This window comes from Streptomyces sp. NPDC048473, assembly GCF_043200155.1.
In the GTDB taxonomy this organism is placed as follows: Bacteria; Actinomycetota; Actinomycetes; order Streptomycetales; family Streptomycetaceae; genus Streptomyces.
Genome location: NZ_JBICXE010000033.1, coordinates 1 through 56,550, shown reverse-complemented (window position 1 = coordinate 56,550; position 56,550 = coordinate 1). Strand labels below are relative to the sequence as shown.

At 69.8% G+C, this 56,550-nt stretch carries 49 protein-coding genes, 1 tRNA gene, 3 pseudogenes and 1 riboswitch (1 of these 54 only partly in view); of the genes and pseudogenes, 27 read left to right on the top strand and 26 right to left on the bottom strand.

What is annotated here, in order from left to right; genetic code table 11:
* The 5 genes and pseudogenes from ACGFU7_RS35885 to ACGFU7_RS35865 all read left to right on the top strand — a co-directional run.
* A protein-coding gene (locus ACGFU7_RS35885) for an alpha-galactosidase (protein WP_393701625.1) crosses the window boundary here: on the top strand, positions 1-503 show its end. It extends 1,678 nt beyond the left edge of the window; the window shows 503 of its 2,181 coding nt (coding positions 1,679-2,181); its start codon lies off the left edge, out of view; the stop codon is at positions 501-503.
* Between the two features lie 645 nt (positions 504-1,148).
* Positions 1,149-1,243: riboswitch (TPP riboswitch) on the top strand.
* Complete coding sequence (locus ACGFU7_RS35880) at positions 1,235-2,641, top strand: purine-cytosine permease family protein (protein WP_393701623.1); 1,407 nt, start codon at positions 1,235-1,237, stop codon at positions 2,639-2,641. (Overlaps the previous riboswitch by 9 nt.)
* Before the next feature lie 67 nt (positions 2,642-2,708).
* Positions 2,709-3,518, top strand: coding sequence for a hydroxyethylthiazole kinase (thiM, locus tag ACGFU7_RS35875; protein WP_393701621.1), 810 nt, complete (start codon positions 2,709-2,711; stop codon positions 3,516-3,518).
* Entirely contained in the window at positions 3,515-4,192 is a 678-nt protein-coding gene (gene thiE / locus ACGFU7_RS35870; protein ID WP_393701620.1) for a thiamine phosphate synthase, read from the top strand. The genes thiM and thiE overlap by 4 nt, the downstream gene beginning before the upstream one ends.
* Positions 4,159-4,542 (top strand): annotated as a pseudogene (locus ACGFU7_RS35865) (bifunctional hydroxymethylpyrimidine kinase/phosphomethylpyrimidine kinase); the annotation flags it as partial. The gene thiE and the pseudogene ACGFU7_RS35865, both read left to right, overlap by 34 nt.
* Positions 4,543-5,229: 687 nt before the next feature.
* Here the strand turns inward: ACGFU7_RS35865 and ACGFU7_RS35860 are convergent.
* A complete protein-coding gene (locus ACGFU7_RS35860) occupies positions 5,230-6,513 on the bottom strand; it encodes a phosphatase PAP2 family protein (RefSeq protein WP_393701618.1) in 1,284 nt (427 codons plus the stop codon).
* Positions 6,514-7,165: 652 nt separating this feature from the next.
* Here ACGFU7_RS35860 and ACGFU7_RS35855 point away from each other — a divergent pair.
* From ACGFU7_RS35855 to ACGFU7_RS35830, 6 genes are all read left to right on the top strand, one after another.
* Complete coding sequence (locus ACGFU7_RS35855; protein ID WP_393701617.1) at positions 7,166-7,612, top strand: hypothetical protein; 447 nt, start codon at positions 7,166-7,168, stop codon at positions 7,610-7,612.
* A complete protein-coding gene (locus ACGFU7_RS35850) occupies positions 7,609-7,791 on the top strand; it encodes a hypothetical protein (RefSeq protein WP_393701616.1) in 183 nt (60 codons plus the stop codon). The genes ACGFU7_RS35855 and ACGFU7_RS35850 overlap by 4 nt, the downstream gene beginning before the upstream one ends.
* The gene (locus tag ACGFU7_RS35845) at positions 7,791-8,501 is read left to right on the top strand and encodes a hypothetical protein (RefSeq protein WP_393701614.1); all 711 of its coding nucleotides are present in this window, start codon (positions 7,791-7,793) and stop codon (positions 8,499-8,501) included. Before ACGFU7_RS35850 ends, ACGFU7_RS35845 begins: the two co-directional genes overlap by 1 nt.
* Positions 8,498-8,866, top strand: coding sequence for a hypothetical protein (locus ACGFU7_RS35840; protein ID WP_393701612.1), 369 nt, complete (start codon positions 8,498-8,500; stop codon positions 8,864-8,866). The genes ACGFU7_RS35845 and ACGFU7_RS35840 overlap by 4 nt, the downstream gene beginning before the upstream one ends.
* A gap of 58 nt (positions 8,867-8,924) precedes the next feature.
* Positions 8,925-9,152, top strand: coding sequence for a hypothetical protein (locus ACGFU7_RS35835; RefSeq protein ID WP_393701611.1), 228 nt, complete (start codon positions 8,925-8,927; stop codon positions 9,150-9,152).
* Positions 9,153-9,498: 346 nt separating this feature from the next.
* Positions 9,499-9,933, top strand: a complete 435-nt coding sequence (locus tag ACGFU7_RS35830) for a VOC family protein (RefSeq protein WP_393701610.1) — start codon at positions 9,499-9,501, stop codon at positions 9,931-9,933.
* A 219-nt stretch (positions 9,934-10,152) separates the two neighbouring features.
* On the opposite strand, the gene ACGFU7_RS35825 is transcribed toward ACGFU7_RS35830, so the two are convergent.
* On the bottom strand, positions 10,153-10,728 hold the full coding sequence (locus ACGFU7_RS35825; RefSeq protein ID WP_393701608.1) for a hypothetical protein: 576 nt from the start codon (positions 10,726-10,728) through the stop codon (positions 10,153-10,155).
* A gap of 303 nt (positions 10,729-11,031) precedes the next feature.
* On the opposite strand from ACGFU7_RS35825, the gene ACGFU7_RS35820 reads away from it, so the two are divergent.
* Entirely contained in the window at positions 11,032-11,355 is a 324-nt protein-coding gene (locus tag ACGFU7_RS35820) for a tyrosine-type recombinase/integrase (protein WP_393701607.1), read from the top strand.
* A gap of 99 nt (positions 11,356-11,454) precedes the next feature.
* Here ACGFU7_RS35820 and ACGFU7_RS35815 read toward each other — a convergent pair.
* Positions 11,455-11,528 (bottom strand) — tRNA-Pro (locus ACGFU7_RS35815).
* Between the two features lie 50 nt (positions 11,529-11,578).
* Complete coding sequence (locus ACGFU7_RS35810) at positions 11,579-14,212, bottom strand: ATP-binding protein (RefSeq protein ID WP_393701605.1); 2,634 nt, start codon at positions 14,210-14,212, stop codon at positions 11,579-11,581.
* Positions 14,213-14,320: 108 nt separating this feature from the next.
* Between ACGFU7_RS35810 and ACGFU7_RS35805 the strand changes: the two genes are divergently transcribed.
* Together ACGFU7_RS35805 and cobF are read left to right on the top strand one after the other, a co-directional pair.
* Entirely contained in the window at positions 14,321-14,839 is a 519-nt protein-coding gene (locus ACGFU7_RS35805; protein ID WP_393701603.1) for a DUF309 domain-containing protein, read from the top strand.
* Between the two features lie 43 nt (positions 14,840-14,882).
* Positions 14,883-15,638, top strand: a complete 756-nt coding sequence (gene cobF / locus ACGFU7_RS35800) for a precorrin-6A synthase (deacetylating) (RefSeq protein WP_393701601.1) — start codon at positions 14,883-14,885, stop codon at positions 15,636-15,638.
* Between the two features lies 1 nt (position 15,639).
* On the opposite strand, the gene ACGFU7_RS35795 is transcribed toward cobF, so the two are convergent.
* Entirely contained in the window at positions 15,640-16,410 is a 771-nt protein-coding gene (locus ACGFU7_RS35795; RefSeq protein WP_393701600.1) for a cobalt-precorrin-6A reductase, read from the bottom strand.
* Between the two features lie 80 nt (positions 16,411-16,490).
* Between ACGFU7_RS35795 and ACGFU7_RS35790 the strand changes: the two genes are divergently transcribed.
* A complete protein-coding gene (locus ACGFU7_RS35790) occupies positions 16,491-16,955 on the top strand; it encodes a hypothetical protein (protein WP_393701599.1) in 465 nt (154 codons plus the stop codon).
* 7 nt (positions 16,956-16,962) lie between these two features.
* On the opposite strand, the gene ACGFU7_RS35785 is transcribed toward ACGFU7_RS35790, so the two are convergent.
* Genes ACGFU7_RS35785 through ACGFU7_RS35775 form a run of 3 tightly spaced genes read right to left on the bottom strand, consistent with a single transcriptional unit; the run spans position 16,963 to position 21,090 of the window.
* Entirely contained in the window at positions 16,963-18,195 is a 1,233-nt protein-coding gene (locus ACGFU7_RS35785; protein ID WP_393701597.1) for an NAD(P)/FAD-dependent oxidoreductase, read from the bottom strand.
* A complete protein-coding gene (locus ACGFU7_RS35780; protein ID WP_393701670.1) occupies positions 18,192-19,637 on the bottom strand; it encodes an NAD(P)/FAD-dependent oxidoreductase in 1,446 nt (481 codons plus the stop codon). The genes ACGFU7_RS35785 and ACGFU7_RS35780 overlap by 4 nt, the downstream gene beginning before the upstream one ends.
* 19 nt (positions 19,638-19,656) lie before the next feature.
* Positions 19,657-21,090, bottom strand: coding sequence for an FGGY family carbohydrate kinase (locus ACGFU7_RS35775; protein WP_393701595.1), 1,434 nt, complete (start codon positions 21,088-21,090; stop codon positions 19,657-19,659).
* A gap of 442 nt (positions 21,091-21,532) precedes the next feature.
* Here ACGFU7_RS35775 and ACGFU7_RS35770 point away from each other — a divergent pair, with 442 nt between their 5' ends.
* On the top strand, positions 21,533-22,540 hold the full coding sequence (locus tag ACGFU7_RS35770; RefSeq protein WP_393701594.1) for a hypothetical protein: 1,008 nt from the start codon (positions 21,533-21,535) through the stop codon (positions 22,538-22,540).
* A gap of 85 nt (positions 22,541-22,625) precedes the next feature.
* Positions 22,626-24,155, top strand: a complete 1,530-nt coding sequence (locus tag ACGFU7_RS35765; protein ID WP_393701592.1) for an amino acid permease — start codon at positions 22,626-22,628, stop codon at positions 24,153-24,155.
* A 119-nt stretch (positions 24,156-24,274) separates the two neighbouring features.
* Here ACGFU7_RS35765 and ACGFU7_RS35760 read toward each other — a convergent pair whose 3' ends face one another.
* Genes ACGFU7_RS35760 through ACGFU7_RS35745 form a run of 4 tightly spaced genes read right to left on the bottom strand, consistent with a single transcriptional unit; the run spans position 24,275 to position 28,905 of the window.
* On the bottom strand, positions 24,275-25,042 hold the full coding sequence (locus ACGFU7_RS35760; RefSeq protein ID WP_393701590.1) for a sulfite exporter TauE/SafE family protein: 768 nt from the start codon (positions 25,040-25,042) through the stop codon (positions 24,275-24,277).
* A gap of 24 nt (positions 25,043-25,066) precedes the next feature.
* The gene (locus ACGFU7_RS35755; protein ID WP_393701588.1) at positions 25,067-26,347 is read right to left on the bottom strand and encodes an MFS transporter; all 1,281 of its coding nucleotides are present in this window, start codon (positions 26,345-26,347) and stop codon (positions 25,067-25,069) included.
* Positions 26,348-26,350: 3 nt separating this feature from the next.
* A complete protein-coding gene (locus tag ACGFU7_RS35750) occupies positions 26,351-26,956 on the bottom strand; it encodes a DUF5825 family protein (protein ID WP_393701586.1) in 606 nt (201 codons plus the stop codon).
* Positions 26,953-28,905: a RiPP maturation radical SAM C-methyltransferase gene (locus ACGFU7_RS35745; protein ID WP_393701585.1), complete on the bottom strand. Its 1,953-nt coding sequence runs from the start codon at positions 28,903-28,905 to the stop codon at positions 26,953-26,955. The genes ACGFU7_RS35750 and ACGFU7_RS35745 overlap by 4 nt, the downstream gene beginning before the upstream one ends.
* 443 nt (positions 28,906-29,348) lie before the next feature.
* Here ACGFU7_RS35745 and ACGFU7_RS35740 point away from each other — a divergent pair, with 443 nt between their 5' ends.
* The 6 genes and pseudogenes from ACGFU7_RS35740 to ACGFU7_RS35715 all read left to right on the top strand — a co-directional run bounded on the left by ACGFU7_RS35740 (position 29,349) and on the right by ACGFU7_RS35715 (position 36,891).
* The gene (locus ACGFU7_RS35740) at positions 29,349-30,533 is read left to right on the top strand and encodes a substrate-binding domain-containing protein (protein WP_393701584.1); all 1,185 of its coding nucleotides are present in this window, start codon (positions 29,349-29,351) and stop codon (positions 30,531-30,533) included.
* A gap of 103 nt (positions 30,534-30,636) precedes the next feature.
* Positions 30,637-32,005: pseudogene (locus ACGFU7_RS35735) on the top strand (ABC transporter substrate-binding protein).
* A gap of 48 nt (positions 32,006-32,053) precedes the next feature.
* Positions 32,054-33,058 carry a carbohydrate ABC transporter permease gene (locus ACGFU7_RS35730; RefSeq protein WP_393701582.1) on the top strand — a complete coding sequence of 335 codons (1,005 nt, stop codon included), beginning with the start codon at positions 32,054-32,056 and terminating at the stop codon, positions 33,056-33,058.
* A complete protein-coding gene (locus ACGFU7_RS35725) occupies positions 33,055-33,930 on the top strand; it encodes a carbohydrate ABC transporter permease (protein WP_393701581.1) in 876 nt (291 codons plus the stop codon). Before ACGFU7_RS35730 ends, ACGFU7_RS35725 begins: the two co-directional genes overlap by 4 nt.
* A 22-nt stretch (positions 33,931-33,952) precedes the next feature.
* On the top strand, positions 33,953-34,993 hold the full coding sequence (locus ACGFU7_RS35720; RefSeq protein ID WP_393701579.1) for a hydroxyacid dehydrogenase: 1,041 nt from the start codon (positions 33,953-33,955) through the stop codon (positions 34,991-34,993).
* Positions 34,990-36,891, top strand: coding sequence for a DUF2264 domain-containing protein (locus ACGFU7_RS35715; RefSeq protein ID WP_393701578.1), 1,902 nt, complete (start codon positions 34,990-34,992; stop codon positions 36,889-36,891). Before ACGFU7_RS35720 ends, ACGFU7_RS35715 begins: the two co-directional genes overlap by 4 nt.
* 44 nt (positions 36,892-36,935) lie before the next feature.
* Here the strand turns inward: ACGFU7_RS35715 and ACGFU7_RS35710 are convergent, their stop codons facing one another.
* The 8 genes from ACGFU7_RS35710 to ACGFU7_RS35675 all read right to left on the bottom strand — a co-directional run bounded on the left by ACGFU7_RS35710 (position 36,936) and on the right by ACGFU7_RS35675 (position 45,243).
* The gene (locus ACGFU7_RS35710) at positions 36,936-37,568 is read right to left on the bottom strand and encodes a lactate utilization protein C (RefSeq protein WP_393701576.1); all 633 of its coding nucleotides are present in this window, start codon (positions 37,566-37,568) and stop codon (positions 36,936-36,938) included.
* Positions 37,565-39,109 carry a LutB/LldF family L-lactate oxidation iron-sulfur protein gene (locus tag ACGFU7_RS35705; RefSeq protein WP_393701575.1) on the bottom strand — a complete coding sequence of 515 codons (1,545 nt, stop codon included), beginning with the start codon at positions 39,107-39,109 and terminating at the stop codon, positions 37,565-37,567. Before ACGFU7_RS35705 ends, ACGFU7_RS35710 begins: the two co-directional genes overlap by 4 nt.
* Positions 39,106-39,873 (bottom strand): (Fe-S)-binding protein, encoded by a 768-nt coding sequence (locus tag ACGFU7_RS35700; protein ID WP_393701573.1) that lies wholly within the window; start codon positions 39,871-39,873, stop codon positions 39,106-39,108. Before ACGFU7_RS35700 ends, ACGFU7_RS35705 begins: the two co-directional genes overlap by 4 nt.
* Before the next feature lie 161 nt (positions 39,874-40,034).
* Positions 40,035-40,769 carry a FadR/GntR family transcriptional regulator gene (locus ACGFU7_RS35695; RefSeq protein ID WP_393701572.1) on the bottom strand — a complete coding sequence of 245 codons (735 nt, stop codon included), beginning with the start codon at positions 40,767-40,769 and terminating at the stop codon, positions 40,035-40,037.
* Between the two features lie 146 nt (positions 40,770-40,915).
* Entirely contained in the window at positions 40,916-41,962 is a 1,047-nt protein-coding gene (locus tag ACGFU7_RS35690; RefSeq protein WP_393701570.1) for a S66 peptidase family protein, read from the bottom strand.
* Positions 41,963-42,077: 115 nt separating this feature from the next.
* On the bottom strand, positions 42,078-42,650 hold the full coding sequence (locus ACGFU7_RS35685; protein ID WP_393701669.1) for a class I SAM-dependent methyltransferase: 573 nt from the start codon (positions 42,648-42,650) through the stop codon (positions 42,078-42,080).
* 284 nt (positions 42,651-42,934) lie between these two features.
* A complete protein-coding gene (locus ACGFU7_RS35680; RefSeq protein ID WP_393701568.1) occupies positions 42,935-43,714 on the bottom strand; it encodes a crotonase/enoyl-CoA hydratase family protein in 780 nt (259 codons plus the stop codon).
* Positions 43,711-45,243: a class I adenylate-forming enzyme family protein gene (locus ACGFU7_RS35675; protein ID WP_393701566.1), complete on the bottom strand. Its 1,533-nt coding sequence runs from the start codon at positions 45,241-45,243 to the stop codon at positions 43,711-43,713. Before ACGFU7_RS35675 ends, ACGFU7_RS35680 begins: the two co-directional genes overlap by 4 nt.
* Here ACGFU7_RS35675 and ACGFU7_RS35670 point away from each other — a divergent pair, their 5' ends adjacent.
* From ACGFU7_RS35670 to ACGFU7_RS35660, 3 genes are all read left to right on the top strand, one after another.
* On the top strand, positions 45,244-45,378 hold the full coding sequence (locus tag ACGFU7_RS35670) for a hypothetical protein (RefSeq protein WP_393701564.1): 135 nt from the start codon (positions 45,244-45,246) through the stop codon (positions 45,376-45,378).
* Positions 45,379-45,453: 75 nt separating this feature from the next.
* The gene (locus tag ACGFU7_RS35665; protein ID WP_393701563.1) at positions 45,454-46,335 is read left to right on the top strand and encodes a DUF2510 domain-containing protein; all 882 of its coding nucleotides are present in this window, start codon (positions 45,454-45,456) and stop codon (positions 46,333-46,335) included.
* A 122-nt stretch (positions 46,336-46,457) separates the two neighbouring features.
* Positions 46,458-46,784, top strand: coding sequence for a hypothetical protein (locus ACGFU7_RS35660; protein WP_393701561.1), 327 nt, complete (start codon positions 46,458-46,460; stop codon positions 46,782-46,784).
* Positions 46,785-46,822: 38 nt separating this feature from the next.
* Here ACGFU7_RS35660 and ACGFU7_RS35655 read toward each other — a convergent pair whose 3' ends face one another.
* The 4 genes from ACGFU7_RS35655 to ACGFU7_RS35640 form a co-directional block, all read right to left on the bottom strand.
* Positions 46,823-47,455 (bottom strand): class I SAM-dependent methyltransferase, encoded by a 633-nt coding sequence (locus ACGFU7_RS35655; protein ID WP_393701559.1) that lies wholly within the window; start codon positions 47,453-47,455, stop codon positions 46,823-46,825.
* Positions 47,456-47,547: 92 nt separating this feature from the next.
* Entirely contained in the window at positions 47,548-48,768 is a 1,221-nt protein-coding gene (locus ACGFU7_RS35650) for a M20 family metallopeptidase (protein ID WP_393701558.1), read from the bottom strand.
* Between the two features lie 15 nt (positions 48,769-48,783).
* Positions 48,784-50,220 carry an MFS transporter gene (locus ACGFU7_RS35645; RefSeq protein ID WP_393701556.1) on the bottom strand — a complete coding sequence of 479 codons (1,437 nt, stop codon included), beginning with the start codon at positions 50,218-50,220 and terminating at the stop codon, positions 48,784-48,786.
* Positions 50,221-50,322: 102 nt separating this feature from the next.
* Positions 50,323-50,946 (bottom strand): TetR/AcrR family transcriptional regulator, encoded by a 624-nt coding sequence (locus tag ACGFU7_RS35640; protein WP_393701555.1) that lies wholly within the window; start codon positions 50,944-50,946, stop codon positions 50,323-50,325.
* Between the two features lie 578 nt (positions 50,947-51,524).
* Here ACGFU7_RS35640 and fusA point away from each other — a divergent pair.
* Positions 51,525-53,624, top strand: coding sequence for an elongation factor G (gene fusA, locus ACGFU7_RS35635; protein ID WP_393701553.1), 2,100 nt, complete (start codon positions 51,525-51,527; stop codon positions 53,622-53,624).
* 51 nt (positions 53,625-53,675) lie between these two features.
* Here the strand turns inward: fusA and ACGFU7_RS35630 are convergent.
* Positions 53,676-54,368, bottom strand: a pseudogene (locus ACGFU7_RS35630) (SGNH/GDSL hydrolase family protein); the annotation flags it as partial.
* A 9-nt stretch (positions 54,369-54,377) separates the two neighbouring features.
* On the bottom strand, positions 54,378-56,198 hold the full coding sequence (locus ACGFU7_RS35625; RefSeq protein ID WP_393701551.1) for an ABC transporter ATP-binding protein: 1,821 nt from the start codon (positions 56,196-56,198) through the stop codon (positions 54,378-54,380).
* Positions 56,199-56,550 lie beyond the last annotated feature (352 nt).

Here is a 56,550-nt window from a genome sequence, read left to right as displayed (position 1 = left end):
TCACCGGCCGTTCGGTGCCACTGCGTTACCGCTTCCATGCCGCGATGGCGGGCGTACTTGCGGTGGGCGGCGATCTCGCGCACTGGACGGCGGAGGAGCTCGTACAGGGAGCCGAGCTGGTGGCGGAGTACAAGACGGTGCGTCATATTGTTCAGCACGGCACCCAGCACCGGCTTCGCGGTCCCGTCGACGACGCCCCGTCCGCCGTGCAGTACACCACCGCGGACCGGCGGGAGGCCTTCGTGTTGGTGTGGCAGCGGGCGCCGCGCCACGGCACGCCGCGCCCCGCCCTCAGGCTCGCCGGCCTGGACCCCACCGCGCGCTACCGGGACGCCCGGACGGGCGCTGTGCATCACGCGTCCGTACTGACCGCGTACGGGATCACGCCCGAGCTGCCGTCCGGAGACTGGTCCAGCACATCACTGCACCTGATCAGGGTGGACGACGAGGCGAAGAACGGTACTGGTCGGGCCACAGGACCCGAGAGGCGGCGTCCGAGGTGATGTCGAACGCGTCGAGTCCGACCTTCCGGCGGCTGGGCCGGTGGGCGTGGCGCTGAGCCTGCTGACGGACGGCACTCCGCCGGCCGGGACGCAGACCGTCCGCCGACTGCTCGCGTACGACACGCTCACCTCGACAAGCCCCACGAGCGGTCCCCCGGCCTCGGCTCGCTGCTCGGCCATGCCGAGGCCGGGGGATCTCTCCGGGTAGAACCCGCAGGGGGCGTGGGCTGCTTCTCCCAGCCGGCCGTCTCCGGGAGCGGGCGGCAGAAGATGCTCACGCCGACGTTGGCGAGGCCCTTCTTCACGCTGTAGGTCGAGGGGCCGCTGAACAGCGGCAGGAAGGCGTACTCCCGGAGCGCCTTCTGCTCGACCCTGTTGACCGCCGCGGCCTGCTCGTCGAGGTCGGCGATCTCGGTGGTGGCGCGGATCTCCTTGTCCGGAGCCGGCCTACCCTTCCGGGAGCTGTAGCACCATATGGGCCGAGCAATCTCTTCCTCCTATCGGAGCGCCGACTCCGACGATGTGACGCTCGGGCAGAGGCCCCGTAACACGGACCGCGCATCCACGCCACAGACGAACCCACCGAGTGGTTGCCACGTAATCCTCCGTGCAGGTGTTCAAAGAGATCGGGTTAGTCTGTCCGTCGTACCGGACACGGGGTGCCCCACCCGAGGGCTGAGATCACACCCGTCGAACCTGAACCAGTTAGCACTGGCGGAGGGATGTCTTCCATGCCTTTGACGCATGTTTCCGGCGGGCTGCCCGCCGACGGCCGGCAGCCCGTCTTCGACGGACGGATGCCGGCGGCCCCCGGCGACCTCCGCGTCGAGACGCACGGCATAGAGCCGGTTCCCGAGAGCAACCGCTACGGCGGTCCCGGGCGCCTGTTCACCGTGTGGTTCGCTCCCAACCTGACCATGACCGGCGTGTTCACCGGCACTGTCGGCATCGCCCTCGGCCTGGACTTCGCCACCGCGCTCGCCGCCGTCGTGCTGGGCACGGTGCTCGGCGCGGTGCCCACCGCCTACCTGGGCACCTGGGGGAGCCGGACCGGTGCCGGGCAGCTGCCGCTGGCCCGGCTCGCCTTCGGCCGGGCCGTGACGGTGCCCGGCATCCTGCAGTGGCTGTCCTCGGTCGCCTGGGACGCGCTGATCGGGCTGTTCGGCGGGGACGCGCTCGCGCGGTTGTGCGGCTGGCCGTTCTGGCTCGGTGTCCTGGTCATGATGCTGGCCCAGGGCGCCCTCGGCGTTCTCGGCTACGAGGCCATCCACCGGCTCCAGATCGTCATGACCTTCGTGCTCGCCGCCGCGTTCGCGCTGATCGCCTGGCGGCTGCTCGACGGTGTCCACCCCGTCGGCACGGGCACCGCCCACGGTGCCGACCAGGCCGGCGCGTTCGTCCTGACCAGCACCATCGCGCTGAGCCTGACCCTGTCCTGGGCTCCGTACGCCAGCGACTTCAGCCGCTACCTGCCACGCACCACCTCGCGCCCGCGCATGTTCTGGTTCACGCTGCTCGGCCTCGTGGTGTCCTTCGTGACTGTCCAGGCCCTCGGGTTGTGGGGCGCATCGGTGCTGACCGACCAGACCGCTGCAGGTGTGGACAAGTTGCTGGGCGGTGGGGCGCTGGGCGCGTTCGGGCTGCTCGCCGTGGCGCTGGCGGCCCTCTGCAGCAACGCCATGAACGACTACAGCGGTTCCTTGGCTCTGCAGACCGTCGGCGTGCGCCTTCCGCGCCCGGCGGCCGCCGCCCTCGCCGCCGGGCTCGGCTTCCCTCTGGTGCTGTGGATGCACGCTGCCGACACCACTGCCCGCTTCCAGAACGTGCTGCTGTTCGTCGGCTACTGGATTCCCGGATTCGTGGCGATCGTCATCGTCGACTGGATCGCGCGGGCCCGGACACGGGGCGGCGCCGCGATCGACCTCGCCACCGAGACCGCCCGGCCGCAGTCCGGATGGCCCCCGTTGCTGGCATTCGCCGTCGCCTTCGCCGCGGCCGTGCCGTTCATGGACACCAGTCTGTACGTGGGCCCGGTGGCGGCCTCCCTGCACGGCGCCGACCTCTCGTACTACGTGGCGTTCCTCGTGGCGCTCGCCGTCTACGCGCCGCTGCGGCTGCGCCACCGCCCGCAGGACTGACCTGCCGCCGGCCGACGGACCCCCGACGCCCCTCTGCGCCCCAACGACATCCCCGGAGCGATATCTCATGCCCGCGGCATCCGCCGATCACACCGCCTTCGCCCCGCAGGCCCTCGCACGCGTGCGGGCGGACTCCCCACTGGTTCAGTGCCTGACCAACGCGGTGGTCACGGGCTTCACCGCCAACGTCCTGCTGGCGCTGGGCGCCTCACCGGCCATGGTCGACATTCCGGAAGAGGCCGGCCCGTTCGCCCGGATCGCCTCCGGTGTCCTGGTCAATCTCGGCACCCCGCACGCGGAGCAGCGCTCCGCCATGGTCGAGGCCGCGCGGGCGGCGGCTTCGGCCGGCACGCCATGGGTCCTCGACCCGGTGGCGGTCGGCGCACTGCCGGTGCGCACCGCGCTGGCACGAGAGCTCCTTCAGCTGCGACCGTCGGTGATCCGGGGCAACGCGTCCGAGATCATCGCGCTCGCGGGCGCGGGCGACGGCGGCCGCGGCGTGGACTCCTCCGACGGCGTAGGGGCCGCCGAGGAATCAGCACGCGAGCTGGCCCGTACAGCCGGCTGTGTCGTCGCCGTCTCCGGGCCCGTGGACTTCGTCACCGATGGGGTGCGCAGCACCCGGATCGCCAACGGTGATGCCCTGTTGACCCGGGTGACAGGGGGCGGCTGCGCGCTGGGTGCGGTGATGGCGGCCTTCGCGGCAGTCGACGAGGACCGGTTCGCCGCGGTGGTGGCCGCCGTCACCGCGTACACGGTCGCCGCCGAGCTGGCCGCGAAGGAGGCCTCCGGGCCCGGCAGCTTCGCCGTCGCCTTCCTGGACGCGCTCGCCGCGCTGGAGGAAGCGGACCTCGCCGAGCGGGCGGCTCTTTCGTGACGGCGACACCGGTGGATCTGTCGGTCTACCTGGTGACGGACACGGCCCAGTGCGCGGCCCGCGGCCGGAGCGTGGCCGAGACCGTCGCCCTGGCAGTGGCCGGAGGCGTCACCGCCGTGCAGATCCGGGAGAAGCACGCCGCCGGGAGGGAGTTCCTGCATACGGTTTTGGAGGTGGCCGCCGTCCTCCCCGAACGAGTGGCGCTGATCGTCAACGACCGGGTGGACGTGTTCCTGGCCGCCCGCGCCGCCGGCGCACGCGTGACGGGGGTTCATGTCGGCCAGTCGGATCTCCCGTCGGCCGCCGTACGCGAACTGATCGGAGAGCACGCGGTTCTGGGCCTGAGTGCAGCCACCCCCGATCAACTGCGCGCCGCCGCCGAGGATCCGGCACGCGTCCACCACGTCGGCATCGGCGCGCTGCACGCGACCCGCACCAAGACGGACGCCCCGGCCCCACTCGGCCATGCCGGCTTCGCCCGCCTCGCCCGGCTCAGCGGCCTGCCCGCCGTGGCCATCGGCGGCATCACCCCGGCCGACCTGCCACGCCTGCGACATGCTGGGGCGGTGGGAGCCGCCGCCGTCTCCGGCATCTGCGCCGCCGAGGACCCCCGCGCGTCGGCCCGCGCGTACGCCCGGGCATGGACCGGTACCCGAGACGAGAGCCTCGCCTGACCGCGCCGGCCCACGTGCCGACGACCGCCGGATCGGACTCCGGCAAAGGAGGCGGAATCCGGGCCGGCCTGAGGACGATACGGCGCTCGGCGCCCACGGAATGAGCATGCTCACGGGGCTGTCACGGCACAGAACTCCCTGGGCGTGCAGGGCGCTTGGGAACTCCCCGTCGAGGCATTCGCGCGCAGTACCGCAGTATCGTCGACGACATCGGTGTCCAGGCGGTGAAGACAGGCATGCTCGCCTCGCCCGACCTGGTCACGGTGCTCGCCGAGCTGTTGCCGGATGCGGCGCCCCCGGTCGTCATGGACCCGGTGAGCGTCTCCAACCACGGGGACCGGCTGCCGGCGCCGACCGACGCGGTCACGTCGGCTGGTCCCCAACCGGCTCCCTAAAACGATAAAGGGGCCGTTTCGGATTCCTCTGAAACTGCCCCTGACCTACGACTCATACGAGTCGGGACGACAGGATTTGAACCTGCGACCCCTTGACCCCCAGGAGTGCGAGCCAGGGGAATTTTCCGGATAGATCACACATTTCACGGACGCAGATCGTGCATGACGAGGCACACTGTGCGGCACCGGGCATACCCTGTGGTCCCCAGCTGGTCCCCAAGCCCGGACCCGGTCGCACCTGGAGGTCGGCACTGGTCGAGCGACCAGTACCCGGCGCGGACGCCGGCGGACTTCATCTTCGAGATGAAGTCCTTCACCGGCCGCATGACGAAGGGGCGCCGGAACAAGGTCGGGGAATCGCCAGCAAGGGCAGCTCAACTGAACCCCGCCCCCCGCCTGATCCCGGCCCGGAAACAGGCCGCGACCGAGCCCGCCGCGCGCTGACCTCAGACAGGCCGGCAACAGGGGTATCCGGACGGGTCCCCACCACCAGCCCCATGCCCCATGCGTCCGGGCCTCCATCGACGGCGACCGTGGCGATGCCGAAGGCAGCGCGAGCGACGCCGACAGCGGACAGTCGCCGACGAGAGCGCTCAGACTGGCCAACCACAGCGCTCAGCCCACGACCCGCTGCAACATGACTCAAACCAGTTCGGGCTGCGGTTCGCGTCGCGGTTCCGGCAGATACGCCGACGCGGCCTTCCGGTCCCACAGCTTGGTGGTCCGTACGTAGCCGTAGACCACTGAGGTCATCGCCAGAATGAGCAGCGGCCCGAACACCCACGGATGTCCGGCCATCTCCACCGACAGATAGCGATACGACGCCAAGAGCCCAGCGAAGACCGCGGCGCCGTAGACGACCAGCTGGATTCCCGACCGGTCCCAGCCGCGGTCGAGCGAGCGCAGCGCCGTCTCGATCGTGAGCGTGAACACCACACCGGCGACGATGTCCGCGCCGTAGTGGTAGCCGAAGCCCAGTGTTGCACCGAGCGTGGCGATCAGCCAGAACGCGCCTGCGAATCGCAGAGCCCGCGGGCCCTTGCGGGAATGAATGAAGATCGCGGTAGCCCACGCCGTGTGCAGACTGGGCATGCAATTGCGCGGGGTGATCTCGTCGAAGAGCATCGGGTGCGGGGTACTGACCTGCGGCGGCGTGTCCGGCCACAGGTTGGCCACCGCCCAGTGCCCCCCGTCCGCGCCGTAGGCGAAGATCGGTCCGACCACCGGGAAGATCATGTAGATGCCCGGCCCGAGCAGGCCGATGACCAGAAAGGTACGCACCAGATGATGGCCCGGGAAGCGGCGCTCGACCGCCACGTTGCGCAGCTGGTACAGCGCGACGACGACCGCGGCCACCGCGAGCTGAATGTAGACCCAGTCGAGAACGTGGGCACCGACCGTGCCGGTAGCCGCGACAATCCGGCCTACCAGCCACGACGGGTTACCCAACGCATGATCGGCGGTTGCCACGTACTGGTCGAGCACCGCCGGGCGGGTCTTCGACGTGATCAGCAGCCAGGTGTAGCCGGTCTTGCGGCCGGCCACCAGCAACAGGGCCAGTCCGACGCCTTTCAGCAGCAGGACACGGTCCCGGTCGGTGCGGCGCGTGACAGCGATGACGGCACAGGCCAAAGTCACCCACAACGCGCCGTTGCCGAACATCATCTCGGCGTCGACCGCCCACCGCACGAGCCAGAAGACGACGTCGATGCCGATCGCGGCGCCGGCCGCGATGATCCGCTGCCGCCAGGTGAGCACCACCATCATCAACGCCATACTGACGTACAACACCGTCCCCGATTTGGGGGCGAATATCACCTCTCGCGCCTGGTCGGTGATCGGCCCCGGCTCGCCGTACCGACGCGCGGCGACCTCCAGTGCAATGAGGAATCCGAGGGCCGCCACACTCACCGCGACCCACAGCATGACGCGTGGTTGACGCCATGCAGCGAACCTAGTTCTGCCGTCTATTCGCGAAAACATTCGCGTTACCGTAGATATCAATTTTCAGCTGCTTTGTCATATTTCAATGTGATCGTTGCGAGCTCGAACATGCTAACGGAACGGGTGGGTTTCGCTGATCACAGGTACGCCGAATACAGCGATCAGCTCACCACACCCCCGGACGCACGAAAGGCCGCCTTCCGATTCCTGAGTGGGCGTCTAGGGATGGATTGTGGTGCTAAGTCGCTCCTGCGGCCAACGATCTTCGGGCTGATTCACACCTTTCGTGCGCCTTCACAGCCTTCCGGGCGCCGACCTGTGTGCCCGTTCAATCCGCTTCTCGGCACTGGATTCCGTCTGGTTTAGTAATGGGGCGGAAGATTCCCGCCAGTGCGGAGCTTCCAGCATTTCAGGCTGTGCACGTTGGCGATGAATACGGCAAAACGGGTCGAAATACCCATCACGAATCAACATCAAACGCCCACTCAGAACTCGGCAACATTTGAGCATCCTGGACGAAGCGGCCGCTCACCGTATCTGCCGACAAACGCTCTCCGTTGTCACCTGCATAGCCAACCACCAGTGGCGCTGATATTCGGCGGCGCCCGGGGCAGGTGTCCGCGACACTGGGCCGGTGATCGTCATACGCCCCGTGCTGGAGACCGGCGCGCTCCCCGGCTTCGAGTTCTGGCCGGTCGCCGAGCAACCGCCGCACCACCTCACCCCACTGAACGGCACGCTGAGCGATGAGCAGGTCGGCACGGCAATAGCCACCATGGCCGGCTACAACTCCAGCCGAGTCGAAGACCACCTGACCGACCCGGCCGACGCCTTCCTGAGCTCACTGCTGCACGAGGAGGGGTTCGTCGCCCCTGGAGGGCTCCGCGTCCAGGACACGGGCACCGGCACGACGCTGACGCCCGGTTGCTGCTGCGGACTGGAGGACTGGAGGACTGGCGCGGATGGCTGGAGATCGCCGACGGAAGCGAGCTGTGGCTCGGCCACGACCCGACACCTTGGGCCGAACAACTCGGCGACACCGTCCGGCTCCACCCGAACGGCGAGCACCCGGGCCCCGTGATCGAGGTCGCCCTGACCGAGCTCCCCCGGCTGCTCGCCGGGGTCCAGCAGGACCTCGCGGACTTCCTCCTCCTGGTCGCAGCATGGGCCGAGCAGCACGCGCCCCAGTCGGCGCAGGCACTGGCCAGTGCGGTCGACCGGTCGCTCGCAATCACCGCACCCCTGCGAAAGCTGAGCTGATGGCGAGCTTCCTGACGCACCGCCGGCTCGTGCTTGACTGCACGCTTCCGGTGCCGCGCCGCCACGCGGCACTGCGGGCCTGCCTCACTCTGTACGCCCCATACGGCTTCCGCGCCACGTACCACCACCTGACAGTCAGCGCCGCGATACCACGCGACCTCGACGCCGATCCCGAGTCTCTGGAACGTGCAGTGAACGAGCTCCACGAGGCCCGCCTGCTCCGGCTGGCCGAGGACGCCCGGTACGCCGAGCGGCGGCGACGCGAGAAGCATGCCGGTCAGCGGGGCCCCCGACGCCCGGGCACGTGGTGGCACCGCCACAGGCAGCAAAGCTGCATCCAGCTCGATCCGCTCGGCCATCCTGCCCTGGCCCTGCCCGAGTTCGTCCGCCGCCAAATCAGCCTGGCGAATGGCGAAGCACTGCCCGGCTGCGCGGACTGCGGCAGCGGCCTGCCCGCGGTGTCCCGTTCAACCGGCCACGGGTTCATCGACCTGTGCCGCAGCTGCGGCACGGTACAGCGCTCCTGCGCCTGCGGCCAGCCGCACTACCTCCACCCTCGCGAACGGGACCTGTGGCCGCGCCTGTGGCGCAGGGAGCACATGACCCACGACGGCCTGCCCAACCCGCACTGGCCCGGTACCGTCGAGGACCGAATCGCCGGCCTGCAGCTGAGGAACCCGTCACAGCCACGGAACGGGCGGCTCGGATGAGCGAACTCGCCTTCTTCGCCCAAGTGGTGGCCCGGGGCACGGTCCGCGGCCTGGACTGCAGCTCCACGCCCGACCAGGTCACTGCCTGGCTCGGCGACTACGGGGAGAACCTTCGGGGCGACCTGCTGTGGCGCGACTGGGCGTTGTGGGATACCTGGGTCGACGGCAACGCGAAGGTCACCATGGTCGTCTCCGCCGTGGACACCACCGAGGGCCTCCTCGCCAACTGGGCCAAGGGCAGAAACCTGCTTCCCGTCATGCCTCTGCCCTCCCAGATCGCCCAGGTCCACGCCGGTTGGACCGGCTGGGCGTCGATCTTCTCCCCCTACGGCAAGAGGAAACTCGGCCTCAACGGACAGCCGTGATCCACAGGTATTGACTATTGCTCCAGCTCTCTTGTACCTGGTCACGAAAGCCTCGCTCATGGCGGCCAAGATCGGCATCTGCGAAGACAGTCCCAGGAACAGGCGACTCTATGAGCACCAGCGGACCGGCTGGATCAAGATCGAGGCGATGCGTTTCGCCGTCGGTTCTGATGCCCGCAAGGTCGAGGACATCATCGTCCGATCCTGGCGCAGCCGGCTTCTACCACCCGTGCTGGACGACGGCTACGGGTACAACGGGTACAGCGAGACGGTGTCGCTCCAGTAACTCCGAGTCAGTGAGATCTGGACCGAGGTGTGTGCCACCGCCGATCAGGTCATGGCCGCGGCGGAGTGACTGTCGCCCGCTCCGGGCAGCTCGTCCAACTTCGATGGCAAACGGCACATGTTGGCTGACAGGGCACAGTGGGGAGAGAGAGCGGGAGGACGGGCAAGCGAACTACGAGCGTCCCGTCTCATGCGAATTGGCCCCTGCCTCAGGTGGTCTGGTCCGATTCGCTCGTCGTCTCAGGCGATCTGGTCCGTTGGCGGTACTCGTGTCACGCGAGACCTCGACCTGCGCGGCGAGGGCACCCTGGGGGGCGCTGAGCAGCACGCGCCAATACGGTGGCCCGATGATGTCGATCAAGAAGTTCCAAGTCACCTTCGACTGCGCAGAACCTGAGCGCCTCGCTCGTTTCTGGTGCGAAGTGTTGGGGTACGTCGTACCGCCGCCACCGGAGGGGTTTGCCACTTGGGACGATTTCAAGAGCTCGCTGCCACCTGAGCAGCAGGACGCATGGTTTGCCTGCATTGATCCCTCAGGCGTGGGCCCGCGACTGTACTTCCAGCACGTCCCCGAAGGGAAGGCCGCCAAGAACCGGCTGCATCTTGACGTGCGGGTCGGCACCGGGCTCGTGGGTGAAGAGCGCCTGGCCGCACTTGAGGCCGAGTGCGCACGACTGGTCGCGCTCGGCGCGGTACACGTGCGAACACTGCGTGCCGATGGCGTCAACGAGTCGTGCATCCCGATGCAGGACATCGAGGGCAACGAGTTCTGTCTCGACTGAGGGGCCGCGAACGTGTCCTCCCGGATCGACTGAGACGGCACCGGGCAACCGTGCGTCCGGAACCAGGTCCACTGAGATTTCCAACGTCACAGCGTCTCAGTTCTTCTGGTCGCTGCAGGTCACAGGCATCACCAGGGACCAGATCATCTGAGACGGGACAACGAGCGTCTGCCGCTGTATGTGGGGATGATCTCGGGAGCGCCGCGGTCTTGCCAGGGGCTAAGGGGCAGCTGTTGGAGCGGGCATGATGGTGCCCTCTGGCAGGTCTTCGTCGAGGGCGACTACAGCTCGTTCGAATTCCTCGAAGCTGCGGCCGATGGTGAGGACTCGCCAACGGCGGGTGAAGAAGATGTTCTGGACGGGTCCTGCTAGAGCGGACAGCCGCTTCGCCTTCGTTTCGACGGCCCGCTCCGACAGCATGATCGCTCGTGAGTGGGCCACGAACCGGCCGACGATGTCGCGCACCCGCTCTGTGGCGTAGCCCAACCCGAACGTCTCCATGTTGTCCACCATGTAGCGGGTGGCCTCGTCAAGCTGGTCGACCCACCGGTCACGCTCGGCGTTCAGCTTTTCCGTGAGGGCGGGGCGCTGATCCGCGAGGGCTGCTGGGATCGGCGTTTCGCCGAGACGGGCAGAGGCCGACAGGATGGTGAGCACGCGGCGGCTGAACTCGTCGCGAGCTTGGTGCGCGAGGCTGATGCGCTTGTTGCGGGCCTCCAGGCGCGGGGTGATGACGAGGCCGATGAAGAGGGCCGTCGCCGCTGGGAGCAAGATGGCGCTGATCCACGTGGGCATGGGGCGATTCTGAGGTATACGGCTCCTGCTGGTGGGCGGTTCGGCGGACTATAGGCTGATGTACGGCGCGGGGCTGATGTACGGAGGAGACTGTGGGCCTGCGCCAACTCGTGGTCGTGGCTGAACTACAAGCCCGTGATGGCCGAGGCCGGGAGGCCTGGAGACCGGGCAGCCGCGCATTCCCGGAACCGGCCAAGACGTGGGTGCCGCCGCAGGAGTTGCGGCGGCTGGCCGCGTAAAAGGTGCTGGCGTCGTACGACAACAACCAGGCCGGGTAGCTCGCGGCCGTATGCGGCGACACGAGTGCGCTGGAGCGCCGGGAGCTGGGCGACGCGGCGAACCTCGTGGACACCGCGCTCGGCTACCTCCTCGGCTCGGACCAAGCTCGGCTACGAACACCTGCGCCGCCATGACCTCCGGCACACCGGACTGACCTGGTTCGCCGACGCAGGGGTCCAAGTGCACGCCCTACGCAGAATCGCCGGCCACGGGTCACTGACCACCACCCAGCGCTACCTTCACCCGGACGTACACAAGACCACGGCCGCCGGGGCGGCTCTCTCCGCCCACCTCAGCGTGCTGCGCGCACCGCGCTCCCTGCCGGGCCCGATCGTCATGACCCGCTGACACCGGTCAAGGAGGCTGGTCCCCAGCTGGTCCCCAAGAATGACCAAGGGCCGGTTTCGGATGTTTCCGAAACCGGCCCTGACCTGCGACTGTCTCCAGTCGGGACGACAGGATTTGAACCTGCGACCCCTTGACCCCCAGTCAAGTGCGCTACCAAGCTGCGCCACGTCCCGATGCGGTTCCCCCCGGTGTTCCCGGGCGGCTGCGCAGGACAAACATTACCTCACTCCGAGGACCGGATCGACGCCCGTGCCTGGTGGGCGCGGTTTGCCAGGGATTCGGCGCCGCATGCCGTGGCCAGTTTGTGGGCTCTGGCGAGTTCGCGCGGGGAGCGGACCGCGATGCCGTAGTCGACGAGGGCCAGGGCGTGTTCGTACGCGGACGGGGACGCCTCCAGGTGGCGGACCGACTCGGCCAGCAGATGGGTGGCGTCCTCGGCTCGGGCGAAGAGGGCGGCACAGCGCAGGGCCTCACCGATCGCGGTGTCCGTGCCGAAGCGTTCGGCGTGCACCCGGGCCGAGGTGGCGAGTTGAGCGGCGCGGCCCGGGTCCTCCTCGGCCAGTGCGCGGGCGAGATCGCCTGCCCAGGGAGCCCAGACGCCGTTGAACCTGCCTCGCGGTTCGAGGGCCTGACCGGCCGCTTCCAGTTCGGTGACCGCTTCCTTCGTACGGCCTTCGGCCAGCAGCAGCCGGCCGCGTACGCACGGCGCGTCGGGCAGCACCATCGCGCTGGGGTAGGGCGAGCCGAAGTCGTAACGGTCGGCGATCTCACGGGCCTCGGTGACACGGCCGCGGGCGACCAATGTGTCGATGAGCAGACAGGCCGCGTCCCAGTGGACGGGAAGTCCGCTGCCGACACGGTCGGCGAGGCGCAGTCCTTCCCGGAGGAAGCCCTCGGCCTCGGCCAGCCGGCCGCGACGGCGGTGGACCAGCCCGAGCAGGGTGTGTGCGAACGCGAGATGCGCACCGCTCCAGCCGGAGATCTCGAAGGCGCGGACGGCCTCGCCGAAGAGTTCCTCGGCCCGGTCGAGCTGGTCGGTGAAGGCGTAGGTGATCCCGACGAGGGTCGGGAGTTCGAAGCCCCACTCGGTGTCGGTCCAGCCGAGCCCGCGGGCGGGGTGGCCGTCGACCAGAGCGCGTTCGCAGAGGTCGACGATGAGCTGGGAGTTCTCGCCGCGCATCATGGCGTCGAAGGCGCGGATGGTGAGCAGGGCGCGCTCGGCGTTGTCGCGGCCGGACAGATGGTCGGCATTCCGGGCGAGCCGGCCGGAACGGGCAGGTCCGTCGTCCTCGGCGGCCTGCATGCCCTCCCAGAGGAAGTGGGCGGCCTGGAGCCGCATCAGGCCGGGGCCCGGGGCGGTGCGTGCGGCCTCGGCGGCGAGGGCGCGTGCCGCTTCCTTCAGCTGGTTGTTGTGGGAGTGCGCGGCCGCGAGCCGGTAGGTGGCGTCGACCCGCTGGTCGTCGGAGAGTCCGGGCATCTCGAGGGCGGTCCGCAGATGCTGGACGGTGGTGGCCGGGGAGCTGAGCAGTGTGGCGCAGCCCAGTTCGTACAGCAGGGTGGCCCTGACCCGTTGGCGCGGTGGTTCCTGCAGAGCGCGTTCGAGGCAGCGGCGGGCTGCCTCCGGGGCACCGACGGCAAGGTGCTGTTTGGCTGCTTCGCGGAGCTGCTCGACCAGTTCCTGGTCGTCGTCGGGGTGTACTTCGAGCAGGTGCCGGGAGGCCGCGGCGGGGCCGAGTCCCGCACGGGAGATCGCCCAGGCAGCCCGGCCGTGCATGGCGGTGCGGGTGGCCGGCGGGATGGATCGGTACACCGCGGTGGCGATCAGCGGGTGGACGAACTCCAGCGGGTCGAAGCCGGTGACGATACGGGCTTCGCGCAGCCGCGCCGTGCAGTCGGCGGCCTCGGCGGGGCTCATTCCGGCGAGGGTGGCGGCGAGATCCTGCGAGATGTCCGTACCGAGGACGGCGGCGGCCCAGGCGAACCGGTTGGCGTTGGTACCGAGCCGTTCGAGCCGGGCGACGAGTCCGCTGCCGCGGGCCGATGCCCCGAGTTCGCGCAGCAACCCGGCCGACTCCTCCAGGGGCGTCAGTTCGCGGTCCTGGACCTTGGCGACGAGTTCGACCGCCTCGTAGGGGTTGCCGCCGGTGACGGCCCACACCTCGCGGCAGAACGGGTCGTCGGCGTGTTCACCGAGGCCCGCGCGGACCAGTTCCGCGGTGGCGTCCGGGGTGAGGGCGCGCAGCGCGACCCGGACCTGGGAGGGGTGGGCGCCAACCGGTCCGCTCTCCTTCTGCCGCGCTGCCAGTTCTTCCGGCCGGTGGGCCTGGACGACCAGGACGGGCAGTTCGCCGAGGCGCGCGGTGAACGAGGCGAGCCAGGCGAGGGATTCGCCGTCCGCCCAGTGCGCGTCGTCGATGATGAGCAGCAGTGGACGGTGGCTCAGCCGGGACGCGAGCCGGGAGACCACCCAGTCGAGGCCGTCCCGCACGCCCTGCGGATCGGGCTGGGGACCGCTCGGTTCGGCGAGTCCGAGTGCGGGCGCGGCGATCTCGTACCAGGCCCCGAACAGGGTCCGCACCTCGTCGGGCGGGAACTGGTCGAGTGCCGGCTGCAGCAGTTGGCGTACGACGTGGAAGGGCACGGATGTGACCGTTTCGCCGCCACGTGCGGACCAGACCGTGCAGCGGTCGGCGGCCATCGCCTGGATCTGGGCGAGCAGTGCTGTCTTGCCGATGCCTGCCTCGCCGCTGAAGATCAGCAGCCCGCCGGCTGCCTGGGCGCCGCACAGGGCATCCACGGCTTGTGCGGCAGCGGCGAGTTCCGGTTCGCGCTCGTACAGCGGCCGGGACTGCTTCATCCCTACCCTCCCCAAAGTGGTGCGGATGACTGTCGACACTAGTCGTGCGCGGGGGTCCACCGACAGTGGTTCGGACAGTTCGCCGCAGGTGCGGGGCACAATCGAGGGGTGGACGAGACTCGCAGGGACCGCGACGCCGAGGGCCGGGCACGCAATGCGCGCCCCCGTGACGGGCTGGGACGCCCCCTGCCGTACGGGGCACCGGGAGTGGAGCGGCAGCCCGAGGGGGTGACCCGTACCCCCGAGGAGACCTTGCGTGAGGCGCAACGGCTGCTGGACGCGGGGATGCCGTTCCATGCGCACGAGGTGTTCGAGGATGCCTGGAAGTCGGGCCCGGTGGCGGAACGGGAGTTGTGGCGCGGTCTTGCGCAGCTGGCCGTGGGGCTGACGCATGCGGCGCGGGGCAATACGGCGGGCGGGGCGCGGCTGTTGCGACGGGGCGCGGCGGCGCTCGCGGAGTTCGGGGCCACCCGTCCTCACGGGATCGGGGTCGACGGGCTGATCGGCTGGGCGCAGGAGCTGGCGGGGCGGGTCGAGGCGAAGGATGCCTGCGGCGCGGACGCGGCGCGGGCCCGGCCCGTCGACGCGGCCGACGAGGCGCCGTGTCTGCGGCCCGGGGGCCGGTAGCCCGGACGCCCGGGGCGCTGGGGCATGGGGCAGACTCGGTGCGGTGAGAAAGATCTATGTCATCGGAATCGGCGCGGGCGACCCCGACCATCTGACCCTCCAGGCCGTCAAGGCGCTGAACCGGGCGGATGCGTTCTTCATCCTCGACAAGGGTGAGGAGAAGTCCGATCTGACCGGGCTGCGGCGGGACATCCTCGATGTGCATGTGGAGAACACCTCGTACCGGCTCGTCGAGGCGCGGGATCCGGAGCGGGACCGCGGGACGTCGGACTACTCACCCGCGGTGGACGACTGGCGCAGGCGCCGCGCGGATCTGTACGAGCGGTTCATCGCGGAGGATCTCGGCGAGGACGAGTGCGGGGCGTTCCTGGTGTGGGGCGATCCGGCGCTGTACGACTCCACGCTCGGCATCCTCGAAGAGATCCTCGACCGGGGTTCCGTCGCCTTCGACCACGAGGTGGTCCCCGGGATCAGCAGCGTCTCCGCTCTGCTGGCCAAGCACCGGACGGGGCTGAACCGGGTGGCGAGGCCGGTGCAGATCACGACGGGCCGGCGGCTGGCCGAGGGCTGGCCCGAAGGGGTCGACGACGTGGTGGTGATGCTCGACGCACGGCAGGCGTTCACCCGCCATCTCGACCAGGACCTCTTCATCTACTGGGGCGCGTACGTGGGGACCGAGGACGAGATCCTGGTCTCCGGGCGCCTCGCCGAGGTGTCGGACCGGATCGAGGAGCTGCGGGCCGAGGCGCGCACCCGCAAGGGCTGGATCATGGATACGTATCTGCTGCGTCGCGGCTGAATCAGCTTGTCCGGCACAGCAGTTGGAGCGCCGACGCCACATCGTGCACGACGGGTACACCTTCGGGCGGTGGTGGTCGGCGGACCACGACCACGGGCAGTCCGAGGTTCCTGGCCGCGGTGAGTTTCGCCGCGGTCGCGGGGCCGCCGCTGTCCTTGGTGACGAGGACGTCGATGGCGTGGTCACGCAGCAGCGCCGTCTCTCCGTCGACGGTGTACGGGCCACGGTCGAGGAGTACGTCGGTGTGACGTGGCAGCGGCGGCTCGGGGGGCTCCACGGACCGTACGAGGAAGTGGAGCGCGTCCGCGCCCGGGGCGGTGGCGAAGGCGGCCAGGCCCAGGCGGCCGGTGGTGAGGAAGATCCGGCGGCCCAGGGCGGGCAGTTGCGCGGCGGCGTGCGCGAGGTCGCCGGCCGGGTGCCAGCGGTCGCCGTGGCCCGCCGTCCAGCCGGGGCGGCGCAGCGCGAACAGTGCGGTGCCGGTGGCCTTCGCGGCCTCGGCGGCGTTGGCGCTGATGGTGTCGGCGAACGGATGGGTGGCGTCGACGACGGTGTCCACGCCGTGGGTACGCAGCCAGTCGACGAGGCCCTGGGGGCCGCCGAAGCCTCCGATGCGTACGTCGCCGGCGGGCATCCGGGGCCGGGCGACGCGGCCGGCCAGCGAGGTGGTGATGCGCACCGTCGCGTCGCCGCCGGGCTCGGTCGGCCCGGTCAGCTCGGCGGCGAGCTGCCGGGCTTCGGTCGTACCGCCGAGGATCAGGATGTGGCCGGGCATGTACCGAACCTACGTCACTTTCGCCGCCCGACGCCCGGAGCGGTGAACAGGGCGGCCCACAGCCATTACGATCCGGCGTCATGAGCATTTCTGACCAGGACCAGGCTGCGGACACCCCGATAGCCGCTGCCGAGACCACTCCCGAGGCCGTTCCGGAACCCGATTCCCAGGCCGTTTCGGAGAAAGTTCCGGAGACCGGTTCCGAGGCCGTCCCCGAGACCGATTCCGGGGCTGTGCCCGAGACCGATTCCGGGGCTGTGCCCGATGCAGCCGCCGAGACCGGGGACCGGACACTGACGCCGCGTCAGGCGAGACGGCTGCGCATCGCTCTCTCGTCGGTCGGCATGGCCGCGATGGCGGTCGTTCTCGCGCTGCGGATCGCCAGCCGGTCGTCCGTGCTGGTGGTCGGGGTGTACGGGCTCGCGCTGATCCTGTGCGGGATCGTGATCGAGCTGAGCAGGAACGGCCGTACCCGGCTCGGCAGTTGGCTGCTGGCCGTCGGTCTGCTGGCGGCGATCGGTTCGGACTGGCTGCTGATTCCCTGACGTATGGTCAGCGCACCGCGATCCGCACGGTCGCGCCGTGCGGATCGACCCGGTCGAGCCAGTCGGCACGCAGATGGAACGGACGGCCCGGTTCGGCGGGCAGCAGCAGTCGCTGTCGGTGCAGCACACGGCCGTCCTGGCGTACGACGAGCAGCGGCGAGGGCAGTCTCCGGCTGGTGCGCAGGGTGAAGCGGCCATGGAGCGGGATGTCGTCTCCGGGACCGATGAGGTTCGGTGCGATCCACTGGAGCGGGGAATCGACCGCGACGGACGGCCGGTCGGCAGGCCAGGCATCCGCCGCCAGGTGACGCAGTACGGGCGCGGCGACGGCCCGGCCCTCGGCGGCCGCGATGCCGGCGCTCTCCACGCCGTGCAACAGATTGCCGACGGCGAAGACTCCGGTCTCGGTCGTGCGGTACGAGGCGTCGTACGCGGGGCCGCGGGTGCCGGGGTCCAGGGTGACCGTGCCGCGCCGGGCCAGTTCGTGGTCGGGGATCCAGTCGCCGGTGAAGACGACGGTGTCGCAGCGCAGGGTCGTGGTCCGGCCGTCGTGATGCCGCAGCGCCACTCCGGTGAGCCGTTCCCGGCCGGTCAGGGCGGTGACGGTGGCGTGGGTGAGGAGCGGGGTGCGGTCCCCGGTCCGGGTCAGGGCGGTGAGCCGCGAGGGCGGCTGGTCGGTGACCATGGCGACGACGTCCAGGCCGGCGACGCGCAGGGTGTCGGCCGCGGCGCGGCTGACGGGTTCGTTGCCGATGACGACCGCGCGGGTGCCGATCCGCTGCCGGTGGAGATGGACGGCCTGCTGGAGTTCGCCGGTGGTGTAGACGCCGGGCGGGCGGGTGCCGGGGACGAGGCGGGCGCTGCGGGGGCGTTCGCGGGCGCCGGTGGCGAGGAGGACTGCGCGGGCGGTGATCCGTTCGAGTCCGGTCGGTGCGGTGGTGTCGACGGTCAGTGGTCCGGGCCGGCCGGTGACGGTGACGCCGGTACGCAGGGTGGCTCCGGCCCGTTCGGCCGCGGCGACGCATTCCCGGGCGTACGCGGGCCCGGACAGCCCTCCCCCGGTGGCGCGGCCACCGAAGCCGCCGTGCAGGCAGTGGCGCGGGATGCCGCCCGCGGTCTGTTCGCGCTCCAGGATCTCGACCCGGCCCGCACCGGATGCGGCGAGTTCGGCCCCGGCGCCGAGACCGGCCGGACCGCCCCCGACGACCAGGACGTCGACGGTGCGCTCACGCCGGGTCATGGCCGGGCCTCCTCGAACAGTGCACGGACCGCGGCCCCGCAGTAGAACCCCTGACAGCGCCCGTTGCCGGCCCTGGTTCTGCGCCGCAGACCGTCCCGGGAGAGTGGCGGGATCGTGCCGGACAGGGCGTCCCTGATCTCGCCCGCGGAGACCCGTTCGCAGTGGCAGACGAGCATGCCGTAGGCCGGGTCCTCGGCGATCAGTTCGGCGTTCTCGTAGGGGCGGGGGAATGCCTCGCCGAGGTTGGGCATGGTGACGGACGGCAGTTCGGACGGCGTACCGAGATCGAGGCCCGAGCCGCCGAGCAGTTCGGTGACATGCGCGGCGATGGCCATGGAGGCGGTGAGTCCGGTGGAGCGGATGCCGCCGACGGCAATGTAGCGCCGGTCCGGGTAGTCCTGGATGCGGTAGTCCTCCTGACCGGTGGCAGCGCGCAGTCCGGCGTAGACGGCCGTGACTTCTTCGTCGAGCAGTCCGGGCAGGATGCGGCGGCCCTTCTCGCGCAGCAGGGCGATGCCGTCCGCGGTCGATCCGGTGGCGGTCTTGTCGTCGAGTTCTTCGGCGGTCGGGCCGAGCAGCACATTGCCGAAGACGGTCGGTGCGACCAGGACGCCCTTGCCGGCGGCGGTGGGCACGGGGAGCAGGATGTGGCTGACGAGATCGCGAGCGAGCTTGTCGAAGACGATGAGCTGGCCGCGGCGCGGGGTGACGGTGAAGACGTCGTGGCCGAGTTCCCGGTCGAGTGCGTCGGCGTACAGTCCTGCGGCGTTGATCAGATGGCGGGTGCGCAGTGTCCCGCGGGTGGTGGTGAGGGTGTGGACGTCGTCGCCGCTGTCGATGTGCTGTACCCGGCAGTTGAGGTGCAGATGGACTCCTGCCCGCACGGCCTGGGTGGCGTAGGCGAGCGGGGTCGTCCAGGGGCAGATGATGCTTTCGTCGGGGATTTCGAGTGCGCCGAGGGCGCCGGGCCCCAGATGGGGTTCGCGGGCCCGGAGTTCGTCGGCGTCCAGGAGGCGTGCCGCGTGGTAGTCGTTGCGTTCGGCCTTTGCCAACAGGGCGGGAAGTGCGGCTAGTTGTTCCTCGTCCCAGGCGACGAGGAGGGCGCCGACGCGTTCGACGGGGATGCCGGTCTCGGCGGCGTACGCACGGAGTCTGTACTGCCCTTCGCGTACGAGCCTGGCTTCCAGCGAGCCGGGTACGGCATCGAAACCGGTGTGCAGGATGGCGGTGTTGGCCTTCGATGTGCCGTTGCCGATGTCGTCCGAGGCGTCGACGAGGGCAGTACGCAGCCGGTAGCGGGCCAGTTCGCGGGCGATGGCGGCTCCGACGACGCCTGTGCCGACAACGGTCACGTCGTAGGCCGGCGTTTCGGGCAGCTCGCCCGCCGGATTCCCGGGCAGGCCGGCCGTCAGGTCTCCGGCCGTGGTGATCGTGCAGTTCATCGCGTGACTCTCGTACGTATCAGGCATGTTCCAGCAGGGTCTGCACGGCCGCACGGAATCCGGCGAGGCGTTCGGCGGCCTCGTCGGCGCCGATCCGGGGCTCATACACGGCGGCGGGCTTCCATTCGGGTACGGCCTGCTGGAGCGGGAGCCGGGAGTCGAGGCCGAGGCGGGCGACGGCTCCGACGCCGAGTGCGGTGACATCGGGCAGCGCGGACACCTCCACGGGTCGTTGCAGCAGATCGGCCTGGGTCTGCATGAGCAGTGCGGAGCGGGTCAGCCCGCCGTCGACGCGGAGCGAGGTCAGCGGGGAGCCCAGGTCCGTCGCGACCGCTTCGGTGAGCTCGACGACCTGTGCGGCGATGCCTTCGCACAGGGCGCGCACCAGGTGGCCCGCGGTGGTGTCGAGGCCGAGGCCGGTCACCGATCCGCGCAGATCGCCGCGCCACCAGGGAGCGGCGAGTCCGGCGAGTGCCGGTACGAACGTGACGCCGCCGGAGTCGGGGACGGTGGCGCCGACCGGGTCGAGGTCGGCCGCGCCGGAGATCACGCCCAGGCCGGTGAGCCAGTTGACGGCGGACGCGGCGGTGTAGACCTGTCCGTCGAGGCAGTAGCTCGTACGGCCGCCGAGGCGCCAGGCGACACAGCTGACCAGTCCGGTGGAGCCGCGGCGCGGGGCGGGCCCGGTCTGGGCGAGCAGGAACGCGCCGGTTCCGTAGGTGCACTTGGCGTTGCCCGGGTCCAGGGCGTTCTGGGCGAGCAGGGCGGCCTGCTGGTCGACGAGGAGTCCGGTCAGCGGGAGTTCACCGCCGAAGGCGGTCGTCGTACCGACAGTCCCGTCGGAGTCGACGACGACCGGGAGGCGTTCGTCGCCGAGGCCGAAGATGTCCAGGGCCGCGGGTGACCAGCTGACCCGGTCGAGGTCCAGCAGCTGGGTGCGTCCTGCGGTCGCCGCGTCCGTGACGAACGCACCGGTCAGCTGATGGACGAGCCAGGAGTCGCTGGTGGTGACGACGCCCTCGCGGGTCAGCTCCCGGCGGATCCAGGCCATCTTGGGTGCGGCGAAGTACGGATCGAGCGGAAGCCCGGTGAGTTGCGTCAACTCTTCTTCGTACGGGTCAAGTTCGGCACAGATCGGGGCGGAGCGCCGGTCCTGCCAGACGATCGCGTCGGTGAGCGGCCTCCCCGTGCCGGGATCCCAGGCGAGCACCGTCTCGCCCTGGTTGGCGAGGCCGACGGCGGCCACCGGCTCACCCGCCTCGTGCAACGCCCGGCGTCCGGCGTCGACGACCGAGGCGAGCAGTTCGGCGGGGTCGACCTCGACCGCTCCCCCGGCACCGTGACGCGGCCGCACCGGCGCCGAACCGGAACCGATCACGCCACGCTCGGGGCAGACCACCAGAGCCTTGGTTCCCGATGTGCCCTGGTCCACGGCGAGTACCGGGCCTGTCATCGACACTCCAGCTGTGCGGAAGCTCTGTGGCTCGAACGGAATCGTGATCATTGATCTCCGACGCCCAGAGTGGTGCAGACCACCGCGTACGTCAAGGGCCGCCCGGGTGCACGCCCGGAACGACCGGATGCCGGTCAATGTCCATACGAATCAGATGACTTGAGTAAGATCCGCGAATCGGTCCGGAGTTCGGCGCAACTGGCCTTACACTCACCGCCGAGCAACAACCGGACGCTTTCGGGCAGTTCGTCTTCAACAGCTGCTTCACCCCCCACGTCCTTGAGGATTGATGAGACCGACACCCCGCCCCGAGCGCCGAGATCTCGGCTCCCGGGCCTTCCGCTTCTGCACGGGTTCCATGCCGCCGCCGGGTTGCGTGACGTGCTGAGGAGATCCCCCATCCGTCGCATGCCGACCCGTCGCACGGGGGCGGGGCGAGTCCATGGCCAACAGTGACTTCCGGCCGGTCTACCACCCGGCCGGCCATGACAACGAATTGCGTGTCGCGTTACAGGATTTGCGCACCGGACGCTGGATGTCCATGCGGAATCTGCTGGAGAGTACGCCGGACTGGACCCTGTGGACGCAGCGCACACAGGTGCTCGGAGCGGTTGCCGCCGGTTCGGATGCTGTGCAGGCCTGGCTGGCCGAGGAGCCCCGGAGTGTCGCCGCTGCCGTGATGCAGGCACGGGTCGTCGTGGAACGGGCCGTGCGGGCCAACCGCGAGGGCCATCACCGTGCGCAGGAGCTGTGGCAGGAAGCGTGGGGAGCCTGCCGGACTGCCGCGCACACCTCGCCCGCGGACCCGGTGCCATGGGTGTGTCTGCTGGCCCTGTCCCAGCTGGACGAGCGGCAGCAGCTGGAGGAGCACCGGCTGCATCCGCCGGGGCCGATGCTTTTCCCCGGCCCGTGGGGGCTGCTGGCGGAGGCCGACAAGCGCGATCCGTACAACCGCGAGGCCTACCACCGGATGCTCCAGTTCGTGTACGCGCGAAAGGCCGGTGGCACTCTCTCGGAAGCGGTCAACTTCGTGCAGTGGGCGGCCTCTTCCGCCCCCGACGGCTCCGCGCTGCATGTGCTGCCGCTGCATGTGCGGGTCGAGCGCTACCGGCGTGAGCACGGCCACGAGAAGGCCCTGGATCTCCACTGGGTCACCGAGGATGCCGAGCGGGACGCGGCCCGGGCCCTGGAGCTCTGGTTCCGTCGCACCGCCCCGATCTCCCACTCCCTGCTCGACCTGAACCATCTGGCCCACGCCCTGTGGGGAGCCCTCCAATTCGCCGACGCCGCACCGGTGTTCCAGGAGCTCGGCCCCTATTTCACCTCGGTTCCCTGGGTGTACCGCACCCGTGATCCCAAGGCCCCCGGAGGCGCCGAGGAGGTCTTCCTGCGCGCCCGGAGCCGCTGTCTCGCCGTGTCCCGCGGCCCCGGACCGGGGCCGCACGGCTGAGCCACGGCGCCGTGGCACTGCCTCCCCGTTTCGAACCGACCGCTTTCCATCCCTGTCCCCATCACCGCTCATGGAGGTTTTTCCCATGTCCATATCCACCCCGACCCAGTCGGGTGCGGAGGCCACCCCGCCTAAGGACGAAGAGCAGCGGCTGCGTGAACTCGGCTACCAGCCGGTGCTCGCCCGCCGCATGGGCGGCTTCGGCAACTTCGCCATCAGCTTCTCCGTCATCTCGATCCTGTCCGGCTGCATGACCCTGTACGGCTTCGGCATGTCGACCGGTGGCCCGGCGGTGATGCTCTGGGGCTGGGCCGGTGTCGGCCTCTTCGTGCTCTGCGTCGGCATGGCACTCGCCGAGGTCACCAGTGCCTACCCGACCTCGGGGGCGTTGTACTACATGGCCGACCGGCTCGGCGGCCGCAAGTGGGGCTGGTACACCGGCTGGCTGAATCTGCTCGGGCTGCTCGGTGCGATCGCCGGTATCGACTACGGTGCCGCGCTGTTCACCGGCGCGCTGATGAATCTGCAGTGGGGATTCACCCCCACACCGGGCAAGACAATGATCATCTTTGTCTGCATTCTGCTGCTGCACGCTGTGCTGAATCTCTTCGGTGTCCGCCTCGTCAGTGTGCTCAACTCCATCAGCGTGTGGTGGCATCTCGGCGGTGTCGCGGTGATCGTCGCCGTGCTGGCCATCGTGCCGTCGCACCACCAGTCGCCGTCGTTCGTCTTCACCGAGTTCGTCAATGACACGGGCTGGCACAACCCGTTGTACGTGGCGGCGATCGGCCTGCTCCTCGCGCAGTACACGTTCTGCGGCTACGACGCCTCCGCCCACCTGTCGGAGGAGACGTCGAACGCCTCGGTGACGGCCGCCAAGGGCATCGTCCGTGCGATCTGGGTCTCCTGGGTCGCCGGTTTCGTACTGCTCGCCGGACTGACCTTCGCGATCCAGGACTACGCGGGCACCCAGGACAGCGCGACCGGGGTGCCTCCGGCGCAGATCCTGATCGATGCGCTGGGCACCTCCGGGGCCACGGCCATGCTCCTGATCGTGATCGCGGCGCAGCTGTTCTGCGGCAACGCCGAGGTCGCCGCCGCCAGCCGGATGGTGTTCGCGTTCAGCCGTGACAACGCGCTGCCGGGCTCGGCGCTGTGGCACAAGGTGAGCTCGCGCACCCAGACACCCGTCAACGCGGTGTGGCTGTCGGTCGTCGTCGCCGGACTGCTCGCGCTGCCGTCGCTGTACTCCGCCACCGCGTACGGTGCGGTGACCGCGATCAATGTCATCGGCATCACGCCCGCCTATGCGATCCCGATCTTCCTGAAGCTGCGCTCCGGCGACCGGTTCGAGCGCGGTCCCTGGCACCTGGGCCGGTGGAGCAAGCCGATCGGCTGGATCGCCGTGGTGTGGGTCGCCATCGTGACCGTGCTGTTCCTGCTCCCGCAGTCGTCCCCGGTGACGGTCGACTCGATGAACTACGCGTCGATCGCGCTGGTCGCGGTGCTGGTTCTGGCCACCGTGTGGTGGTTCGTCGCGCGCCGTTCGTACAGCACCCCGTCGGCGTACGGGAACGCTCGCGAGCAGGCGGAGGTCGAGGAAGGCATCGTCTGACCCGGCCCCGCCCACGCACGGTCCTCAGCCCTCCCCGGTCGCAGCGAGAAGCGAGCAGCGGTCAGGGAGGGCTGAGGCGTGTGAGCGGTGGCGGTGGCGGTACGGAACGCTGTGTGCGGTCAGCCCAGCAGCAGCTGGAGTCCGCCGAGAACGGTCGCACCGATCACCAGCTGCTCGAAGAGCTTCTGGTTGATGCGGTCCACGCACTTGCGGCCGATGTAGGCGCCGGGGAGGACGAACAGCAGCATGCAGGCGTCCAGCAGCAGCGACTGTGCGTCGATGAGGCCCAGGCCCACGCTGAACGGCACCTTGGACGTGTTGACGATCAGGAAGAACCACGCCGACGTCCCCAGGAAGCCGAGCTTCCGGAAGCCGGCGGAGAGCAGATAGAGCGACATGACGGGGCCGCCCGCATTGGCGACCATGGTGGTGAAACCGCCGAGCACCCCGTACGAGCGGGCCTTGAACCTGCCGCTCGCCGAGGGTGAACCGGACTCCTCCGACACCTCCCCGCCCGTGGCCGCGGGCTTCCGTCGCCAGATGGTGACACCTGCCATGAACAGCAGGATCGCGCCGATCGATGTCCGTACGGCGGCGTCGTCGGCCCACATCATGAAGGCCGTTCCCGCCACCACGCCGACGGCTACGGCGGGGAATAGCCGCAGCAGCGTCGGCCAGTGGGCGTGTCGCCGGTAGATGAGAACGGCGAGCACGTCGCCTGCGATAAGGATCGGGAGCAGTACTCCGGTGGACTCGCGGGCCGGGAGTACGGCCGCGAAGACCGCCAGACTGATCGTATTGGCGCCGCTGACGGCCGACTTCGAAAAGCCGACGAGAGCGGATGCCGCGGCGAGCGCGGCCAATTGCCAGAGTGTGAGAGTGTCCATGCCAGGAACAGATGGTAGGCCCATCTATGGAAGCCAGAGGCAGGCGGCAGCCAGCAGCGCCACCGCTGCCCCGCCCGTGAGCACCGGGATGCTGCCCAGCCAGGAGGCGAGCGCGCCGCCGCCGAGCGCGCCGATCGGCACCGTTCCGATGAGTGCGGCCTGGAGAACCCCGGCGACCCGGCCCTGGAGCTCGGGCGGTGTGATCAGTTGCTGGGTGGTGGTCATGGAGATGGCCCAGACCGTGGCCGAAAGACCGAAGAGGAACTGGTACGAGAGCAGCGCCGGGAAGCCGAGTCCCAGAGAGGCAGCCGGTACCAGGAAGATGGCGAGGGCTGCCACCACCGCGCAGATCCGGGTCGCCAGGGCCAGCCCGATGGTGGCGGCGAACCGGCCGGCCAGCAGCACCCCGAGGACGGTCGCGACGCTGAACGCGGCGTACACCGTCCCCAACTGCCAGGCGGGAAGAGCGAGCTCGCGGGTGGCGTAGAGCACGAAGAGCGCGTCCACGGCTCCGCTGCCGAGATTGAATCCGGCTCCCGCGAGCACTTGCCGGCGCAGCAGCCGCTCCCCGCGCACCACGGCAAGTCCGGCGTGCAGTGCGGCCGTGCGGGAACCCGACGCGGGGCGGCTGCGCTCGGCCGGGGTGTTCAGCGTGGCGGGAAGGGCGAAGAGCAGCAGCGCCTCGATGCCGTACGCCACGCAGCCGGCCAGCAGCGCCGTGGAGGCCCCGGCCAGACCGACCAGCACTCCGCCCAGCGCCGGTCCGCCGATCTGCCCGGTGGTGCGGGCGCCGGTCAGTGCGGAGTTGGCGGACAGCAGCTGCTCGGGCTGCACGACCCGGGGCAGGGCGGCCTGCAGGGCGACCGCGAGCATGGAGGTCAGCGCGCCGGACGCGGTGGCCACCGCGTACAGCTGGAGCAGGCTGAGCCGGCCGAAGAAGTCTGCCAGGGGTACGGAACCGACGACGAGCACCTGGAGGACGGTGAGGAGCACGGTCAGGTCGCGCAGGCGCGCCCGGTCGACCAGCACACCGGCGAACGGGCTGAGGAGCGCTCCGGGGAGGTAGCTCAGCGCCATCAGGGCGGACGCGCCGAACGGGCCCGCTTCCAGCCGGGTCACGGCGAGCAGCGCGAGCGCCAGGGTGGTGACCTGGCGCCCCACCGAGCTGGCGATCTGTTCTCCGCAGAGCAGCGCGAACGGGCGGTGGCGCAGCAGGGAGTGTCCGGGGTGCGCCGGGAGGTCGCTCCCGGCAGCGGCAGAAGCCGTACGAGCAGGAGAGGAAGGGGGGTCGGGCGGCGGCTCCATCGTTCAGATGTCTGTGCAGGGGACGGGCCACCGGCGGATGCGCGGTGGCAGGGCCACCACCCAGCCGTCCGTCACCCACGCAAGGCGTTCCGCCGCCAGCAGGTCGACAGCTTCCCGGTCGATCGCGCTCAGGCCGGCCACGGGAGTGGCGTCCAGGACGTGCAGGAAGGTGGCCAGCAGATCGGGGTCGTCGATCGTGAAACGAGCGGCGGCCGAGGCCTCCCTGCGGTCCATGACCGTCACGAAGTCCGGCCCGCGCCGGTGGTAGAGCTGTCCGTAGGCATGACGGTCCCGCCAGGCCGCCAGTTCCGGCGGCTCGCCGGGCAGCGGCCCGGGAGCGGGGAGGTGGCGCAGCAGGCCGGCTGTCGCGGACACCTCGTCCGTGGAGCCGGTGAACAGGGGGTCGTCGGTCGCCGGAGTCCAGTGCACGACGAGATCGTGGCTCTGGCACTCGCGCAGGAACTGGACCGCGGCCGCCGACCGTCGGCCGCCCGCGCCCAGCCGCAGCGGTTCGCCGACCGTCACCAGCCGTCCGTCGATCCGGTGCGGCACCTGCCGGGTCGGCAGGGTGGGGGCGGTACGGGTCGGGGGTGCGGGCAGCGGGCTCATCCGGCGACCTTCTCTCCCCGGAGCGGGGTGCGCTCGACCGAGTGGACTTCCGGCTCCGGGGCGCGCACGGGCGAGTGGGCTTCCGGCTCCGGGGCGCGCTCGACCGAGCGAACCGGAACGTGCCAGGTGGGCAGCGCCACGTACGACCGTCCGTCGTCGAAAACGAGCCCCAGGCAGACCGCGTGGCCGAGCCATTCGCCGAGCGCCTCGTCGGTCGGTGGGTTTCCGTCGGCGGTGAGCAGCCGGTGCAGTGCGGACCGGGTGCGGCCCGCCTCCAGATGGCGCAGCGCGGCGGCCTGCCAGCCGGTCAGCCGGTGGGTGCGGCGCGGCCAGCCACTCCGTCGGTCGTGGACGAGGAGCACGTCGTCGCCGTCCGGTCTTTCGGGCTGTTCCAGGACCAGGGTCGAGGTGGGGTATCCGGTGTACCAGGCGCGGGCTGCGGCCTTCAGACGCGCCTCGGTCTCGCCGCCGATGCCGGCGGGCGGGGTGTCGAAGAGGTAGACGAGATCGGTCAGTTCTTCCTCGGGCAGATCGTAGACGTGGCTGTACATTTCGGCAGGCTGCCGTTGGTGGAAGCCGAGCGCCGGGTTGGCGAAGTTGGGGCTGAATCGCTCCAGTTGGATGCGGTGGGCGCCGCCGGGTGGCTGGAGGTGGACGAGCGCGGGCATCTGGTCGATGACGGAGGCGTAGTCCTCGGCGCTCTCTCCCGGGAACCCGTAGAGATAGTTCCAGGAGCAGGTGAGCGAATGGTTCTCGCACTCGCGGAGCGTACGGATGTTGCGGGCCCCGCTGACTCCCTTGTCCATCAGGTCGAGGGCCTTGTTGCTGAGGGATTCGATACCCGGCTGGATGTGGACCGAGCCGGCCCGGCTCAGCAGTTCCAGCTGCTCGGGCGTGAGGTTGGACTTGACCTCGTAATGCATGCGCAGGTCCCAGCCGCTGTCGGCGGCGAGCGGCAGGAAGTCCTTGAAGTACGCCATGTCGATGATGTTGTCGACGGTGACGATGTCCAGGATGTGGTGGCGTCGCACGAGGCGGTCGACCTCGTTCCACAGATGTCCGCCGGGCTTGGAGCGGAAGGCCATCGCCGATCCGTTGAGCCCGCAGAAGGTGCAGTGGTGCTTCTCGCCCCACCAGCAGCCGCGGGCGCCCTCCACCACCAGTTTGGGTTGGACGTACTCCGCGAGCGGGGAGGCGTCGAGGGCCTCCTGCCAGAGGTCGTAGTCGGGTGAGGGGATGTCGCCGGGCGCTACCGTGCGCCGGGACTCCTCGTTGGCGCGCGACTCCTCCCCGTCCCACCAGCAGAGTCCGGGCACATCGGCCGGTGCGGTGCCCGCGTCGAGATGGGCGAGAAGGGCGGGTAAGGCGTACTCCCCCTCACCCCGCACCACATGATCGACGAACCGATGGTTACGGTGCAGGGCATGGCCCATCGGGCCGTCGCAATTACTGCCGCCGAATACGACGGTCAGTCCGGGTCGGCGTCGTTTGAGTTCTGCTGCGAGCGCCAGCGAGGAGACATTCTGCATGAATGTGGAGGTGAACCCCACGACATCGGGAAGGCCCGCGAGCAGAGCGCTCGCGCTCTCGTCGATGAATTCCGCCGCATGCGTGCGCATCGCGGTCGCCGTGCCGATATCGATCCCGCACCGCGAGGCATAGTCCTTCAGCCGCGCCACGCCCCATTCGGGGTCCTTGTACAGGACACCGGAGAATACCCAGTCCCCGAGGCCGTCGAAGATCGATTCGCTCCCCACCGCGACATGATCGCCGGGTCGCAGCATTCCCTGCGAGCGTTCCAGCAGGAATTCCGCCCAGCGCAAGGAGCCGTGGAACTCGCGCACCTCGTCGTCCGGGCGGGTGCGGTGCAGCAGTGAGTGCAGCAGCCCCACTTGGAGCGAAGGGAGTTCGAGCGGCTGCCACGGCATGGTCACCAGATGAATTCGCACTGTGCCTCCCATGGCACGGGGCGGACGCCGGGACGCGCCCCACGCCCGCCCTTGTATGTGATGTCCGGCCTCCGTGCGCGGGCCGTGTTGCGGGCCGGCTGCACTACGTTCCGATCGCACTGCGCGCAATCGTTCCGGAACGTGCCGGATCAGCGCGTCGGGCGTTTCTCGATCGTCTGCCGTTCGCGGTTCTTCGCCTCTTCCTCGCGAACCGCTACTTTCTTGATCTCCATATGCCCCTCCCCTCCACTGTCGATCTCAAGTTCGTTGACGTTAGGTGTCGTTGCGCAAGGCCCGCAAGAGTGCCTCCTGGGATCAGTGGGACGTATGGGACGGTCCGCGCGCGTGGACAGCGGAGGGGTGATCGCTATGCTGCGACCCAAGCGCTCACAGGAAGCGTTCAAACGAACAACGCGCAGCGGTACGGCAAGGGGGCCAGCAGCATGCGGGAGCCGGTTGAACTCAGGCGGCAGCGAATTCTGTCGGTGGTGGAGTCGCGCGGCGCGGTCAAAGTCAGCGTGCTCGCGGCCGAGCTGGAGGTCTCGGTGGTCACGATCCGGCGGGACGTCGAGGATCTGACCCGGGCCGGGCGGCTGCGGCGCGGGCACGGGGTGGCCCGGCCGGTACGGGAGGCGCAGCCGCTCGCCGCGGTCCCGGCGCCGAGGGGCGAGGAACCCGGCGGGGACGGCGGGGCGGTCGCCCTGGTCGTCCCGGAGCGGCATTCGTACCTGTACGAGACCCTGCACGGCGCCCGGACCGTCCTGGAGGAGTCCGGGATGCGGATCGCCCTGCACATTGCGCCCCAGTCGGCCGGCGCCGAACGTCCGCTGGTGGAGCGGGCACTGGCGGACGGAGCCCGCGGGCTGCTGATCGCGCCGCGCTGGCGCAACGCACGCTCGGAGGAGCTGGACTACGGCTGGCTCGCGGACGTGGGGGTGCCGACCGTGCTGATGGAACGGCGGCCCCGGCCGGGCAGCGCGCTGCACGCCCTGGACTCCGTCTGTTCCGATCACTGGTACGGGACGTATCTCGCCGTGGAGCATCTGGTGTCGCTGGGGCACCGCCGTATCGTGCTGGCCGCCCGCGACGACAGTCCGACGGCTCGCAGTATCCGGGCCGCGTTCGCCGAGATCGCCGCGGGCCGACCGGAGGTGGAGGACTGGTCGGTGGCGCTGAGTTCGCCGGAGGCGGTGCCCGGCCCAGGCCCCGACTCACCGGCCGCGGGAGCCGTCACGGTTGCGGAAGCCGCCGCCCCGGCCGCCCCCGCCACCGACGGCCGCACCGCTCTCGACCTTGCCGCACTGCTGCGGGAGCGGGGCGCCACAGCCGCCGTACTGCACGGTGATGTGGACGCGTTGATGCTGGTGCAGCGGTTGGCGGAGAGCGGTGTCGAGGTGCCCAGGAACTGCTCGGTGGTGGCGTACGACGATGTGGTCGCGGCCCTCGGCAGCACACCCCTGACGGCGGTGGCGCCGCCGAAGGCGGAGATCGGGCGGGCTGCCGCCGAGCTGCTGCTCCACCGGCTGTCCGGGGCCGCCGGCGCGACCGGTCCGGTGCGCCGGACGGAGCTGCTGCCCACGCTCAAGGTGCGCGGATCCGCGCTGGCCCTGACCCCTCCCACAGAGTGAGCGTTTGACCGCTTCAATTTTCTTCTGAGCGATCTATTGACCGCTATCGATCAGCCGATCAGGATTCCCCGTGACCCGAATGCAGGAGCCGCGGGAGGCGCACATGCCCGGTCGACAAAGCCGTCGATCCGTGCTCGCCACGATCGCCGCCCTGCCTCTGACAGGCGCGCTCAGCGCCTGCAGCGGCAGTGGCGGGTCATCAGGATCGGGCAGCACGAGCAACACAGTCAGCACAGCCGGCAGGAACAAGAAACAGGCCACGCACATCACCTTCTGGTCTGCTCTGCGCGGCAGCCAGGAGGTCGTGGACGCGTTCAACCGCACCCACGACACCATCCAGGTCGACTTCCAGCAGATCCCCACGGGCGGCCAGGGCGGTTACGCGAAGCTCAGCAACGCCGCACGGGCCGGCAACGCGCCGGACGTCGCGACGATCGAGTACCCCCAGGTGCCCGGCTTCGCCATCGACGGTGTCGCCCTTGAGATCACCGACATGGTCAGCGACAGCCTGCGCGCCAAGCTTCTGCCGCAGGCACTCGGCCTGACCACGTTCGAGAAGCGTGTCTTCAGCGTTCCGCTGGACGTCGAACCGATGGTGATGCACTACCGCACCGATCTCTTCAAGCAGTACGGACTCGAAGTCCCGCGCACCTGGGCCGAGTTCGAGGACGTGGCCCGGACGGTGCGCCGCAAGGCCCCCGGCCGCAGGCTGGCGACCTTCGCCACGGACGGCGCCCCGCAGTTCGCCGGGTTCGCCTGGCAGGCCGGCGCCCAGTGGTTCGACACCCGGGCGGGCGCCTGGAACGTGTCGCTCGCCGACGAGCCCAGCCCGCCGCGTCGCTTCGTACTGGCAGCGGCTCATCGACCAGGACCTGGTCTTCATGAACACGGTCGACAGCCGCCAGTACGACGCCCAGGTCAGCAACGGTCTGGTCCTCGTCCGGCTCAGCGGCGCCTGGGACGCCGGGGCGCAGATGAACGCCCGGCCCGCGCAGAAGGGCAAATGGGCCATCGCACCCCTGCCCCAGTGGAACGAGTCCGATTCCGCGCTCGGCACCCACGGCGGGTCGACCTTCTCGGTCACCTCCCACAGCAAGCACCCGGAGGCCGCCCTGGAGTTCATCGAGTGGCAGGTGTCGCACCCCGACGCGCTGCGCGCCCGGCTCTCCAGCGGCACCAGCAGCCAGTATCCGGCCGCCCCGGGCCTCGTCGCCGTGGGCCGCAAGGCCTTCGACCGCAGCTACTACAGCGGCCAGGACATCTACACCCTCTTCGAGCAGGAGGCGCACAAGATCAGGGACGGCTGGACCTGGGGACCCCGGATGACCGCCTCCCAGAAGGTGATGCAGGACGGCTTCGCCCGGGTGGGCGGCGGCCAGGGCTCACTGATCGACGCCGTGCGCGCGACCCAGCGGGGCACCATGCCGGACCTCAAGGCACTGGGCCTCGCCACCACCGAGCACAGCAGCTGACCCGAGCCCCCGTCCCCCTTCCCAGCAGCAGAGAGGCAGGTGACACCCATGACCAGCCCCCTCACCACGCCCGCTTCCACTCCCCTGAGTCCTACTGCGCGCCCGTCGCGGACTCCGTCGGCCGCGGTGCCGGCGCGTGCTACTCGCAGGTCCGCCAGGCGCCGTGAACTCGGCGCGTGCGGCGCCCTGATGACCCCGTTCTTCCTGCTCCTTGTGACGGTCTTCCTGATCCCCGTCGGGACGGCCGTATGGCTCAGCTTCTTCAGCGACGACCAGCCCGGGCTCGGCTTCGGCCCGGAACGTACGGTCTTCGTCGGACTGCGCAGCTACACCGCCGTGCTGACCGACCCGACGTTCCTCAGCGGGCTCGGCACCATCGCCCTGTACTGCGTGATCTACATCCCGCTGATGGTGATCGGCGCACTCGCGCTCGCACTCCTGCTGGACTCCGGGGTGGTGCGGCTGCGGTCCTGGGCCCAGCTGGGCCTGTTCCTGCCGCACGCGGTGCCCGGCATCATCGCCGCCGTCATCTGGCTGTACCTGTACACGCCGGGGCTGAGCCCGGTGATCGACCTGTTCGCCAAGGCCGACATCACCATCGACTTCCTCGGTGTGCACACCGTCGTGCCGTCGATCGTGAACATCGCCCTGTGGAGCAACCTCGGCTACAACATGGTCGTCTTCTACGCCGCCCTGCAGGCCGTGCCGCGCGAGGTGATCGAGGCATCGGTGGTCGACGGCGCCGGGCCGGTGCGTACCGCACTCCAGGTCAAGACCCCCCTGGTGCGTTCGTCGATCGTGATGGTCGCGATGTTCACCCTGATCTTCGCCCTGCAGCTGTTCACCGAGCCGATGCTGCTCAGCCAGGCCACACCGATGATCAACTCGCGGTTCTCGCCCAGCATGTACATCTACGACGCCGCGTTCACCCGTAACAACTACGGCCTCGCCGCAGCCGCCTCGGTCGTCCTGCTCGTCTGCACGATTGCCCTCTCCTACGGCGTCACCCGCTGGACCAACCGCACGAACGCCCCCGAGGAGGACGCCCGATGAGCGCGACGAGCACCATCCGCACCGCCGCCACCCTGCGGCCCCGGCTCCTCGGCCGCTCCGTCGTCAATCTCGTCGTCGGCATCTCGGTGCTGTACACGCTGCTGCCCGTGCTGTGGCTGGTGCTCGCCGCTTCCAAGGACCGCGACGCCCTGTTCGGCAGCAATGTGCTGTCGCTGGACCACTTCTCCTTCGCACAGAACCTCAAGGACCTGTTCGCGATGGACGGCGGACTGTACGGGCGGTGGTACGGCAACAGCCTGCTCTACGCGGTCCTCGGCGCCGCACTCGGCGCGCTGGTGAGCATCGCCTGCGGGTACGCCTTCGACAAGTACCGTTTCGCTCACAAGGAGAAGCTGTTCGGCCTGGTCCTGGCGGCAGTGATGGTGCCGCAGACCGTGCTCGCGCTGCCGCTGTACCTGATGGCATCCCGCACCGGCCTGGTCAACACCTTCTGGTCCGTCTTCATCCCCGTGCTCTTCAACCCGTTCGGCGTCTATCTCGGCCGGATATTCAGCCAGGGGTACGTACCGGACGAGGTGCTGGAGGCGGCGCGGGTGGACGGTGCCGGCGAGCTGACCACGTACTTCCGGGTCTCCCTGCGGATGCTGGGGCCGGGCCTGGTCACCGTCTTCCTCTTCCAGCTCACCGCCATCTGGAACAACTTCTTCCTGCCCATGGTGATGCTCTCCGACCAGCACCTGTATCCGGTCAGTCTCGGGCTCTACGTCTGGAACAGTTCCGCCACCGTCTCCCCCGAGTACTACCCCGCCGTGATCATGGGTTCGCTGCTCGCAGTCCTGCCGCTGATCCTCGCCTTCGCCCTGCTCCAGCGGTTCTGGAAGTCGGGGCTCACCGCGGGCGCCGTCAAGTAGTCCCCCTCGTACCAGGAGAAAGATGCCCAGCACCGCCCCCAACGCCCCCGTCACCCGGAACCGGCCGCGCGCCGCCGTCGCCATGAAGCCGGACGCCGCGGCCGCCCTCCTCGACGCCCGGTCCCTGGCCGCGCTCGGCGAGGTGTGCGACCTCGCCCCCCTGCCCGTTCTCGACGACTTCACCACCGACCGGGCCCGCGCCGTACTGGCGGACGTGGAGATCCTGGTCACCGGCTGGGGCTGTCCGCCGCTCGACGCGGCGGCCCTGGACGCGGCGCCGCATCTGCGCGCCGTCGTCCACACCGCGGGCACCATCCGCGGACACATCACCGAAGCCTGCTGGGAACGTGGCATCGAGGTGTCGTCGGCAGCCGCCGCCAACGCCCTGCCGGTGGCGGAGTACACCGTCGCCATGGTCCTGCTCTCCGGCAAACGGGTCCTGGAACGGGCCCGCGACTACCGGACGGAACGCCGCCGCGACAACTGGCTCGCCACCTCGGCCGAGGTCGGGAACTACGGCCGCACCGTCGGCATTCTGTCCGCCTCGCTGATCGGCCGACGCGTCATCGAGCTGCTGCGGCCGTACGACCTGCCGGTGCTGCTCCACGATCCGTACGTCTCCGAGGCAGAGGCCGCCGCGCTCGGCGTCCGGCCCGTCGGCCTCGGTGAACTGTTCGCACGCAGCGACGTGGTGAGCGTCCACACCCCGCTGCTGCCGGCGACCCGCGGGCTCGTCAGCCGTGAACTGCTCACCTCGATGCGCCCCGACGGCGTGCTCATCAACACCTCGCGGGGCGCCGTCGTCGACCAGGACGCGCTCCTCGACGTACTCCGGCAGGACCGGATCCGAGCGATCCTCGACGTCACGGAGCCCGACACACTGCCCGCCGCACACCCCCTCTGGGAGTGCGACAACGTGACCATCACCCCGCACCTCGCAGGCTCGCAGGGCAACGAGTGGCGGCGACTGGTCGATCTGGCGGTCGGCGAGGCCGGCCGCTGGGCCGCGGGCGACGGATTCGCCCACCCCGTACGACGCGAAAGGCTGGCATTCCTCGCATGACCGCACCCCACCTGGACTCTCCCCTCGAACTCCCCGCCGACAACCGGGCGTTGAGCCCGCACACCGGCTACACCCGTGCGCACTGGGAGGCAGCGGCGGACGGACTGCTCAAAGCCGCCTGGCAGTGGGCCACTCCGGGCGGGGCGCTGCTGGACCTGCCGGGCCGGCCGTCCGCGTCCGGCGTGCGCTCCGACGGTCTGGAGGGGTACGCGCGTACGTTCCTCGCCGCCGCCTTCCGGGTGGCGGGCGCGGACGGCAAGGACCCGCACGGCTGGCTCGACCGGTACGCCGACGGGCTCACGGCCGGTACCCGTACCCCCGGCCGGGACGATGCCGAGTCCTGGCCGCTGATCCGCGACCACACCGTCTTCGGCCAGCCGATGGTCGAGTCCGCGTCGGTCGCCATCGGTCTGCGGCTGACCCGGCCGTGGCTCTGGGACCGCCTGGAGTCCGGGGTGCAGGACCGTGCCGAGGAGTGGCTGCGCGGCGCACTGCGGCACACCCCCGCCCCCAACAACTGGTATCTGTTCCCCTACTCCGTGGCCGCGTTCCTGGAGTCGGTGGGCCGTGGCGACGCGGAGACGGCCCGTGCGAAGGAGCGTGCCCTCGACCTGCTGGAGGGCTGGTACCGCGGACAGGGCTGGTACTCGGACGGCGACGGCCGCGCGTTCGACCATTACAACGGCTGGGCGCTGCACCTCTACCCCGTACTGGACGCGCATCTGTCAGGCGACTCCGAGCTGTCCGCGCACTATGGCGCCCGGCTGCGCGAACACCTGGAGGGCTTCTCGCTGCTGTTCGGCGGTGACGGTGCGCCGATCCACTTCGGCCGCTCGCTGACGTACCGTTTCGCGGCCGCCTCGTCGGTCGCGCTCGGCGCCGTCACCGGCCACACCCCGCTCACGCCCGGCGTCTCGCGTCGGGTGATCAACGGGTCGCTGCGCTACTTCCTGGACCGGGGTGCGACGGGTGCGGACGGGCTGCTGAGCCTGGGCTGGCACGGTCCGCACGAGGCGACGCTGCAGAACTACTCGGCCCCCGCGTCGCCGTACTGGGCGTCCAAGGCCTTCGTCTCGCTGCTCGCACCGGACGGCCATCCACTGTGGACCGCTACCGAGGAGCCCGCGCCGAGCGAGGGCCCCGACCGGGTGCTCGCGCTGCCCGCGCCCGGGCTGCTCGTCCAGTCCACCCGGGCGGACGGGATCGTACGGCTGCACAACCACGGCAGCGACCATGTGCGCCCGCACGAGGGCGAGTCGGGTGTGCAGGACGACCCGCTGTACAGCCGTCAGTCGTACTCCACGGTGACCGGCCCCACGTCGAAGGCGAACGTGGCGGACAACCACCTGGCCGTGGTCGTCGACGGGGCGCGCAGCGGTCGCCGTGCCATCCGTCCACTGGGTGCCGGTGGGGGCGACGGCTGGGGCTGGGCCGCCTCCTGGCACCGCCCGGTGTTCACGTCCGGTGCGCCGATGGTGCCGGGGATGCGGGTGGAGAGCGTCACCGTGGTCCGCGGCCGGTACGAGCTGCGGGTACACCGCGTGCTCGGCGCACCGGCAGGGGCCCGGGTGGAGCAGACGGGCTGGGCGACCGGCCGCGACGACACGGTGACCTCCGCGCTGCACGGTCTGCACGGCTGGGAGACGCGGGACGGGATACGGGCTCCGCAGGGCACGGCGTACACGCGCTGGGCGGTGGTGCCCCGGCTGTCCGCGGCCGCTGAGGGCACGGTGGTGCTGGTGGCGCTCGCCTCGCTGACCGCGGAGCCCGACGCGGCACCGCTCGATGCGGTGGTGAGCGGGGTGAATGTGGACGGGGACACGGTGGAGGTCTGCTGGGCCAAGGACGCGGCGACGACGCGTATCGGCTTCGAGCCGGTGGCCGTCGAGCACGGGTGAGCACCGGGGTGCGCGGCCGGGGGGCCGCGCACCCCGCCAAGCCCCTACACGTCCGTCCGGATCACCACCACCAGTGTGCGCGGCCCGTGCACACCTTCCACCCGCTCCAGCTCGATGTCGGACGTGGCCGAGGGACCGCTGATCAGCGTCGTCGGCCGCTCCGGCACCAGCCGGGCCACCGCCTCCGGCACCCCGACCTCGACCGTCGACAGATCGACGACACACACATGCAGATCGGGGACGAGGGACAGCGCCCGCCGCCCCTGGTCGGGCGAGCCGTCCAGAAAGATCGTGCCCGTCTCCGCGCAGCTGACGGCCGAGGCGGTGACGACGCCGTCCAATGCGTCGAGCCGGGGCGCCGGAATGCCGGCGGAGTCCTGCTGGACCTCACCGTCGTACTCGCCGAGCCATGCCCCGTCGAGTCCGGCCGGCACACCGATCCGCTGTGCGCCGCGCTCCCGCAGCACCTCGGCGACGGTCTCGGCCGTGTGGTCGGCGGTGCAGGTGTGCACGTGCGCCTTGTAGTCGACGAGCCGGTCGGTGAAGAGAGCAAGGCGTTCGTCGTCGGGGAGGGTGCGGCCGGTGCGGTAGGTGCGGGGGACGGTGGTGTCCGGGGTCGGCGCGAGGGTCAGGGCGTCCCTGATCCTGCCCAGCACCGTTTCGCGTGCGGTCGTCACTTCTCCTCCTCCTCCTTCTTCTGGTTCATCTCGTACTCGTCGGCGGCGGCCCGCATCGTCGCAGCGCCTTCGGCCGATGCCAGCCACGAGCGGAAGGTCTGCTTCGGCGGGGCATCGGTGTCGCGGCTGTCACTCCAGCCGTTGAACGGCGGCGGCAGATGAGAGATCTTCCCGTCCCGCCCGGCGATGACGCGGCCGATCGCCGCCCCCTTCTGCGCGGCGGTGAACAGTTTCGGCCTCTTCATCACTCCGGCCGCTGCCTTCATGGCCAGCTTCTCCGCCGTCGTACCGGACTGTTCGGTGTTCTGGTGGCGCAGCTCGACCAGCAGCGACGGAATGTCGATCTTGACCGGACAGGCGTCGAAGCAGGCTCCGCAGAGACTGGAGGCGTACGGCAGCGAGCTGTTGGGATCGTCCTTGGCCGCGTGCATCCCGGCGAGCTGCGGGGTGAGGACCGCGCCGATCGGTCCGGGGTACGTCGATCCGTACGCATGGCCGCCGGCCCGTTCGTACACCGGGCAGACATTGAGGCAGGCCGAGCAGCGGATGCAGTTGAGTGCCTCGCGCCCGATCCGGTCGGCGAGCGCCGCGGTGCGTCCGTTGTCGAGCAGGACCAGATGGAAGTCCTGCGGTCCGTCGCCGGGTGTCACACCGGTCCACATCGAGGTGTACGGGTTCATCCGCTCACCGGTGGAGGAGCGCGGCAGCAACTGCAGGAACACTTCGAGGTCCTGATAGCGCGGCAGCACCTTCTCGATGCCCATGACGGTGATCAGGGTGTCGGGCAAAGTCAGGCACATACGGCCGTTGCCCTCGGACTCGACGACGGAGAGGGTTCCGGTCTCGGCGATTGCGAAGTTGGCGCCGGAGACCGCCACCTTGGTCGTCATGAACTTCTCGCGCAGATAGGCGCGGGCCGCCGCGGCGAGATGCGCGGGTACGTTGTCGAGGCCCGGGTCGACTCCCGGGATCTCCTTGAGGAAGATCTGCCGGATCTCGTCGCGGTTGCGGTGGATCGCGGGCACCAGGATGTGCGACGGCTTGTCGTGCGCGAGCTGGACGATCAGTTCGGCGAGGTCCGTCTCGTACGGGGTGATGCCGACCGATTCGAGGTGCTCGTTGAGGCCGATCTCCTGGGTGGCCATCGACTTGACCTTGATGACGTCGCTGCTGCCCGTCGCCTTGACCAGCCGGGCGACGATCTCATTGGCCTCGACTCCGTCGCGCGCCCAGTGGACCGTGCCGCCGCGCTCGGTGACCTTCTGCTCCAGTTGCTCCAGGAGTTCGGGGAGCCGGTTCATGGTGTCGGTCTTGATGGCCGAGCCGGCGTCGCGCAGCTCTTCCCAGTCGGGCAGTTCACCGGTGACGTTCAGGCGTTTGGCTCGGATCGTGTGGGTGGCCCTGCCGAGATTGCGGCGCAGTTGTTCGTTGCGCAGTTCGTCGTGGGCGGCCTCGGGGAACTTCCGGTCGCCGCGCAGATTGCCCGTTCCGTACGGGGAACGGGGCGGGGTCGTGGGCATGCCGAGGAAGGTGCTGCTCATCGGGCGGCCTCCGTCGGGGCGTACGGCGAGGTGCGGGTGGAGGAGAGGATCTGCGCGAGGTGCACGGTGCGGGTGCCGGACTTGATGCGGGAGAGCCCACCGCCGATATGCATCAGGCAGGACGAATCGCCCGCGGTGCAGACATCGGCTCCGGTGGTGGCGATGTTGTTCATCTTGTCCTGGAGCATGGCCGTCGACGTCTCGGCGTTCTTGACGGCGAAGGTGCCGCCGAATCCGCAGCAGGAGTCGGCTTCGGGGAGTTCGACGAGGTCGATGGAGTCGACGGCACGCAGCAGCTTGAGCGGCTTCTCTCCGACCCGGAGCATGCGCAGGGAGTGGCAGGTGGGGTGGTACGTGACGCGGTGCGGGAAGTACGCGCCGACCTGGGTGACGTCCAGGACGTCGACGAGGAACTCCGACAGTTCGTACGTCTTGGCCTTGACGGTGGCGACGCCGGCACGCAGCGCCGCGTCCCCGTACCGCTCGGCGATGATCTCGTGCTGATGACGGACCGAGCCGGCGCACGATCCGGACGGCATGACGACGGCGTCGATCGACGCATCACCGAACTGCTCGGCGAAATTACGTACCAGGGGCACGGGTTCGCGCTGGTATCCGGTGTTGACGTGCATCTGACCGCAGCAGGTCTGGCCCGGCGGGAACACCACGTCATGGCCCAGACGGGCGAGCAGGACCGCGGTCGATTTCACCGCCTCGGGGAAGAGCGTGTCTCCCAGACAGGTGGCGAAGAGTCCGATGCGCATGGGGTCTCTCCGATCGTTTCTCCAATTTTTATGGTCCGACCATACTAGCCTCGGTCCGGAACGTGAAGAGCGCGGCGCGCTCGGAGCGGCACACGGGATGGCATGGTCATGCCCCTGACAAATATCGATCGACGGGCAGCGCAAGGGCGTACCCATCGCCCCTACGACCGCTCGGAGTTCTCGTCGACCAGCGTGCCGTGGAGGCTGCGGATGTGCTGCTCGACCAGGTCGGCGGCGCTCGCGCCCTTGCCCGCGCGCACCAGCCGCAGGAGTTCGGTGTGTTCCGCGTTGAGCACGGCGGCCGTGGCCGGCCAGTCCTCGGCCTCCTCCAGGGCTCGCAGGATCAGCGGGCGCACCGACTCGCGTACGGCGGAGGTGAGCGTGGAGGTCAGCTCATTGCCGGAGCTTCGGGCGATGTGCACATGGAACCGGGTGTCCAGGTCGTTGAACTCGGGCACCTCGACATCCGGCTCCCCCATCCGCACGACCAGGGCCTCCGCCTCGTCGAGGTCCTCCGCCGAGGCGTGCCGCGCGGCTGCCTCGAAGCTGGACCTCTCCAGCACGACGCGCGCCTCCAGGACGTCATGGAGGCTGTAGCTGCCGAGGGCGAAGTGCAGACGCAGCAGGCGGCCGAGGGCATCGTCCGGGTTGCGTACGATCCGCGCCCCGGCATCCGGCCCCCGGCCCGGCTGGGCGACCAGCACACCGATGGTCTCCAGCACCCTCAGCGCCTCACGCAGCGCGGACCGGCTGACCCCGAGAACGGGCGCGAGCTCACGCTCGGGCGGCAGCCGGTCACCGGCCCTGAGCTCTCCGGCGAACACCCGCTGCTCGATGCTCTGGAGCACGAGTTCATGCGTACGGGACTGCCGTACCGGTTGCCACTCGACGGGCATCCGTCACCCCCTGCCTCGGCCGGAATCGTCCGGTTGCCGTCGTGCCTGCTGCCCGATCTCCCACTATGTCACACATCACGTATGGTCGGACCAAAGGCCGGGTCGTGCGGAACCCGCTGCCGCCGGTCGTCGCGACGCGTCCGGTCTCAGTATGTGACGACGATGCGGCGGCCCACTCCGTCCACCTCGATGTGCCCGCCGAACGGGATGATCTGCTGCGGGTCGGTGTGGCCGAGGTCGACATCGAAGACGGTCAGGGTCTCGGGCGCGTATGCGCTCAACGCCCTCAGGACCGCCTTGCGTTGCTCCTCCCGGTAGCGTTCCCCCTCCTCGACGGCGAGCGGTTGACCGAAGGACCAGTTCTTGGCCCGCCCCATGAGGAGGGCGGGGAACTGCCGCAGCAGCCCCCGTTCCCCCATGTTCCGCAGAATCCGGTAGACCTCGTCGGCGGACGGCATCTCCTCGGACGTTTCGAGGAAGAGGACGCGCCCCGCATAGGCGGCGGCCGGCTGGATCTCGCGGTCGGCCATCAGCAGCCAGGACAGGATCTCCAGGTTGCCGCCCCAGCTCGCGCCCGTCACGGTCCGCCCGTCGGCGTTGTGCCAGATCCAGCCGTCACAGGGCCGCATCTCGGGTTCGGAGTCGAAGGTACGTGGCTCCTCCCAGCGGCCGCCGGCCCCGTTGGTCTCCTTGGACGGGGTCAGTTCAAAGGCACCACGGGTGAAGAGCGCCGCCCGCAGGGAGTCGGCGGTCAGGGGGTGCATCGCGCCGGGGCGCCCCATCTCGACCATCACTGTTCCGCCGTGGTAGCCGACGATGCCCAGGTTCCCCAGGAACACCAGCAGGTTGGTGCAGTCGCTGTATCCGAAGAAGGGCTTGGGGTTGGCGCGCAGGAGGTCGCGGTCCAGGTGCGGGAGCACGGTGATCTGGTCGTCGCCGCCGATGCTGGAGATCACGGCCTTGATGTCGGGGTCTGCGAAGGCGGCGTGGATGTCGGCAGCACGCTCCTGCGGGGTGGAGCCCATCTTTCGAGTCGCCGCGTACTCCACCGGATCGAGCCCGAACTCCTCCCGCAGTCTGCGCAGTCCCAGCTCATAGGGCAGGGGCAGAATGCCGGGGAGACCGGATGACGGGGACAGCACGGCGACGCGATCGCCGGGCCGGGGCTTTGTGGGGTACAGGTATGCCGACATCCCACGAGCGTATGTGACGAGGCATCCGGGGTCCGTCGAACTTTCCGCCGGGGTCTGCTCCCCTTCGGTCCCGCCCAGCCCTGTGTCGTGGTCAGGCCAGTACCAGCAGGTCCATTCAGCTCGTCCGCCGCGGCCCACCGGAGCCGCTCCATACCGCGCCCGAACTCCTCGTCCGTGAGCCCGCGGAGCTTCGCGTCGGTGTCCCGGCGTATCCGGTCGGCGAAGGCGGCCAGATCCGCAGCGCTCTCCTGAGGCACCGGGCGCAGGCCGACCCGTGCGAAGCCGACGGCGGCGAACGCCGCGCACGTCTGCTCGACGCTCGGGCAGGTGCCGACGTTGCGCGCGGCCTCGGGGAAGAACCGTACGCGCAGATCGCGCGCGCACCTGCCGGGGAACGTGTTAGGGATGAGCACCGGCGCCCCGGGCCTGAGCGCACGGCGCAACTCCCGGGCGGCGGGGGCAGATCGCCGATGTGATGGACGACGGAGCCGAGCCAGGACGCGTCCGCGCACCCGTCCGGTACCGGCAGGGCCTCGGCACATCCGTCCAGGGCGTCGATGTCCGGCGTGCCGGGGATCAGCGAGCGCATGGCCTCGGCCGGCTCGACGGCGAGCACCCGGACACCGAACCAGTCGGCGAACGCGGACGCGAAGGCTCCCGTACCGGCCCCGACATCCAGAACCGTCATTCCCGGCCGGAGGGACACCGCGCCGCCGATGGCCTCACGCCACGCCGCGAGTCCGGCGCGCGGGATCTCCCGCGCGACCCGGTAGTCCTCGGCGAACCGGCGGTCGGGAGCAGTGCCTGTCATGTGCCCTCGACATCAGCATGGTTGATCGGAATCAGCGTTGTCGACGGACCGAGGAGCGACACCAAGATCCCCGCCCCCCGCCCCGGCGACGGATGCCAATGACTTCCTTCTCCTATTGTCTGGACCGGTACAGGTGCTGGTCGCGCGGGACGGCTCGCGGTTCAGTCGGCGAAGGACCCATGCCGACCCGCACCGCCCCCGAAGCGGTCGGCACCGGCCTGCGTCTCCCCCGTAGTCAGCGGCACCAGGCCGTGCCGGCACTCCGCAGCCAGGGCGTCCGGCTCACTCAGCCCGTGCTGCTCGCGCACCGAGAGCCGGTCGTGGCGCAGGCACAGTTGCGGGAACGCGGCGATTTCCCGGGCGAGTTGCTCCGCCGCACGGCGGGCTTCACCCGGCGGGACGATCCGGTTGGCGAGCCCCATGGCGTACGCCTCGGAGGCCGGGACCGGTCGCCCGGTGAGGATCATGTCCATGGCCCGGCTCTCGCCGATCAGACGCGGCAGCCGTACCGTTCCGCCGTCCACCAGCGGCACTCCCCAGCGGCGGCAGAACACCCCGAACACCGCGTCGTCCTCGGCCACCCGCAGATCGCACCAGATGGCCAGCTCCAGCCCCCCGGCCACCGCATGCCCCGCGACCGCCGCGATGACGGGCTTGTTCAGGCTCATACGGGTCGGGCCCATCGGCCCGTCGCCCTCGGCCAGGACCTTGTTGCCGCGCCTGGTACCGATGCCCTTCAGGTCGGCACCGGCACAGAACGTGCCGCCCTCGCCCCACAGCACGGCGACGGCCGCATCCGGGTCGGCCTCGAACTCACGGAAGGCGTCGGCCAGTTGATCCGCCGTCGGGCCGTCCACGGCGTTACGGACCCCGGGCCGGCTGAGGATCACCGTGAACACGGGGCCGTCGCGCTCGATCCGTACCGCAGGTTTCTCGCTCATCGTTCGCCCTCCCACAGGGGGTCGCGCAGGGCCCGGCGGAGGATCTTGCCGACCGGGGAGTACGGAATGGTGTCCACGAAGTGCACGGCTTTCGGAACCTTGTATCCGGCCAGCCGGGCGCGTACATGGTCACGCAGAGCGGCTTCGGATACCTCCGCCCCCGCTCGCAGGGTGACAAAGGCGGTGACGGCCTCGACCCAGGTGGGGTCGGGGGCGCCGACGACGGCGCACTGTGTGACGGCGGGGTGGCTCGCGAGCGCGTCCTCGACCTCGCGCGGGTAGACGTTGTAGCCACCCGTGATGATCATGTCGCTGCTGCGGTCGACGAGGTGGAGGTAGCCGCGGTCGTCGAAGCGCGCGAGGTCGCGGGTGCGGACCCAGCCGTCGGGGTCAAGGCTCTGCGCGGTCAGCTCCGGCTCGTTGTAGTAACCAGCCATGACGAACGGCGCCTTGACACGCACCTCGCCGATCTCGCCGGGTACGACCGGGGCGCCGTCCTCGTCGGTGAGGACGAGCTGCGCATCGACGGCGGGGTGCCCGGCGGCACCGAGCAGCGCACCGCCCTCGGCATGGTCGTCCTTGTCCAGCACAGTGAGGCACAGCGGCGCCTCGGTCTGGCCGAAGTACTGGACGAACCCGGTGTCCCAGGCGTCCAGTGCGTGCTCGATGAGCGGGCGCGGCATCGGGCCGGCACCGTAGACGACGGTGGACAGCCGGGCGAGGTCCGCGCGCTCGGCCCGCCCGTCGGCGAAGAGCATGCCGAGCATGGTGGGGACGAGGTTGACGGCGGTCACCCCGTACCGGGGAACGGCGGCGAGGTACTCGTCCGGGTCGAAGCCGCCGAGAACGACGGCCGCGCCGCCCCGCACCCAGTACGGCAGTACGAAGGTGCCGCCGGCGTGGATGAGGGACGCGGCGTGCAGCATCACGTCGTCCCGGCCCGGCGAGACGAGATTGGACAGGATGTTCGCGGTGATCGCGGCGTAGCTCGCCTGGGTGTGCTGGGCCGCCTTGAGCGCGCCGGTGGTGCCGGAGGTGTAGAGGATGAGGATGACGTCGTCCGGCGCGGCGGGCAGCATCGGGTCGGCCGCGCTCGCCCCGCGCATCGCGGTCATCAGGTCGAGGTGGTCCGCATGAGCCGACTCGCCGAGGCAGGCGAGCCTCAACCCGGCTGCGGACGAGCCCAGTTCGAGCGCACGCTCGGCGAGCTCGGGTCCGTACACCAGCAGTGTGACGCCGGTGTCCTGGAGCATACGGGTGTGTTCGGCGGCGGAGAGCCGGCCGTTGAGGGGGACGCGGGCGGCGCCGGCCTTGAGGCAGGCGAAGTCGACGGAGACGGACCACAGCCCGTTGCCGAGGAGCAGCCCGACGCGGTCGCCCCGTGAGACGCCGAGTCCGGCCAGGACATGGGCGAGGCGGTTTGCGGCCTCGTCCACTTCCGCATAGGTGAGGGAACGGTCTTCGAAATGCACGGCGGTACGCCCTGCGAAACGCGCGGCACCGCGGCGAACCAGGTCTACAGCAAGCATGTGCCGGACGATAGACCTGCAAGCGAATCGCTGCTGGTCCTGCATTGGGGGCCGGCGCTCACCAGCGTGCGATACGAGGACCCGGCGCTCAAGGACGAGATGCTGCGGCTGCGGGCGGAGCGCTTCCTCGCCTGATTCACGCGATCCCCCTGATCCACCTGCTCCAGTGGATTCATCTGATTCTCACGCAACCGTTCTACGGTGGGCCGTGTGACCCAGACGAGCCCGCCCGGATGGCATCCAGACCCCGGGTATACAGGAATTGGCCCCGTTCACGAACGCTGGTGGGACGGCAACCAGTGGACCGACCATCTCCGCGTGCCGCCCGCCACGATCCGGCGCCGCCGGATGCGTATCGGCATCATCGCAGGTGTAGTGGTTCTCGCCGCCATCGGAGGCGGCCTCTTTCTGCTGTCGGACGATTCCGGCGATTCGAAGGAGAACGCGGCCACAGCCCCGTCCACCGCGCCTTCCGGTGCACCCGGCCGTGGGCCGGGCGCGCCCGGAGGCGGCGGCGAGAGCCAGGCACCCGAGCAGCAGATACCGCAGACCGAGGACGGCTTCGCCACGGACCTGGCCAGCGGCATCAGCCTGCCGGTACCCGACGGCTGGACGGGCAAGTCGGGGATCGCGGGCGCCGGCGTGACCACGGGCGAGTACGGCTGTCCCGGCGACACGTCCCAGAAGTGCGTGCGCGGTGGGGTGTTCTCGATGCCGGCGAAGGCCCTGAAGCTCGACACCACGACGGCGAAGGCCACGGCGACGAAGGACATCTCCGCCAACGCCACGGAGTCCTACGGCGAGAAGATCTACGGAGGCATCACCTCGCATCAGGAGCTCAAGTCGGAGCCGGTCACCGTGGCCGGTGAAAAGGGCTATCTGGTGCGCTGGAAAGTGGTGACGAAGAGCGGCGACGACGGGTACGTCCAGTCGCTGGCCTTCCCGTCCCCCCGCTCCCGGAACACGCTGATCGTCGTCCGTTCCGGCTTCGACATCAACAGCAAGGCGCCGGAGCTCTCCGTCATGGACGACATCACCAAGGGCATCAAGGCCGCATCGGGAACGGGCTCCGGTCCCGGCAGCACTGCGTAGAAACGTGGCGGCCGATCACGCCTGCGGGGCGGGCGTCGTACACCGGTGTGAGTACGAAAGGACGTCCGAACTGAGTACGTCGTCCGATTCCGCACCGGGCCATCGCTGATCGAATGACAACCATGGCTCCTGACGCACCGCTCCGCCCCCGTATGCAGCATGTCACCACAGCCGGTACGGCCCTGGCCGTGACCTTGGCACCGCTGGTGATCGGCGTACTGCTGGCCAAGACCATGGCGACGGATCCGATGACGCCGGTCAACGCGATGGTCACCAGGGGCGGGCAGTCTGCGGCCATCCCGCCCGCGCAGTGGCGCAGATGCGGCAGGCATGCGATGCGCAGGTGGAAGGGCCCGTTGAACGCCTGCAAGCACCCGGGCGCTCTTGTGCAGCGGTGCCCTGGCGTACGTCGCCCGCGGCGGCCCGGGGTGCTGCTGCGCGAGCGCTGAGAGATCGCCGGGCCTGTCCTGTGCGCAGGCCCGGTGTGTCAGGCCCGGCGGCAGTGCAGGAACAACTGGGGCTCGGCCACCGCTGCTTCGTGAGCCGGGGTGAACAGGCTGCTCTGCTCCCACAGGACCGTGAATCCGGCCCCGGCAACCAGCTCGGTGAACCCCTCGGCGCCGAAACTGGTCGCCTGCACCTTCTGCCCCATGAAGACGACGCTGACGTCCTCGACGTCCAGCGCCACCGTCGCGACGACCAGATGGCCTCCGGGGACCAGCAGCCGTCCCAGCTTCCCCAGGAGTCGGGACTGGTCGTCGCGGGACATCTGAAGCAACGAGAAGTACACGCAGACCGCATCGAAACTCCCCTCTTCCAGGGGAAGTTCACGAATATCGGCGCACTCGAAGGACGCACCGGGCACGTGCCGGGCCGCCAGGTCCACCATGACGGGCGAGACATCTACACCCAGCACGTCATGACCGGCATCGGCCAGGGTCTGCGCGGTCGGCCGGCCCGTTCCGCTGCCCACGTCCAGGACCCGGCTGTGCGGTGCGATGTGCTCCAACAGCCAGTGCAGCGAGGCATGGTGAGTGGCAGAGTCGGCGAACGCCCGCTCGTACTCGGCGCCCAGAGCATCGAATACCTTCGCGGCCGGGAGGCCGTGGTCTTCGTCCATCGTGTGGGTCCTTCCGTTGCCCCGGCGGCTCCTCGGGATCGTTTCATCATTCGCGGCGGCCTTCAACGCCCGGTCCGGGCACGGCATGGAGCTCAGCGGCGGTCCCACGGGACCGGCACAGCAGTCCTCAGTGATGCGTGACCGCTGCTGACCCGGTCGCGGACCCCGGTCAGCAGCCGGTCGCGCTGGACCGGGTCGGTGGCGAGCCCGACCGCGGTCCACGCCATGGCAATCGCGCCGTCGAGTACGGCCCTGTCGGCGCCGGGGGTGGTGCCCGCCGCGGCGAACTCAACGGTGTGCTGACTCGCTCCGCCGGTGTCGTAGCCGATCATGGGGTGGATGGTGGGCAGCAGGTGCGAGACATTGCCCATGTCCGTGGAGCCGCCGACCGCGGGCTCACGGCTCACCGTGCGGCCAAGGGCTTCGGCGGCCTGCGCATAGATCGCGGACATACCGTCGTCCTGGCGCAGATCCGCGAAGTCCTTGCCACGCGGCTCGATCCGCAGCTCGGCCCCGGTGGCCAGCGCACCGGCTTCGAAGCACGCCCGCACCCGGGCCTGGAGCCCGCGAAGCCGCTCCAGGCTCGCCGCCCGCACCTCGAAGCGGGCGACGGCCCGATCGGGAATGACGTTGGGAGCACTGCCTCCCTCGGTGACGATGCCGTGCACCATGCAGTCACGCGGCAACTGCTGGCGCAGCAGACCGATCGAGGTCTGTGCGACGGTCAGCGCGTCCAGTGCGTTCACGCCGTCCCAGGGCGCCGCGGCGGCGTGCGCCGCCCGCCCGGTATAGGCGATCTCCCAGCCGCCGATGGCCAGGGAAGAGAAGCCGACCCGGTCCGATGCGTCTGCATGCACCATCATTGCCGCGGCCACATCGTCGAACAGACCCGCCTCGATCAGGTAGACCTTGCCACCCGCGTCCTCTTCGGCCGGGGTGCCGACCAGTTTGACGGTGACGCCGAGCCGGTCGGCGACCGCGCCCAGCGCGATGGCCGCGCCCACGGCGGCGGCACCGTTGACGTTGTGTCCGCAGGCATGGCCCAGTCCGGGCAGCGCGTCGTACTCCGCGCAGAACGCGATGACGAGTTCCCCGGACCCGCGGACGGCGGAGAAGGCCGTGGGCAGCCCACCGACGCCGGTCTCCACCGCGAATCCGGCCGATTCGGCGAGCTCGGCGATCGCGGCGGCGGAGCGGTGCTCCTCGAACGCGAGCTCCGGCTCGGCGTGCAGACGGTGGCTCAGTTCAACGAGTCGGTCGCGCCAGGACTCGGCGCAGTCTCGAACCGTTTCTCGCAGATCCGGGGTACTCATCGGTGTGACTCTCTTTCAGGAAAGGGCGGCGGAGCGGGTGGCAGCAGCGGGGTCATGAGCCGGTCGTGGGCCGGACCCACGGAGGAACAGTGCAGCGACCGTGGCGAGCAGGCCCGCACCGCAGCAGAGCGCCCAGCCCGTGGTGTAGCCGCCGAGCGCCACGCGGCCGGTCGCGTCCGAATACCCCGTCAGTGCGGCACTGAGTGCGGCGGCACCGACGGCGGCACCGAGGGAGAGCAGAAGCTCGTTGATTCCGGCGGCGATGGCGGTGTCCTCCTGCGCGACCGCCTCCACGGACAAGGCACGAGTGGCAGCTTCGAAGATTCCGAGGCCGATTCCGTCGAAGACCGACAGCAGCAGGACTTCGGGGAGTGTGTTGTGCACGAACACCAGGCCGCCGAAGCCCACCGCGGTGGCCAGTCCGCCCACGACGAGGGTGCCCCGGTCCCCGAAGCGGCGCAGAGCTGTCGGGGTGAGGGACGAGGCGACGATGCCGCCCAGGGTGAAGACCAGCAGGGCCCAGCCGATCTGGTTCGCGCTCAGACTGAAGCCGTATCCGGTCTGTGCACGGTCGGCGCCGAAGAAGGTGGCGTTGGTGGCGATCGACCCGATCGTGGCGAAGGCGACGAAGAACGTCACGGCACTGAGAGCGGTGAGCCGCAGGTTACGGAAGGCTCGCACGTCCACCATGGGATGGGCGGACCGCAGCTCGGCGAACGGCCAGAGAACCAGGGCGGCGAGGCCCGACACGCCGGTGAGGAGGGTTGCCGGGGACGCCCAGCCCCAGGCGCCGCCCTGGGACAGAGCCAGTACGACACCGACCAGGCCGGCCGTGAGCAGGACGAACCCCGCCATATTGAACTTCTCGGCAGTGGGACGAGTGGTGGCGTCGGGCATCACCAGGCAGGCGGCGAGGCCGAGAACACCAGCCGCGACACCGACCCACAGACCCAGTCGCGGATCACTCGCTCCGACCGCCCCCGCCACGATCCCGCCGAAGCCGGTCGCCAGGAGCAGGGCGCTGACCAGCGTACCGATGCCGTGGCGCGAGGCTTCGTCGCCGGCCCGGTTGCGCAGGATTCCGATCATCAGCGGCATGAAGCCGACCACCGCGCCCTGCATTGCCGCACCGATGGTGAGGTTCACAAAGGTCGGCCACAGGGCCATCAGCAGCGATCCCAGGGTCACCATGGCGACCGACGCACGTAGGACGCGCCGGTATCCGTGACTGTCGCCGAGCCGGGATATGACGGGAGTGAGTACGGCCATGCTCACGTTCTGGATCACGAAGATCCAGCTGAGCTGAGCCGTGGTGATGCCGCCCCGCTCGCCGATGCCCGGCAGGAGCGGGGAGAGGTACTGCTGTGTGAGGCCACTGGTGACCTCGACCAGAGCCATCGTCATGACCAGGGTGCGCGCGGCGGTGATCGGCCCGGATACGGATTTGGGCATGGGTGTACCTCCGAAGCAGGTGGGAGGGCAGCTTGAACCGAAGCCGTGAAGAAAGACGTGAAGGGGAGGTGCGGTGAGCGCGATACGGCTGGGCGCGTCGGCTCAGTCGGTGGAGCGGGAGCGGATCCGGGGCACGTGCCCCTTCATCGCCAGGTCGACCAGCTCGTCGGCCTGGTCGGGAAGGAAGATGTCCGATCGGACCTCGGTACGGAAGAGCGCGACCCCCGACCAGGTGTCGAGCAGCAGATCGACATCGACGTCGGCCGGGATGTCACCGCGTGCGATTCCGCGTTGCACGGTGGCCCGGGCGTCCTGACGCCGCGGCAGCAGGACTTCGCGGCGGAACCGCTCCATCACGGACGGGTCGCCCATGTTGGCCCAGAGCGCCGGCAACAGTTCACCGTGCTCGCCCCGCACGTCGCGCAGCACCATGTCGAAGAGCAGGCGCAGCTCACGCCTGGTGTCCCCGAGGTCCGGCACCAGATCGACGAGGGCGTCCCGGACGAGCAGATCGCCGACCAGCACGGGCTTGTTGGGCCACCAGTGGTACACCGTCTTGCGAGTGACCCCCGCTCTGGCCGCGACCTTGTCGATGGTGAGTTCGAGGTAGCCGAGCTCGGCCAGCAGCTCCGCGACCGCGTCCAACACCCTGCGACGGACCTCCGGATCCCGGGGACGGCCGGGACGTGCGGGGGTGGGTTCCTCCGCAGGGGCGCGCTTGGACACGGTCGGACTCCGAGCTTGTGATGGTTCGAGCGCCTGGCCGGCTCGCCCTCGGACGGCTCAACCTACGGATCGTGGTACCACGCGTCAATGGCCAAATCTAAACACCGTGTATCTGAATCTTCTCCGATGCTTTGGCAGCTATGGACGACACCGCCCCGGCATTCGGATACAGCATGTATAGCTTCTGGGGAGCTGCGGCGTCAGGCAGAAAAATGCGGTGACCTGCCCGCACCGGGTTCACTACACTCGGGCCACGAATCGCACGCTGCCACAACATCGCAGCGCGCACCGTGACGAGTGAGGGGAGACCGGCCGTGCGCTACCGCACCGCTGTTGTTGTCCCCCAGTCGCGGTACGAGGTGATCCTGGTGTCTTCGTGTGCCCGGTGCCTGCTGCGCGGCCGGCACCGGATGTCCGCGACGGACAACTGACCCCTGCCCTACCGGTGTTGAGCCGCTTGAGCGGCTGTGTACCGGTGCGGTGCGCCGCATCAGGGGTTTCTGCGGGGCCTGACCACAGGCCGGTTCGTCCGGGAATTGCGCCGACCCGATCCGGATCACCCCGAAAGGCCATGGGCCGTGCGTACCGACCTGCACCGTCATCTCACCAGTCCGCTGACCGGCGTTCGTAACCTGGGCATCCTCGCCCACGTCGATGCCGGCAAGACCACCGTCACCGAACGGATCCTCTACCTCACCGGCACCACCCACAAGCGGGGCGAGGTCCATGACGGGACGACGGTCACCGACTTCGATTCCCAGGAACGCGACCGTGGGATCACCATCTTCGCCGCTGCGGTGAGCTGTGCCTGGGACGGCCACCGGATCAATCTGATCGACACCCCGGGCCATGTCGACTTCTCCGACGAGGTGGAGCGCTCGCTGCGGGTGCTCGACGGCGCGATCGCGGTGTTCGACGCTGTCGCCGGGGTCGAACCGCAGAGCGAGTCGGTGTGGCGGCAGGCCGATCGGCACGGCGTGCCGCGGATCGCCTTCGTCAACAAGCTGGACCGTGCCGGTGGCGACCTCGACTCGGCGGTCGAGTCGATAAGGGAGCGGCTGCACACGGTCCCGCTGGTGGTACAGCTGCCGATCGGAAAGGAGGACGGATTCACCGGGGTGGTGGATCTGCTGCGTATGCGGTCGCTGGTCTGGGCCGACGGCCGCGGCACGTTCGAGGAGGGGCAGGTGCCGGACGCCCTGCGCGAAGAGGCGCACCGGCGCCGTCGGCTGCTGGAGGAGACGGTGGCGGAACTCCATCCGGTCGCCTTGGAGGAGTTCTGTACGGAGTCGACGGTCTCCGCACAGACTCTGGCCGCCGCGCTGCGCGACCTGACCCGTACCGGTGAGGGCGTTGTGGTGTTGTGCGGCTCGGCCTACCGCAACCGCGGGATCGAGCCGTTGCTGGAGGCCGTTGTGGCCTACCTGCCCTCGCCGTTGGACGTGCCGGCGGTACGCGGCACCCTGGACGGCGCGGTGCAGGAGCGGGCCGCCGACCCGGCGGCGCCGTTCGCGGCGCTGGTGTTCAAGGTGAACTCGACCGCCACGGGGCGGCTGACCTTCCTGCGTGTGTATTCGGGAACGATCCGGAAGGGGGACGCGGTGCTGGACGTGGGCGCGCGACGCAACGAGCGAATCGGCCGGATCCTGCGGGTCCAGGCCGGACAGCACTCGGACGTGGACCAGGCGGTGGCCGGGGACATCGTCGCAGTGATCGGGCTGAAAGCCGCCCGCGCCGGGGCGACCCTGTGCACACCGACGGCGCCCTTGGTTCTCGAACCGCCTTCCGTGGCCGACCCGGTCGTCTCCGTGGCGGTCGAGGCCCGCAGAAGCATCGACACCGAACGGTTGGTGTCGGCGCTGGCGCGTTTGGTCGAGGAGGATCCTTCGCTGGTGGTCCGGACCGACCCCGAGACCGGTCAGACGGTGCTGTCCGGAATGGGGGAACTCCATCTGGAGGTCGCGGTGGAGAAGATCCGTCGTGCTCACGGGCTGGAGGTCGGCGTCGGCCGGCCGCAGGTGGCCTACCGGGAGACGGTCGTCCGTGGCGTAACCGGACTGGTGTACCGGCACGTCAAGCAGGACGGAGGTGCCGGTCAGTTCGCTCACGTCGTCCTCGACGTGGAACCACTGGAGGCCGCCGATCACAACGACGGTGGCGGCGCAGTGGACTTCGCGTTCCGGGCGACCGTCGTCGGTGGCCGGGTGCCGCAGGAGTACGTCCGCGCGGTGGAGGCCGGCTGCCGGGATGCCCTGGCCGAGGGCCCTCTCGGCGGACACCCGGTGACCGGACTGCGGGTCACGCTGACCGACGGGGCGACCCACTCCAAGGACTCCTCGGAGATGGCGTTCCGGACGGCCGGCCGGTTCGCGCTCCGTGAGGCGCTGCGCAACAGCGTGATGGTGCTGCTGGAACCGGTGGTGGAGGTCACGGTCACCGTGCCCGAGGACGCCGTGGGCGGGGTGCTCGGTGACCTGGCGGCGCGGCGCGGCCGGGTCTCCGGCTCGACCGCGAGGGCGGACACGGCAGTGATCACCGCGACCGTGCCGCTGGCTGAGTTGTTCGGCTATGCGACCCGGCTGCGCAGCCGGACCCGGGGCCGGGGAACCTTCACCACCCGGGCCACCGGCTACGCCCCGGCACCGAGCGCGGTGCCCCACGGGACGCCGCCCCGGTAGAACCTTGGATGGCCCCGCCCGTACGCGGGCGGGGCCGTCGAAGGCGCGGGGTCAGTTGTAGCCGAAGCCCCTGGGAATTGGTGCCGGCCAGAACAGCCGGGTCGGGACCGCGTCCGCCAGCGCCTGGTAGCCCGACGGGTTGAGGTGCAGATGGTCGCCGACGTCCATCGACGCCCTGAGTCGGCGGGGGTTGAGCGGATCGCGTGCGACCTTGTCGAAGTCGAGCACGCTGTCGAAGCGACGGCTCGTGCGGATCCAGGTGTTGACCGTCTGCCGGGCTCCCTCCCGGTAGCCGTCCGGGTCGTCGTAGGGGCTATTGGGTCCGAACGGGGTCAGCGTCGCTCCGTACACCCGAATGCCCATCGCGTGGACCCGGGTGATGATCTGTTCGTAAGCCGCGATGAGGTCGGCCGCGACCTGCTTCTGGGCCGCCGGTGTGGCATCGGCCGTACCGATGTCGTTGACCCCCTCGAAGACGAGCAGCCGGTCGACCCCGCTCTGCGCCAGGACGTCACGGTCCAGCCGGGCCAGTCCGTTGGGGCCCAGGCCGTCGTTCAGCAACCGGTTCCCGCCGGCCGCCTGATTGACGACCGCGGTCTGCGCCGTGCCCGGCTGGGCCTCCAGCCGCTTCAACAGCCGGTCGGGCCATCGGTCGTTCATATTGGTGGTGGATCCCCGGCCGTCGGTCAGCGAGTCGCTGAGCACGACGGCCGCCGAGGTGGCACTCCGGGACCGGACCTCGACAGCTCGCGTTCAGTGCAGGTCGGCCCGCGCGGGGCTGTCGTCGAGGAAGCCGCCCGACTGGTGCTGCCACAGCTTCGCGTAGGTACCGTCCGCCGCGAGCAGCTCCTGGTGCGTGCCCTGTTCGACGATCCGTCCGCGGTCGAGGACGACGAGCCGGTCCATGGTGGCGACCGTGCTCAGTCGGTGCGCCACCACGAGCGCCGTCCGCCCCTCCATGAGCCGCCACAGTGCCTCCTGAACGAGGATCTCGCTCTCGGAGTCCAGGGCGCTGGTCGCCTCGTCGAGCAGCAGGATCGGCGCGTCGCGGAGGATCGCCCTGGCGAGAGCGACCCGCTGGCGCTGTCCGCCGGACAGCTTGACACCGCGCTCGCCCACCATGGTGTGGAAGCCGTCCGGCAGCGCGTCGGCGAATTGCGTGACGTGCGCCGCCTCGGCCGCGCGGCGGATCTCGGCGTCGGTGGCGTCCGGCCGGCCGAACGCGATGTTGTCCCGCAGCGAGCGGTGGAACATCGCCGGGTCCTGCGGCACGCAGGCGATCAGGCTGCGCAGGTCGGCCTGGCACAGCCTGCTGATGTCCTGACCCCCGATCAGGATCCGGCCGGCATCGATGTCCGTCATCCGCAGCAGCAGCCGGGTGAGCGTGGTCTTGCCCCCGCCGGACCGGCCGACGAGACCGATCTTCGCCCCGCTGTGCACAGCCAGGTCGAGGCCCTCGAAGAGCGGCTCCGCGCCCGCGTGGGCGAAGGTCACTTGCTCGAAGCGGACGTCGCCTGCCCGGGACAGCAGCGGCTCCGGCGACGCCGGGTCCAGCACGGTCGGCGGCGTCAGCAGCAGTTCGGTGAACTGCGCGGCCTCCGTCATCGAGCTCTCCAGGCGGCGGTAGATCTGGTTGAACTCGAACATGATCCGCGTCGCGTTGGTGTAGTACGTGAAGGCGACCACGACCGCCTCCACGCCGTGCCCACCCCCGCCGTGCGCGACCGCGACCGCGAGCAGCAGGCCCAGCGCGTTGGTCAGCACAGACATCGGCGCGACCAGCGTGTCGATGCGCAGGTTGCCGTAGTCCCACGACCTCAGTGAGAGCCGACGCGACTCCGCGACGCGGGACCGATGCTCCTCGGCCTCACGTTCCTCGGCGGCGAACGCCCGGACCGTGTCCATGTTCATCAGGCTGTCGGCGACGTGACCCGACACCCGGGCGATCGCCTCCTCGCGCTGATCGACGAGCGCCTGGCGGCGACGGATGAGGGGCGTCACGCACAGCGCCGTCAGTGCGATCATCGCCAAGAGCCCTACAACGAGCAGCGGTTCGTAGCGCCACAGCACCACCGACCCGAACACCAGGGGCACGAGGCTGCCCACGACCGAGAACGTCAGCGTGTCGACGAACTCCTCGAAGCGGGAGGCGAAGCTCAGGACCCGTTTGGTCAACGACCCGGCGAAGTTTTCGTGGAAGAACGCGGCGTCCTTGGCGAACAGCTCGTCCATACCGATCACGTACAGGTGCTCGATGCCGAGGGCGTCAAGGCGGTTCAGACAGTGCAGGCCGATGCGCCACAGCGTCTCCGAGAGCAGCAGGACGCCGGCGAAGCCGAGGACGTAGGGCAGCGTCGAGCCGATGGCGATGCCGCCGTCACCGGCGATTCGGCCGACGAGCTTCGCGACGACCAGCGGCGCGATGTAGTTGATGCCGATGTTGCCCAGCGCCGGCAGCAGCATCGCGGGCACCGTCAGCCGCGGGAGCCGGGCCAACTCCCGTCCGTAATAGCGAAGTGCGAGGAGCACCGAGCCCCTGCCCCGCAGAACCTCGCGCGATTCAGACAATTCCATCACAACCCTGTGTTGTCGTGCGGCAGTCCGCCATGTGCTTCTCGGGGGAAATCCGCTACTTCAATGGCCGTGCGGAGCTTCGGTTCGAGTGCGCGCCCTCGCTTGGGTCGTCCTCCGACAGTCGGGGCACGACGATGGAGCCCCCGCGCAGCTCGCGGCGACGCCAACGTGCGAGTACGGGCAGGCCAGGAATCGCAGTGTCCCGCGACGGCGCCCGCGGAGTCCAAGCGTTTTCTCATCAATGCCGACACCTGCTGGTGCCGCATCAGACGCCTCACGGTCCCAAGCCGTCAAGTGGGCGGCCGCAGTGCCTGTGTAGCTTTGCTGACTGTTCGATTAGCAGCGCAGGGGG

What these genes read in the sequence shown, in the direction of transcription:
- ACGFU7_RS35780 (WP_393701670.1), bottom strand. Translation starts at nt 19,637, where the DNA reads ATGAACTGCACGATCACCACGGCCGGAGACCTGACGGCCGGCCTGCCC.
- ACGFU7_RS35650 (WP_393701558.1), bottom strand. Translation starts at nt 48,768, where the DNA reads ATGAGTACCCCGGATCTGCGAGAAACGGTTCGAGACTGCGCCGAGTCC.
- thiM (WP_393701621.1), top strand. Translation starts at nt 2,709, where the DNA reads ATGCCCGCGGCATCCGCCGATCACACCGCCTTCGCCCCGCAGGCCCTC.
- ACGFU7_RS35825 (WP_393701608.1), bottom strand. Translation starts at nt 10,728, where the DNA reads ATGCCCACGTGGATCAGCGCCATCTTGCTCCCAGCGGCGACGGCCCTC.
- ACGFU7_RS35835 (WP_393701611.1), top strand. Translation starts at nt 8,925, where the DNA reads ATGGCGGCCAAGATCGGCATCTGCGAAGACAGTCCCAGGAACAGGCGA.
- ACGFU7_RS35675 (WP_393701566.1), bottom strand. Translation starts at nt 45,243, where the DNA reads ATGCTTGCTGTAGACCTGGTTCGCCGCGGTGCCGCGCGTTTCGCAGGG.
- ACGFU7_RS35750 (WP_393701586.1), bottom strand. Translation starts at nt 26,956, where the DNA reads ATGAGCCCGCTGCCCGCACCCCCGACCCGTACCGCCCCCACCCTGCCG.
- ACGFU7_RS35810 (WP_393701605.1), bottom strand. Translation starts at nt 14,212, where the DNA reads ATGAAGCAGTCCCGGCCGCTGTACGAGCGCGAACCGGAACTCGCCGCT.
- ACGFU7_RS35705 (WP_393701575.1), bottom strand. Translation starts at nt 39,109, where the DNA reads ATGAGCAGCACCTTCCTCGGCATGCCCACGACCCCGCCCCGTTCCCCG.
- ACGFU7_RS35645 (WP_393701556.1), bottom strand. Translation starts at nt 50,220, where the DNA reads ATGCCCAAATCCGTATCCGGGCCGATCACCGCCGCGCGCACCCTGGTC.
- ACGFU7_RS35840 (WP_393701612.1), top strand. Translation starts at nt 8,498, where the DNA reads ATGAGCGAACTCGCCTTCTTCGCCCAAGTGGTGGCCCGGGGCACGGTC.
- ACGFU7_RS35775 (WP_393701595.1), bottom strand. Translation starts at nt 21,090, where the DNA reads ATGACAGGCCCGGTACTCGCCGTGGACCAGGGCACATCGGGAACCAAG.
- ACGFU7_RS35830 (WP_393701610.1), top strand. Translation starts at nt 9,499, where the DNA reads ATGATGTCGATCAAGAAGTTCCAAGTCACCTTCGACTGCGCAGAACCT.
- ACGFU7_RS35790 (WP_393701599.1), top strand. Translation starts at nt 16,491, where the DNA reads ATGAGCATTTCTGACCAGGACCAGGCTGCGGACACCCCGATAGCCGCT.
- ACGFU7_RS35785 (WP_393701597.1), bottom strand. Translation starts at nt 18,195, where the DNA reads ATGACCCGGCGTGAGCGCACCGTCGACGTCCTGGTCGTCGGGGGCGGT.
- ACGFU7_RS35725 (WP_393701581.1), top strand. Translation starts at nt 33,055, where the DNA reads ATGAGCGCGACGAGCACCATCCGCACCGCCGCCACCCTGCGGCCCCGG.
- ACGFU7_RS35655 (WP_393701559.1), bottom strand. Translation starts at nt 47,455, where the DNA reads ATGGACGAAGACCACGGCCTCCCGGCCGCGAAGGTATTCGATGCTCTG.
- ACGFU7_RS35695 (WP_393701572.1), bottom strand. Translation starts at nt 40,769, where the DNA reads ATGCCCGTCGAGTGGCAACCGGTACGGCAGTCCCGTACGCATGAACTC.
- ACGFU7_RS35845 (WP_393701614.1), top strand. Translation starts at nt 7,791, where the DNA reads ATGGCGAGCTTCCTGACGCACCGCCGGCTCGTGCTTGACTGCACGCTT.
- ACGFU7_RS35680 (WP_393701568.1), bottom strand. Translation starts at nt 43,714, where the DNA reads ATGAGCGAGAAACCTGCGGTACGGATCGAGCGCGACGGCCCCGTGTTC.
- ACGFU7_RS35765 (WP_393701592.1), top strand. Translation starts at nt 22,626, where the DNA reads ATGTCCATATCCACCCCGACCCAGTCGGGTGCGGAGGCCACCCCGCCT.
- ACGFU7_RS35880 (WP_393701623.1), top strand. Translation starts at nt 1,235, where the DNA reads ATGCCTTTGACGCATGTTTCCGGCGGGCTGCCCGCCGACGGCCGGCAG.
- ACGFU7_RS35860 (WP_393701618.1), bottom strand. Translation starts at nt 6,513, where the DNA reads ATGCTGTGGGTCGCGGTGAGTGTGGCGGCCCTCGGATTCCTCATTGCA.
- ACGFU7_RS35770 (WP_393701594.1), top strand. Translation starts at nt 21,533, where the DNA reads ATGGCCAACAGTGACTTCCGGCCGGTCTACCACCCGGCCGGCCATGAC.
- ACGFU7_RS35795 (WP_393701600.1), bottom strand. Translation starts at nt 16,410, where the DNA reads ATGCCCGGCCACATCCTGATCCTCGGCGGTACGACCGAAGCCCGGCAG.
- ACGFU7_RS35730 (WP_393701582.1), top strand. Translation starts at nt 32,054, where the DNA reads ATGACCAGCCCCCTCACCACGCCCGCTTCCACTCCCCTGAGTCCTACT.
- ACGFU7_RS35755 (WP_393701588.1), bottom strand. Translation starts at nt 26,347, where the DNA reads ATGGAGCCGCCGCCCGACCCCCCTTCCTCTCCTGCTCGTACGGCTTCT.
- ACGFU7_RS35625 (WP_393701551.1), bottom strand. Translation starts at nt 56,198, where the DNA reads ATGGAATTGTCTGAATCGCGCGAGGTTCTGCGGGGCAGGGGCTCGGTG.
- ACGFU7_RS35660 (WP_393701561.1), top strand. Translation starts at nt 46,458, where the DNA reads ATGGCTCCTGACGCACCGCTCCGCCCCCGTATGCAGCATGTCACCACA.
- ACGFU7_RS35740 (WP_393701584.1), top strand. Translation starts at nt 29,349, where the DNA reads ATGCGGGAGCCGGTTGAACTCAGGCGGCAGCGAATTCTGTCGGTGGTG.
- ACGFU7_RS35685 (WP_393701669.1), bottom strand. Translation starts at nt 42,650, where the DNA reads ATGACGGTTCTGGATGTCGGGGCCGGTACGGGAGCCTTCGCGTCCGCG.
- ACGFU7_RS35715 (WP_393701578.1), top strand. Translation starts at nt 34,990, where the DNA reads ATGACCGCACCCCACCTGGACTCTCCCCTCGAACTCCCCGCCGACAAC.
- ACGFU7_RS35690 (WP_393701570.1), bottom strand. Translation starts at nt 41,962, where the DNA reads ATGTCGGCATACCTGTACCCCACAAAGCCCCGGCCCGGCGATCGCGTC.
- ACGFU7_RS35720 (WP_393701579.1), top strand. Translation starts at nt 33,953, where the DNA reads ATGCCCAGCACCGCCCCCAACGCCCCCGTCACCCGGAACCGGCCGCGC.
- ACGFU7_RS35700 (WP_393701573.1), bottom strand. Translation starts at nt 39,873, where the DNA reads ATGCGCATCGGACTCTTCGCCACCTGTCTGGGAGACACGCTCTTCCCC.
- ACGFU7_RS35760 (WP_393701590.1), bottom strand. Translation starts at nt 25,042, where the DNA reads ATGGACACTCTCACACTCTGGCAATTGGCCGCGCTCGCCGCGGCATCC.